Annotated in this window: 54 protein-coding genes and 3 tRNA genes (1 of these 57 only partly in view); 42 read left to right on the top strand and 15 right to left on the bottom strand. The window is 67.2% G+C overall.

Features of this window, described 5'->3' with window-relative positions; genetic code table 11:
* A protein-coding gene (locus M1L58_RS20785) for a PH domain-containing protein (RefSeq protein ID WP_006865705.1) crosses the window boundary here: on the bottom strand, positions 1–71 show its 5' portion. Its footprint begins 376 nt before the window's first position; only the first 71 of its 447 coding nucleotides appear in the window; the start codon lies at positions 69–71; its stop codon lies beyond the left edge, outside the window.
* 334 nt (positions 72–405) lie between these two features.
* Between M1L58_RS20785 and M1L58_RS20780 the strand changes: the two genes are divergently transcribed.
* From M1L58_RS20780 to M1L58_RS20760, 5 genes are all read left to right on the top strand, one after another.
* Positions 406–2,385: an acetolactate synthase large subunit gene (locus M1L58_RS20780; RefSeq protein WP_006865706.1), complete on the top strand. Its 1,980-nt coding sequence runs from the start codon at positions 406–408 to the stop codon at positions 2,383–2,385.
* Positions 2,382–2,885, top strand: coding sequence for an acetolactate synthase small subunit (gene ilvN, locus M1L58_RS20775; RefSeq protein ID WP_005199381.1), 504 nt, complete (start codon positions 2,382–2,384; stop codon positions 2,883–2,885). Before M1L58_RS20780 ends, ilvN begins: the two co-directional genes overlap by 4 nt.
* Positions 2,886–2,979: 94 nt before the next feature.
* Complete coding sequence (ilvC, locus tag M1L58_RS20770; protein WP_039880683.1) at positions 2,980–3,993, top strand: ketol-acid reductoisomerase; 1,014 nt, start codon at positions 2,980–2,982, stop codon at positions 3,991–3,993.
* A 762-nt stretch (positions 3,994–4,755) separates the two neighbouring features.
* Complete coding sequence (locus M1L58_RS20765) at positions 4,756–5,808, top strand: hypothetical protein (protein ID WP_245548573.1); 1,053 nt, start codon at positions 4,756–4,758, stop codon at positions 5,806–5,808.
* Positions 5,809–5,875: 67 nt separating this feature from the next.
* Positions 5,876–6,646 carry a hypothetical protein gene (locus M1L58_RS20760; protein ID WP_248660330.1) on the top strand — a complete coding sequence of 257 codons (771 nt, stop codon included), beginning with the start codon at positions 5,876–5,878 and terminating at the stop codon, positions 6,644–6,646.
* 369 nt (positions 6,647–7,015) lie between these two features.
* Here the strand turns inward: M1L58_RS20760 and M1L58_RS20755 are convergent, their stop codons facing one another.
* Entirely contained in the window at positions 7,016–7,681 is a 666-nt protein-coding gene (locus tag M1L58_RS20755) for a S1 family peptidase (RefSeq protein ID WP_006865709.1), read from the bottom strand.
* Between the two features lie 332 nt (positions 7,682–8,013).
* On the opposite strand from M1L58_RS20755, the gene serA reads away from it, so the two are divergent.
* Both serA and M1L58_RS20745 read left to right on the top strand, forming a co-directional pair.
* On the top strand, positions 8,014–9,609 hold the full coding sequence (gene serA, locus M1L58_RS20750) for a phosphoglycerate dehydrogenase (RefSeq protein WP_248660329.1): 1,596 nt from the start codon (positions 8,014–8,016) through the stop codon (positions 9,607–9,609).
* On the top strand, positions 9,606–10,616 hold the full coding sequence (locus M1L58_RS20745) for a 3-isopropylmalate dehydrogenase (protein ID WP_006865711.1): 1,011 nt from the start codon (positions 9,606–9,608) through the stop codon (positions 10,614–10,616). The genes serA and M1L58_RS20745 overlap by 4 nt, the downstream gene beginning before the upstream one ends.
* A gap of 87 nt (positions 10,617–10,703) precedes the next feature.
* Here M1L58_RS20745 and M1L58_RS20740 read toward each other — a convergent pair whose 3' ends face one another.
* Positions 10,704–11,933, bottom strand: a complete 1,230-nt coding sequence (locus M1L58_RS20740) for an MFS transporter (RefSeq protein ID WP_248660328.1) — start codon at positions 11,931–11,933, stop codon at positions 10,704–10,706.
* 125 nt (positions 11,934–12,058) lie between these two features.
* On the opposite strand from M1L58_RS20740, the gene M1L58_RS20735 reads away from it, so the two are divergent.
* The 6 genes from M1L58_RS20735 (at position 12,059) to M1L58_RS20710 (ending at position 15,632) form a co-directional block, all read left to right on the top strand.
* Positions 12,059–12,832 carry a fumarylacetoacetate hydrolase family protein gene (locus M1L58_RS20735; protein ID WP_006865713.1) on the top strand — a complete coding sequence of 258 codons (774 nt, stop codon included), beginning with the start codon at positions 12,059–12,061 and terminating at the stop codon, positions 12,830–12,832.
* Positions 12,829–13,653, top strand: a complete 825-nt coding sequence (locus M1L58_RS20730) for an alpha/beta fold hydrolase (RefSeq protein WP_248660327.1) — start codon at positions 12,829–12,831, stop codon at positions 13,651–13,653. Before M1L58_RS20735 ends, M1L58_RS20730 begins: the two co-directional genes overlap by 4 nt.
* A gap of 44 nt (positions 13,654–13,697) precedes the next feature.
* Entirely contained in the window at positions 13,698–15,176 is a 1,479-nt protein-coding gene (gene gltX / locus M1L58_RS20725; RefSeq protein ID WP_248660326.1) for a glutamate--tRNA ligase, read from the top strand.
* A gap of 86 nt (positions 15,177–15,262) precedes the next feature.
* Positions 15,263–15,334: transfer RNA gene (locus tag M1L58_RS20720), tRNA-Gln, on the top strand.
* Between the two features lie 49 nt (positions 15,335–15,383).
* Positions 15,384–15,456 (top strand) — tRNA-Glu (locus tag M1L58_RS20715).
* A gap of 103 nt (positions 15,457–15,559) precedes the next feature.
* Positions 15,560–15,632: transfer RNA gene (locus M1L58_RS20710), tRNA-Glu, on the top strand.
* 121 nt (positions 15,633–15,753) lie between these two features.
* On the opposite strand, the gene M1L58_RS20705 is transcribed toward M1L58_RS20710, so the two are convergent.
* Both M1L58_RS20705 and M1L58_RS20700 read right to left on the bottom strand, forming a co-directional pair.
* Positions 15,754–16,251 (bottom strand): PPOX class F420-dependent oxidoreductase, encoded by a 498-nt coding sequence (locus M1L58_RS20705; RefSeq protein WP_248660325.1) that lies wholly within the window; start codon positions 16,249–16,251, stop codon positions 15,754–15,756.
* A 67-nt stretch (positions 16,252–16,318) separates the two neighbouring features.
* On the bottom strand, positions 16,319–17,053 hold the full coding sequence (locus tag M1L58_RS20700; protein WP_006865717.1) for an IclR family transcriptional regulator: 735 nt from the start codon (positions 17,051–17,053) through the stop codon (positions 16,319–16,321).
* Positions 17,054–17,149: 96 nt separating this feature from the next.
* Here M1L58_RS20700 and leuC point away from each other — a divergent pair, with 96 nt between their 5' ends.
* From leuC to M1L58_RS20685, 3 genes are all read left to right on the top strand, one after another.
* Complete coding sequence (gene leuC / locus M1L58_RS20695; RefSeq protein WP_248660324.1) at positions 17,150–18,586, top strand: 3-isopropylmalate dehydratase large subunit; 1,437 nt, start codon at positions 17,150–17,152, stop codon at positions 18,584–18,586.
* 48 nt (positions 18,587–18,634) lie between these two features.
* Positions 18,635–19,228, top strand: coding sequence for a 3-isopropylmalate dehydratase small subunit (gene leuD, locus M1L58_RS20690; protein WP_248660323.1), 594 nt, complete (start codon positions 18,635–18,637; stop codon positions 19,226–19,228).
* Between the two features lie 184 nt (positions 19,229–19,412).
* Entirely contained in the window at positions 19,413–20,033 is a 621-nt protein-coding gene (locus tag M1L58_RS20685) for an HU family DNA-binding protein (RefSeq protein ID WP_006865720.1), read from the top strand.
* Between the two features lie 95 nt (positions 20,034–20,128).
* Here M1L58_RS20685 and M1L58_RS20680 read toward each other — a convergent pair whose 3' ends face one another.
* The 3 genes from M1L58_RS20680 to cofC all read right to left on the bottom strand — a co-directional run bounded on the left by M1L58_RS20680 (position 20,129) and on the right by cofC (position 24,169).
* Positions 20,129–21,049, bottom strand: coding sequence for an NUDIX hydrolase (locus M1L58_RS20680; protein ID WP_006865721.1), 921 nt, complete (start codon positions 21,047–21,049; stop codon positions 20,129–20,131).
* A gap of 39 nt (positions 21,050–21,088) precedes the next feature.
* Positions 21,089–23,284, bottom strand: coding sequence for an RNA degradosome polyphosphate kinase (locus M1L58_RS20675; protein WP_006865722.1), 2,196 nt, complete (start codon positions 23,282–23,284; stop codon positions 21,089–21,091).
* 135 nt (positions 23,285–23,419) lie between these two features.
* A complete protein-coding gene (cofC, locus tag M1L58_RS20670) occupies positions 23,420–24,169 on the bottom strand; it encodes a 2-phospho-L-lactate guanylyltransferase (RefSeq protein WP_248660334.1) in 750 nt (249 codons plus the stop codon).
* 125 nt (positions 24,170–24,294) lie between these two features.
* Here cofC and M1L58_RS20665 point away from each other — a divergent pair, with 125 nt between their 5' ends.
* Entirely contained in the window at positions 24,295–25,302 is a 1,008-nt protein-coding gene (locus M1L58_RS20665; RefSeq protein WP_248660322.1) for an NAD(P)H-dependent glycerol-3-phosphate dehydrogenase, read from the top strand.
* Between the two features lie 36 nt (positions 25,303–25,338).
* Here M1L58_RS20665 and M1L58_RS20660 read toward each other — a convergent pair whose 3' ends face one another.
* Both M1L58_RS20660 and M1L58_RS20655 read right to left on the bottom strand, forming a co-directional pair.
* Positions 25,339–25,989 (bottom strand): DUF3515 domain-containing protein, encoded by a 651-nt coding sequence (locus tag M1L58_RS20660; RefSeq protein WP_248660321.1) that lies wholly within the window; start codon positions 25,987–25,989, stop codon positions 25,339–25,341.
* Positions 25,990–26,047: 58 nt separating this feature from the next.
* Entirely contained in the window at positions 26,048–26,293 is a 246-nt protein-coding gene (locus M1L58_RS20655) for an Lrp/AsnC ligand binding domain-containing protein (protein WP_248660320.1), read from the bottom strand.
* Positions 26,294–26,461: 168 nt separating this feature from the next.
* Here M1L58_RS20655 and M1L58_RS20650 point away from each other — a divergent pair, with 168 nt between their 5' ends.
* The 4 genes from M1L58_RS20650 to M1L58_RS20635 are packed head-to-tail and all read left to right on the top strand — an operon-like array spanning position 26,462 to position 30,250.
* Positions 26,462–27,532: a thiamine-phosphate kinase gene (locus tag M1L58_RS20650; protein ID WP_374112771.1), complete on the top strand. Its 1,071-nt coding sequence runs from the start codon at positions 26,462–26,464 to the stop codon at positions 27,530–27,532.
* Positions 27,533–27,590: 58 nt separating this feature from the next.
* The gene (locus M1L58_RS20645) at positions 27,591–28,955 is read left to right on the top strand and encodes a glutamine synthetase family protein (RefSeq protein WP_248660319.1); all 1,365 of its coding nucleotides are present in this window, start codon (positions 27,591–27,593) and stop codon (positions 28,953–28,955) included.
* A gap of 50 nt (positions 28,956–29,005) precedes the next feature.
* On the top strand, positions 29,006–29,527 hold the full coding sequence (locus M1L58_RS20640; RefSeq protein ID WP_248660318.1) for a gamma carbonic anhydrase family protein: 522 nt from the start codon (positions 29,006–29,008) through the stop codon (positions 29,525–29,527).
* 39 nt (positions 29,528–29,566) lie between these two features.
* Positions 29,567–30,250, top strand: coding sequence for a uracil-DNA glycosylase (locus M1L58_RS20635; RefSeq protein ID WP_006865730.1), 684 nt, complete (start codon positions 29,567–29,569; stop codon positions 30,248–30,250).
* A gap of 176 nt (positions 30,251–30,426) precedes the next feature.
* On the opposite strand, the gene M1L58_RS20630 is transcribed toward M1L58_RS20635, so the two are convergent.
* Together M1L58_RS20630 and rpmB are read right to left on the bottom strand one after the other, a co-directional pair.
* On the bottom strand, positions 30,427–31,254 hold the full coding sequence (locus tag M1L58_RS20630; protein ID WP_248660317.1) for an enoyl-CoA hydratase/isomerase family protein: 828 nt from the start codon (positions 31,252–31,254) through the stop codon (positions 30,427–30,429).
* A 115-nt stretch (positions 31,255–31,369) separates the two neighbouring features.
* The gene (rpmB, locus tag M1L58_RS20625) at positions 31,370–31,561 is read right to left on the bottom strand and encodes a 50S ribosomal protein L28 (protein ID WP_004023092.1); all 192 of its coding nucleotides are present in this window, start codon (positions 31,559–31,561) and stop codon (positions 31,370–31,372) included.
* Positions 31,562–31,837: 276 nt separating this feature from the next.
* Here rpmB and M1L58_RS20620 point away from each other — a divergent pair, with 276 nt between their 5' ends.
* From M1L58_RS20620 to M1L58_RS20610, 3 genes are all read left to right on the top strand, one after another.
* The gene (locus M1L58_RS20620; protein ID WP_248660316.1) at positions 31,838–33,487 is read left to right on the top strand and encodes a DAK2 domain-containing protein; all 1,650 of its coding nucleotides are present in this window, start codon (positions 31,838–31,840) and stop codon (positions 33,485–33,487) included.
* A complete protein-coding gene (recG, locus tag M1L58_RS20615; protein WP_248660315.1) occupies positions 33,484–35,739 on the top strand; it encodes an ATP-dependent DNA helicase RecG in 2,256 nt (751 codons plus the stop codon). Before M1L58_RS20620 ends, recG begins: the two co-directional genes overlap by 4 nt.
* Before the next feature lie 144 nt (positions 35,740–35,883).
* A complete protein-coding gene (locus M1L58_RS20610) occupies positions 35,884–36,672 on the top strand; it encodes an HNH endonuclease family protein (RefSeq protein ID WP_248660314.1) in 789 nt (262 codons plus the stop codon).
* Between the two features lie 6 nt (positions 36,673–36,678).
* Here M1L58_RS20610 and M1L58_RS20605 read toward each other — a convergent pair whose 3' ends face one another.
* Together M1L58_RS20605 and M1L58_RS20600 are read right to left on the bottom strand one after the other, a co-directional pair.
* Complete coding sequence (locus M1L58_RS20605; protein ID WP_248660313.1) at positions 36,679–37,017, bottom strand: DMT family transporter; 339 nt, start codon at positions 37,015–37,017, stop codon at positions 36,679–36,681.
* Positions 37,018–37,122: 105 nt separating this feature from the next.
* Positions 37,123–37,377: a hypothetical protein gene (locus M1L58_RS20600; RefSeq protein ID WP_248660312.1), complete on the bottom strand. Its 255-nt coding sequence runs from the start codon at positions 37,375–37,377 to the stop codon at positions 37,123–37,125.
* Positions 37,378–37,590: 213 nt separating this feature from the next.
* On the opposite strand from M1L58_RS20600, the gene M1L58_RS20595 reads away from it, so the two are divergent.
* From M1L58_RS20595 to holA, 14 genes are all read left to right on the top strand, one after another.
* Positions 37,591–38,874 carry a glutamate-5-semialdehyde dehydrogenase gene (locus M1L58_RS20595; protein WP_248660311.1) on the top strand — a complete coding sequence of 428 codons (1,284 nt, stop codon included), beginning with the start codon at positions 37,591–37,593 and terminating at the stop codon, positions 38,872–38,874.
* Positions 38,874–39,797, top strand: coding sequence for an AAA family ATPase (locus M1L58_RS20590; RefSeq protein ID WP_248660310.1), 924 nt, complete (start codon positions 38,874–38,876; stop codon positions 39,795–39,797). Before M1L58_RS20595 ends, M1L58_RS20590 begins: the two co-directional genes overlap by 1 nt.
* Positions 39,797–41,191 (top strand): vWA domain-containing protein, encoded by a 1,395-nt coding sequence (locus M1L58_RS20585; protein ID WP_006865739.1) that lies wholly within the window; start codon positions 39,797–39,799, stop codon positions 41,189–41,191. The genes M1L58_RS20590 and M1L58_RS20585 overlap by 1 nt, the downstream gene beginning before the upstream one ends.
* A gap of 30 nt (positions 41,192–41,221) precedes the next feature.
* On the top strand, positions 41,222–41,983 hold the full coding sequence (nadD, locus tag M1L58_RS20580; RefSeq protein WP_248660309.1) for a nicotinate-nucleotide adenylyltransferase: 762 nt from the start codon (positions 41,222–41,224) through the stop codon (positions 41,981–41,983).
* 17 nt (positions 41,984–42,000) lie between these two features.
* Positions 42,001–42,363 carry a ribosome silencing factor gene (gene rsfS / locus M1L58_RS20575; protein WP_010841291.1) on the top strand — a complete coding sequence of 121 codons (363 nt, stop codon included), beginning with the start codon at positions 42,001–42,003 and terminating at the stop codon, positions 42,361–42,363.
* On the top strand, positions 42,360–43,073 hold the full coding sequence (locus M1L58_RS20570; protein WP_248660308.1) for a histidine phosphatase family protein: 714 nt from the start codon (positions 42,360–42,362) through the stop codon (positions 43,071–43,073). Before rsfS ends, M1L58_RS20570 begins: the two co-directional genes overlap by 4 nt.
* A 38-nt stretch (positions 43,074–43,111) precedes the next feature.
* Positions 43,112–43,819 carry a diglucosylglycerate octanoyltransferase gene (octT, locus tag M1L58_RS20565; RefSeq protein ID WP_248660307.1) on the top strand — a complete coding sequence of 236 codons (708 nt, stop codon included), beginning with the start codon at positions 43,112–43,114 and terminating at the stop codon, positions 43,817–43,819.
* A 59-nt stretch (positions 43,820–43,878) separates the two neighbouring features.
* The gene (locus M1L58_RS20560; RefSeq protein WP_006865744.1) at positions 43,879–44,739 is read left to right on the top strand and encodes a DegV family protein; all 861 of its coding nucleotides are present in this window, start codon (positions 43,879–43,881) and stop codon (positions 44,737–44,739) included.
* 97 nt (positions 44,740–44,836) lie between these two features.
* The gene (locus tag M1L58_RS20555; RefSeq protein WP_248660306.1) at positions 44,837–45,841 is read left to right on the top strand and encodes a ComEA family DNA-binding protein; all 1,005 of its coding nucleotides are present in this window, start codon (positions 44,837–44,839) and stop codon (positions 45,839–45,841) included.
* 2 nt (positions 45,842–45,843) lie between these two features.
* Entirely contained in the window at positions 45,844–47,229 is a 1,386-nt protein-coding gene (locus M1L58_RS20550) for a ComEC/Rec2 family competence protein (protein ID WP_248660305.1), read from the top strand.
* Positions 47,230–47,407: 178 nt separating this feature from the next.
* Positions 47,408–48,154 carry a hypothetical protein gene (locus M1L58_RS20545; protein WP_248660304.1) on the top strand — a complete coding sequence of 249 codons (747 nt, stop codon included), beginning with the start codon at positions 47,408–47,410 and terminating at the stop codon, positions 48,152–48,154.
* Positions 48,151–48,978 (top strand): methanethiol S-methyltransferase, encoded by an 828-nt coding sequence (gene mddA, locus M1L58_RS20540; protein WP_248660303.1) that lies wholly within the window; start codon positions 48,151–48,153, stop codon positions 48,976–48,978. The genes M1L58_RS20545 and mddA overlap by 4 nt, the downstream gene beginning before the upstream one ends.
* Positions 48,979–49,001: 23 nt before the next feature.
* Entirely contained in the window at positions 49,002–50,558 is a 1,557-nt protein-coding gene (locus M1L58_RS20535; RefSeq protein WP_248660333.1) for an HD domain-containing phosphohydrolase, read from the top strand.
* 178 nt (positions 50,559–50,736) lie between these two features.
* A complete protein-coding gene (gene holA / locus M1L58_RS20530) occupies positions 50,737–51,705 on the top strand; it encodes a DNA polymerase III subunit delta (protein ID WP_248660302.1) in 969 nt (322 codons plus the stop codon).
* A gap of 266 nt (positions 51,706–51,971) precedes the next feature.
* Here holA and rpsT read toward each other — a convergent pair whose 3' ends face one another.
* On the bottom strand, positions 51,972–52,232 hold the full coding sequence (gene rpsT, locus M1L58_RS20525) for a 30S ribosomal protein S20 (protein ID WP_006865751.1): 261 nt from the start codon (positions 52,230–52,232) through the stop codon (positions 51,972–51,974).
* A gap of 228 nt (positions 52,233–52,460) precedes the next feature.
* Between rpsT and M1L58_RS20520 the strand changes: the two genes are divergently transcribed.
* From M1L58_RS20520 to M1L58_RS20505, 4 genes are all read left to right on the top strand, one after another.
* Positions 52,461–53,615 carry a sulfotransferase family protein gene (locus M1L58_RS20520; RefSeq protein WP_248660301.1) on the top strand — a complete coding sequence of 385 codons (1,155 nt, stop codon included), beginning with the start codon at positions 52,461–52,463 and terminating at the stop codon, positions 53,613–53,615.
* Between the two features lie 79 nt (positions 53,616–53,694).
* Positions 53,695–55,515, top strand: coding sequence for a circularly permuted type 2 ATP-grasp protein (locus M1L58_RS20515; RefSeq protein WP_006865753.1), 1,821 nt, complete (start codon positions 53,695–53,697; stop codon positions 55,513–55,515).
* A complete protein-coding gene (locus M1L58_RS20510) occupies positions 55,512–56,489 on the top strand; it encodes an alpha-E domain-containing protein (protein WP_006865754.1) in 978 nt (325 codons plus the stop codon). The genes M1L58_RS20515 and M1L58_RS20510 overlap by 4 nt, the downstream gene beginning before the upstream one ends.
* Positions 56,486–57,334, top strand: coding sequence for a transglutaminase family protein (locus M1L58_RS20505; protein ID WP_248660300.1), 849 nt, complete (start codon positions 56,486–56,488; stop codon positions 57,332–57,334). The genes M1L58_RS20510 and M1L58_RS20505 overlap by 4 nt, the downstream gene beginning before the upstream one ends.
* Positions 57,335–57,363: the final 29 nt, after the last annotated feature.

Below are 57,363 nucleotides of genomic sequence, written 5' to 3'. Positions count from 1 at the left end.
ACCACGGGGTAGGGGATCTCCGCAGAGTCGTCGGGTGTCGAGGCGGCGGGGTCGCTGGAATCAGTCGGCACACGTCCATTGTGCCAACCCGGCCACGAGGAACGCGGCGTCGGGTCTACCCGGCAGTAGTCGGTGAGACGTCCGTCACCACCAGTGCGTTCTCATAATGTGGGACGGCATGGTCCGGAGTTTGACTCAGAACGACGCGCGGTCCTACCGTGATCTACGTGATGACAAACGGGATCCTCGTAGTAATCGGCTGGCGCGTCGCCTGACCGGTCACTTCACAGACCCCTACCGGCATCGACGCGCCACCCTCGAACAGCGGAAGCTGTCGGGGGTTTTTTCATGTCAGGTAGTCACATCACCCAACCACCGAAATACAGACAAGATGAGGATCGTGCAGTGAGCGCACCAACAGCACGCACCGACGCCGGCCGCAATGAGCCGACGCGTAACGCCGGACTGCGTCAGCAGTCTCCCGCGGCGGGCAACCTCCGTGCGGTAGGTCAGCACACCGTCGCGCCGGAGCGCGTCAGCGGTGCGCAGTCTGTGGTCCGATCCCTCGAGGAGCTCGGTGTCGAGGTCGTCTTCGGCATCCCCGGCGGCGCGGTCCTGCCGGTCTACGACCCGCTGCTCGACTCCACCAAGGTCCGCCATGTCCTCGTGCGCCACGAGCAGGGTGCCGGCCACGCCGCCACCGGCTACGCGCAGGTCGCGGGTCGCGCCGGCGTCATGATGGCGACCTCGGGCCCGGGCGCCACCAACCTGGTGACCCCGCTGGCCGATGCGCAGATGGACTCCGTGCCCGTCGTTGCGATCACCGGCCAGGTCGGCCGCTCGCTGATCGGCACCGACGCCTTCCAGGAAGCTGACATCTCCGGCATCACCATGCCGATCACGAAGCACAACTTCCTGGTCAGCCGCGCCATCGACATCCCGAAGACCATCGCCGAGGCCTTCCACATCGCCGAGAGCGGCCGTCCTGGTGCGGTTCTCGTCGACATCCCCAAGGACATCCTGCAGAGCCAGACCACGTTCTCGTGGCCGCCGCAGATCGACCTGCCCGGCTACCGTCCGGTCACCAAGCCGCACGGCAAGCAGGTCCGCGAGGCGGCTCGTCTGATCAACGCCGCCAAATCACCGGTCCTCTACGTCGGTGGCGGCGTCATCAAGGCCAACGCCTCCGAGGAGCTGCTCGAGCTCGCCGAGCTGACCGGCATCCCGGTCGTCACGACCCTGATGGCGCGCGGCGCGTTCCCCGACAGCCACGACCAGCATCTGGGCATGCCGGGTATGCACGGCACCGTCGCGGCCGTGGGTGCCCTGCAGCGCAGCGATCTGCTGATCACCCTCGGCGCCCGGTTCGACGACCGCGTGACCGGCCAGCTCGATTCGTTCGCGCCCGACGCCAAGGTCATCCATGCCGACATCGACCCTGCGGAGATCGGCAAGAACCGTCCGGTCGACGTGCCGATCGTCGGCGACTGCAAGGCGGTCATCGCCGAGCTGACCGAGACGCTGCGCGACGAGCGGGCGACCACCGGCACCACGCCGGACCTGTCGGAGTGGTGGACCTACCTCGACGGCATCCGCAAGACCTACCCGCTGAGCTACGACCGTCAGACCGACGGTTCGATGTCGCCGGAGTTCGTCATCCAGGCGCTGGGCAAGGCTGCCGGACCCGACGCGGTGTACTGTGCCGGCGTCGGCCAGCACCAGATGTGGGCCGCTCAGTTCATCTCCTACGAGAAGCCGCGCACCTGGCTCAACTCCGGTGGTCTGGGCACGATGGGTTACGCGGTGCCCGCCGCCATGGGCGCCAAGGCCGCCGCACCCGACACCGAGGTGTGGGCGATCGACGGCGACGGCTGCTTCCAGATGACCAACCAGGAACTGGCCACCTGCGCGATCGAGGGCATCCCGATCAAGGTCGCGCTGATCAACAACGGCAACCTGGGCATGGTCCGCCAGTGGCAGACCCTCTTCTACGAGGAGCGCTACTCCAACACCGACCTCGCCACGCACTCTCGGATGATCCCGGACTTCGTGAAGCTGGCAGAGGCGTTGGGCTGCGTCGCATTCCGCGTCGAGCGTGAGGAGGACGTCGACGACGTCATCGCGCAGGCACGTGCAATCAACGACCGCCCGGTCGTCATCGACTTCATCGTCGGCAAGGACGCTCAGGTGTGGCCGATGGTCGCCGCGGGCACGGGCAACGACGAGATCATGGCGGCCCGCAACATCCGGCCGTTGTTCGACGACGACGAGTCGGCGTCGGACCCGGTCGAGATCCACGAGACGATGAACGCCCCCCGCGGGACCGTCGACCAGCAGGTCGACAACGCTCCGGCCGACCGCGCAGCAGAGAAGGACCAGAAGTGAGCACCACCCACACCCTCAGCGTCCTGGTCGAGGACCGGCCGGGCGTCCTGGCCCGTGTCTCCGGATTGTTCTCGCGTCGCGGGTTCAACATCGAGTCGTTGGCCGTCGGACCGACCGAGCTCAAGGGGATCTCGCGAATGACCATCATGGTCTCCGTCGAGGACTTTCCGCTCGAGCAGGTCACCAAGCAGCTCAACAAGCTGGTGAACGTGATCAAGATCGTCGAGCAGGACCCGGCCAACTCGGTGTCCCGCGAGCTGATGATGGTCAAGGTCCGTTCGGACTCGACCGTGCGCACCGAGGTCATCGAGGTGGTGAACCTGTTCCGCGCCAAGGTCATCGACGTGTCGCCGGAGTCCCTCACCATCGAGGCCACCGGTACGTCGGAGAAGCTCGAGGCCCTGCTCCGGATGCTCGATCCTTACGGCATCCGCGAGATCGCCCAGTCCGGCGCCGTTGCGCTCGGACGCGGACCGAAGAGCATGTCGGCCAACCGCTGACCGTAGACTGCGCTGTTAACAGCGGCGAAGAATTTATATGTCCCTCGGCGAGAGAGAGAATCGCGAGGGGCGCCACAAATCGAAGGGAAACAAAGTGGCCATCGAACTGTTCTACGACGACGACGCAGATCTGTCGATCATCCAGGGTCGCAAGGTCGCGGTGATCGGCTATGGCAGCCAGGGCCATGCGCATTCGCTGTCGCTGCGCGACTCGGGCGTCGACGTCGTCATCGGCCTGCGTGAGGGTTCCAAGTCCAAGGCCAAGGCCGAGGAGCAGGGCCTCAAGGTGCTGACCGCTTCCGAGGCCGCCGCCTGGGCCGACGTCATCATGGTCCTCGCACCCGACACCTCGCAGGCACAGATCTTCACCGAGGACATCGAGCCGAACCTCAAGGACGGCGATGCGCTGTTCTTCGGTCACGGCCTGAACATCCACTTCGGTCTGATCAAGGCTCCGGAGAACGTCACCGTCGCCATGGTCGCGCCGAAGGGCCCCGGACACCTCGTTCGTCGTCAGTTCGTCGACGGCAAGGGTGTTCCCGCGCTCATCGCGGTCGCCCAGGATCCGAAGGGTGAGGGCCAGGCTCTCGCTCTCAGCTACGCCAGCGCCATCGGCGGTGGCCGCGCCGGAATCATCAAGACCACCTTCAAGGAAGAGACCGAGACCGACCTCTTCGGTGAGCAGGCCGTGCTCTGCGGTGGCACCGAGGAACTGGTCAAGGCCGGCTTCGAGGTCATGGTCGAGGCCGGTTACGCACCGGAGATGGCCTACTTCGAGGTGCTGCACGAGCTCAAGCTCATCGTCGACCTCATGTACGAGGGTGGCATCGCCCGCATGAACTACTCGGTCTCCGACACCGCCGAGTTCGGTGGCTACATCTCGGGCCCGCGCGTCATCGACGCCGACACCAAGGAGCGCATGCGCGCCATCCTGAAGGACATCCAGGACGGCACCTTCGTCAAGCGTCTCGTCGCCAACGTCGAGGGCGGCAACAAGGAGCTCGAGGGCCTGCGCAAGCAGAACGCCGAGCACCCGATCGAGGTCACCGGCAAGAAGCTGCGCGACCTGATGAGCTGGGTTGATCGTCCGATCACCGAGACCGCCTGAGTCTAAGCATTTCTTACGATCGGCCCCCGGGATTTCCCGGGGGCCGATCGGCTTTTAGGCCACGGTCGACCGGGACCGGCTGTGAATGGCCTGTGACGTGATGTTGCAGGGGACTGCTACCGTCACCTGCGAACATCAATGGGGGTGTGATGCGGGTAGATTCTGGGGTGCTCCAATCGCTTGCCAACCAAGCCGACGACGCTGCTTCGGCTCTTGTGGCAGCTGATCTCGGAGACAAGGCGCGACTCGCTGCGGATTGTGTCGACGGTTCGGCGACGCAGTGGGCTGCACGACTCGTTGCTTTGGAGCTTCGGTCGCGGGCGGAGTCGATTTCCGACAGTCTGAGCTCCATCGGAAACGCAGTTCGAGGCGCGGGAAATACGTTTGAGGTCGAGGACGCGGCGCTAGCTCGAACGTTCGAAAGTCTCGAGTTCGGGGCCGGGAGGAATTAGCGTGCTGCCGACTCGCCCGCAGCTCACCGGTTGGGCTCCGGCAGCACTCGCCGGCGGCGGGGAATCAGTTGACACAGCAGGGGCGACGACCGAGTCTGCTGTCGGGTCGGTGTACACGGCGTGTCAGAGTCTGCCCTCACTGAGAGGCTGGACAGGGCTGAGTCACGATGCCGGGACAGCGGCGTTCCGGCGCGCGACCAACTCGGCGACAGATCTTGCGTCGTTTGCTGCCTCAGTAGGGTTGGCGCTCTCCGAGGGGGCACACACGCTTGGAAAAGCGCGAACAGACCTTCTGGCGAAGGCTGACGCCGTGGACGCGAGCAAACTCTGGGTGACCGACGCGTGGGTCGTCTTGATCGACCCGATTGAAATGTCCATCGAGGAGGCCGATCGTCTGGCCGGGGAAGCTAATCGACAGCAGGGCGCCATAAACCAACTCCTGTTGGCAGTCGACGCCGCTGACAACTCAGTTGCACAGGCCATCCAGGCCGCCGCGGGCAAGCACGGTTGGACAAACCCGTCGACAAACATGTTTGTACCGATTCCGGGGCTAGTGGCCCCGACCGATCAAGTGCCGAACCCGGGCACCCTTCTGGGTCTGCAACAGCAGCTGATGGTGCGTGCCGAGGACATGGCGATGACGGTGCGAGCAACAGAGAAGTTCGAAGATGATCAGGGCCGCCACAAGATTCTCTACATGCAGGACGGTAGTCGCCAAGTCATCACCGAATGGGATCCGTACCGGGGGTCCATGCCGTCAATGAAGCTTTTCGAGACGACTGTCAAGCATTATGACCGCGGCGGGAAGGTGATCTCGACTTCGCACTCATGGGAGGACCTCACCGGAACGAAGGTATTCTCCACCACCTGGGCTGACGGAACTACGGCATATGCGGAGGAATGGGAGGACGGATACAAGACCGGCCGAGTGACTACGCCGGACGGTCGTACTGGGGACATACCGGCGGACAGCCCGTTCTTCTCGCATCCGATCGAGACGACCATCGGGGGCGTGCTCAGTGGAGTCGACAAGTATGTCGATGACGGTCACGGTATCCCGCGGATCTCGGCGGCAGGCGCTGAGAAGCTCGGGGCGGGTGCTAAGTACGGTGGTCCAGCGCTGGCGATCGGCGTTGGAATCTATGACGTCGTAGTGGCTGAGGACAAGTGCGTCGCGGGGTTCTCGGCCGCGTTCGGCGCCGCCGGCGGGTATGCGGGCGGCGTTCTTGGCGCAGGCGCGTCCGCCCCTGGCGGCCCGGCGGCGGTCGCCGGTGCCGCAGGAGGCTCCATGGCTGGAAGCTGGCTCTTCGGGTGGGTCGGCAAGAAGGTCGGAGAAGCCGTTTGTCCAGCGCCGACGTCGTGACATACGCTCCACGGGTCGAAAACTGTTGCGTCGGGGGCGTTTCCGACGAGGGTAGAGGGGGAGTTTCGTGACCGATGCACGCAGGCCGGAAGCGTGGAGGGGTGGCCGTGTGATCGGACTCCTATTCGTCGCTCTGATGACGCCGGTTGCGGTTGCTCTGGCGGTGAGTGCGGTTCGAGCGCGGGATGTGCCGACTGCCTTCGTTACAGCTGCGTTTTCGTTGGCGATAATCATCGCTGCAGTCGGTGTACTCCGGGTCCGTGTTCTCGAACGGGTCGAGCCCAACGTTGAGTTCACTGGCGCGCGGACCATTTTGCGTTACGACCGTGTCTACGATCGCCTGATTCGTGTCGCGCTGGCGCTGGCGACTGTCGGCGGTGTGGGATTCGTGGTGCTCGTCCCGTCGGGCGTGATCGACCTGTCGCTGACGCCAGGACAGAAGGTCTTCTTTCCGATCGGGGTCGCCGTCATCGTAGCCGCCGCGGTTTATGGCGAGTATGCCCGCCGGAAATATGGGCCGCCGAGTATCACCTTCGACGACCAGGGCTTGACGCACCATCGGACTGCGTCTGACACGGAGATCCGGTGGGTCGACATCGCTCGAATCACGGCGGAACGGACCGAATCACGGCCGGCCCGCGACGTAGTGGTCATAGAGAGCGCGCCTGATTCGCCGCGATACATGCTTGGTGACGCGCCCTGGTATACGCCGGGCGGAGCAGCGCTCTACTCGATGCTGCGCTTCTATTGGATGAACGCCGAGTCACGGACTGAACTGGTGGACGGCAGTGCCGCGGAGAGGCTCGACGCTGACCAGTTCGCCGACAGCGGTCGGTAGGCGGCGGTAGTCCTGCGTATGCACTGACAGCGGGCCCGCATCTCTCCGGAGGTGCGGGCCCGCTGTCGTCGGCACAAACCCGCCTCTTTTCGGCAGACCCACCCCGTGCGCGGATCTGCCGAGAAGGATGGGGTTTGCGAAGCGGTTGGGGGCCGCCCGCGGGCTGACCCCGGGGCCCCGAAAACCGCCCCTGAAAAGCACCCCTGAGAGAGACCCTCCACAGGGGGACCGGCGGCACTATGTCGCCGGTCCACCCCTGGAGGGTCGATCAGGGGCGGTTTTCAGCGAAAGCTGCGGCTGGGCGGGCAATGTCCCGGAAACGCACAACGCCCCGGGTGTGAACCCGGGGCGTCGCATGGGGAAGTTCGATCAGGCGATCGTGAATCCCTTGTACTCGGGGATCGAGGCCACCCGGTTGAGGATCGGCTTGATGTTGGTGCCGGTCTCCGGGCCGAAGCAACCGAGGAAGTAGTAGGCGTTCACCATGCCGACGAGGCGGTCGCCGACGACGACGGGGCTGCCGGAGTCGCCTTCGATGACGCACAGCTGGCTCAGGTGGACGTCACCCTCGGAGAACCAGGCGATGCCACAGGTGTTTCCGGTGGTGCGGCCTTCCTTGCACGCGATGGTGGGGAAGCCGATGGGTCGGGGGTCGACCGAGCGGATCGTCACGCCGCGGACGGTGCGCAGCGGCACGACCTTCGAGGCGTCCATCTGGATGATCGCCATGTCGAGGTCGGAGAACGAGTGGGTGATGGTGCCGGCCTGGCCGCGGTCCTGGAAGGTCTCCGAGTAGACCTTCTGGCCGGGGTTACCGCAGTGGCCCGCGGTGATGCCGATGAGCTTGCCGGTCTTGGAGCGGCCGATCGTCGTCAGGGTGCAGGCTGCAGCGGAGTTACCACCTTTGAGGACAAGAATTCCCGAGCCGCCCCCGAGGAAGATCTTTGCCGGGGCCGCAACCGCGACACCCGCTCCCCAGCCGGCGAGCACCGTCGCAGCCAAAACCGCCAACAGTGCCGTCAGCTTCTTCGTCATCCGCTCTCCACTTCTAATTCGCAATGCGCCGAAACGCCTGCCGGAAAAAGTCGCGGCAGGCGGTCAAAGCACACCGTACCGGGACTCCCCGGCGTTCGCTCCTGCGTGGGATCGACCCGCGGTCGGTTTGCAACCCTTCCGTGATGCTTGCCGCAGCGCGCCGTAATGCCCGTCACACTCTACCCAGCCGCGCGGCGTCGGCTTCTCTTTTGGGGTAGACCGCCTGTTCGGAGCCATCTACCAGACCTTTAAGCTGTGATACGGAGAGTCCACGACGCTCCGTCCTGCCGAAGGTGAGAAATCGCACCTGCCCCGAACCTGGAGAAAAGACTGTGAGCTCTGCTGGCCGCCCGGTCGTACTCATCGCTGACAAGCTGGCGCCGTCAACCGTGGAAGCACTCGGTGACGGTGTCGAGGTGCGATGGGTCGACGGCCCGGACCGTCCCAAGCTGCTCGAGGCCGTCGTCGACGCCGACGCCATCCTCGTGCGTTCCGCGACGACTGTCGACGCCGAGGTCCTCGACGCCGGCAAGAAGCTGAAGATCATCGCACGCGCCGGTGTCGGTCTCGACAACGTCGACGTCCCCGCCGCCACCGCCCGTGGCGTCATGGTCGTCAACGCGCCGACCTCCAACATCCACACCGCCGCCGAGCACGCCATCGCGCTGCTGATGTCGGCGTCGCGCCAGATCCCGGCCGCCGACGCCACCCTGCGCGAGAAGACCTGGAAGCGTTCGTCTTTCAACGGTGTCGAGATCTTCGACAAGACTGTCGGCGTCGTCGGCCTCGGCCGCATCGGTCAGCTGGTCGCCGCGCGTCTGGCCGCCTTCGAGACCCACATCATCGCGTACGACCCCTACGTCTCGCCGGCCCGCGCCGCCCAGCTCGGCATCGAGCTGGTCAGCCTCGACGAGCTCCTCGAGCGCGCCGACTTCATCACCGTGCACCTGCCCAAGACGCCGGAGACCCTCGGTCTCATCGGCGCGGAGCAGCTCGCCCGCACCAAGAAGGGCGTCGTCATCGTCAACGCCGCCCGCGGTGGTCTGATCGACGAGCAGGCACTGGCCGACGCCATCAACTCCGGCCAGGTTCGCGCTGCCGGCCTCGACGTCTTCGCGACCGAGCCCTGCACCGACTCGCCGCTGTTCGACCTCCCGCAGGTCGTCGTGACCCCGCACCTCGGCGCCTCCACCAGCGAGGCCCAGGACCGTGCCGGCACCGACGTCGCCAAGAGCGTCCGCCTAGCCCTGGCCGGCCACTTCGTGCCCGACGCCGTCAACATCACCGGCGGTGCGGTCGACGAAGAGGTCGCCCCGTGGCTCGAGGTCGCCCGCAAGGCCGGTGTCCTCGTCGGCGCCATCAGCAAGGAGCCGCCGACCTCCATCGTCGTCGACGTCCGCGGTGAGCTGGCCGCCAAGAACGTCGAGGTCCTCGGACTGTCGGCGCTGCGCGGTCTGTTCTCGGCCGTCCTCGACGAGCCCGTCACCTTCGTCAACGCCCCTGCCGTCGCCGAGAGCCGTGGCGTCACCAGCGAGGTGACCACCGCCCCGGAGAGCCCCAACCACCGCAGCGTCGTCGACGTGAAGGCCGTCTTCGCCGACGGCTCGGTCCACAACGTCTCCGGCACGCTCACCGAGCCGCGTCTCGTCGAGAAGATCGTCAACATCAACGGCCGCAACTTCGACCTCCGCGCCGAGGGCCACAACCTGATCGTGAGCTACGCCGATCGTCCGGGCTCGCTCGGCAAGATCGGCACCCTGCTCGGCGATGCCGGCGTCGACATCCTCGCCGCCGGTCTGTCGCAGGACGCCGAGGGCGGTGGCGCAACCATGATGCTGCGCGTGAGCAGCGCGGTCGCCGACGACGTCGTCGAGGCCATCGGTACGGCCGTGGGCGCCACCCTGATCGAGCAGGTGGACCTGTCGTGAAGCTCGCTGTCATCGCCGGCGACGGCATCGGACCCGAGGTCATCGGGGAGGCGCTCGGCGTCCTGGAGACCGTCGTCCCGTCGGTGAGCACCACCGAGTTCGATCTCGGCGCTCGCCGCTACCACCGCAACGGTGAACTCCTCACCGAGGACGATCTCGAGTCGCTGCGCCGCCACGACGCAATCCTGTTGGGCGCCATCGGCGACCCGTCGGTGCCCCCGGGCATCCTCGAGCGCGGCCTGCTGCTCACCATGCGTTTCGCCCTGGATCACCACGTGAACCTGCGTCCGTCGCGCCGGTACCCGGGTGTCACGTCGCCGCTGGCCGGCGACCCCGAGATCGACTTCGTCGTCGTCCGCGAGGGCACCGAGGGGCCCTACACCGGCAACGGCGGCTCGATCCGCGTGGGCACCCCGCACGAGGTGGCCACCGAGGTCAGCGTCAACACCCGCTTCGGCGTCGAACGCGTGGTACGCAACGCTTTCCAGCGTGCGCAGCAGCGTCGGAAGAAGCTCACCCTGGTCCACAAGACCAACGTGCTCGGCTTCGCCGGATCGTTGTGGAGCCGTGCGGTCGAGGAGATCGGTGCCGAATTCCCCGACGTCACCACCGACTACTGCCATGTCGACGCGGCGACCATCTACCTGGTCACCGACCCCGGCCGCTTCGACGTGGTCGTCACCGACAACCTGTTCGGCGACATCATCACCGACATCGCGGCCGCCGTCAGCGGCGGGATCGGACTCGCGGCGTCGGGCAACATCGATGCCACCGGTGCGAACCCGTCGATGTTCGAACCGGTTCACGGTTCGGCCCCCGACATCGCCGGTCAGGGCAAGGCGGATCCGACCGCTGCCATCCTGTCCACGGCGCTGCTGCTCCAGCACCTCGGCGAGAACGACGCCGCCGCCCGGATCGAGAAGGCCGTCGCCGACGACCTCGCCGAGCGCAGCGGACCGGTCGTCACCAGTGAGGTCGGCAAGCGCATCCGCGAACGCCTCGCCTGAGGTCCGCGAACCAGCACCAGCGGAATCAACCCGCCACCCGGCGATCGGGTGGCGGGTTGATCCGTATGCACTGAATTCCCGGGCCGGTCAGGCCTTCAGCGGCTCCTCGACGAGCCGCTGGGCGTCGCGCGGGACCAGGGGAGTGGCGACCAGAGAGGCCAGTGCGGTGGCCGCAAACGCCGCCGGGAAACCGACCGCGGCGATCAGCGCACCCAGCACGGGTGTCGTCGCGGCGGTCACCAGGTACTGACCCGTGTTCTGCACCGCGAGTCCGCGCCCGCTCCAGTCGGGCCCGGCGAACTCGGCGATCGCGGTGAACGCCAGGCCGTTGTCGGCCACCGAGATCACGCTCGCCACCGCCATCAGAGCGGGTGCGACGGGACTGTCGAACCAATCCGCCACGGCGAGAGCGCACATCGACGCGACACCGGCGACCGCGATGATCCGGATCGGACGCATTCGGGAGAGCCAGGCGTCCGACCACCGCCCCGCGGCGATCCGGCCGAAGGCGCCGGTTACCTGCGTCACGGTGATCAGGATTCCGGCAGCGGCGGGCGACCAGTCGTGGGCCACGATCAGCCACGTGGGCACGAAGGTCCACATCATCGACTGCGGTACGACGAGCAGCATGCTGACGACGTGGACACGGGCCAGGAACGAGTTGCCCCGGTAGGGGTTTCGTCTGGTCGTGGGATCGAGTTCGGTGCCAACCGAAGTCGCCTGACGAGGTGGGTCGGTGATGCCGATCAGCACCGCCACCAGGCCGACGGCGGTGATCACGGCCGGGATGGCCAGGGCCACAGCGGGTCCCTGGGTGTCCGCGACGACCGGCATGGTCAATGCGCACGTCCCGATGCCCAGGGGTTGCGCCATCTGCCGGACGCCCATCGCGGTGCCGCGCTGATGAGCTGGGAACCAGCCCACGACGATCCGGCCGCTGGCCCCGTTGGCCGCGCCGGACCCGATGCCGCCCACCAGAAGAGCCGCTCCGACGAGGACATACGACGCATCAGCGGCCGCAGCAACGGCCGCGCCGGTGGCACCTGTGAGCGAGATCGACAGGGAGATAAGCAGAATCCAGCGTTCGCCGTATCGGTCCAGCAGGATGCCCCACAGGAACGTGGCCATCGTGAGGCCGATCGTGGGGATGGCGGCGAGTGTCGACGCCGCGGTGAGGGTCAGTCCGGTGTCGGTGTGCAGCGCGGGGATCAGATACGCGACGCCGCTCACGACGCAGGTGGTCGTCAGCGCGGCGAGCAGTGAGCATCCGAGGATGACCCACCTCCTGGTGCTGGAAATGATGCTCACGTCATCCATCCGAACTCACCCCGCTCTCCGTATCTCATAGTGTGGAACAGTTTGCTCACATTCTAAGACTGGCGGGACGGTCGGCCAACTCGGCTCCCAACGGGTGGGATCGGTGGGTGCGATAGGGTCTGGACATGCGCTTAGGTCGAATTGCGAGTCCCGACGGAGTGGCCTTCGTGTCCGTCGAAGGGGAGGGCGACGACGCTGTCGTCAAGGAGATCGCCGAGCATCCGTTCGGTACCCCGACGTTCACCGGTCGCTCCTGGAAACTGGCCGACGTCCGTGTGCTGGCTCCGATCCTGGCCAGCAAGGTGATCTGCATCGGCAAGAACTACGCCGCCCACGCGGCCGAAATGGGTGGTGAGGCGCCCGCCGACCCGGTGATCTTCATCAAACCCAACACCTCGATCATCGGTCCCGAAGTCCCGATCGTGCGCCCGCCGTCGTCGGAACGCGTCGACTACGAAGGCGAACTGGCCGTCGTCATCGGCCGCCCCTGCAAGGACGTCAAGGCCGCACAGGCCAAGGACGTCATCCTGGGTTACACGATCGCCAACGACGTGACCGCCCGTGATCACCAGAAGGCCGACGGTCAGTGGACACGTGGCAAGAGCTACGACACCTTCTGCCCACTCGGTCCCTGGATCGAGACCTCCTTCGATCCTTCCGATGTCGAACTCGTGACCGAGCTCGACGGAGAGGTCAAGCAGCGCACGCGGACGTCGTTGATGCTGCACGACATCGGCGAGATCGTCGAGTGGATCACGCGGATCATGACCCTGCTCCCCGGTGACGTGATCCTCACGGGCACGCCCGAAGGGGTGGGGCCGATGGTTGCCGGACAACGGGTCTCGGTGACCGTCAGCGGAATCGGAACGCTCTCCAACCCGGTGGTGGACAAGGCATGACAGCTCCCAGTACGGCACGCGTCAACGGCATCGACATCTCCTACAGCGTGGCCGGGAGCGGCCCGCTCGTCGTCATGGTGATGGGCACCGGAAGTCCCGGGCGCGTGTGGAAGGCCAATCAGGAACCGGCACTGGTGAAGGCGGGTTACACCGTCGTCACCTTCGACAACCGCGGCATCGCCCCGTCGTCGGAATGTGCGGAGGGTTTCAGCCTCGACGACATGGTCGCCGACACCGCCGCGCTCATCGAGCATCTGGGTCGCGGTCCGGCGATCGTCGTGGGCACCTCGTTGGGCGCGCGGATCACCCAGGAACTCGCCCTGGCGCGGCCCGACGTCGTCAAGGCTGCCGTCCTGATCGCCACCTACGGTCGCAACACCCCGCTACAGGAAGCGATCTCGGCCGGTGAGCGCGCGCTCTACGACAACAAGATCAAGCTGCCGCCGGAGTACGAGGCCGCCATCACCGCTCATCTCAACCTGTCGCCGCACACCCTCGACGACGACCGCTCCGCCCGGGATTGGCTCGACATCATCAGTTTCTCGCCGCAGACGATCACCCCGGGGGTGCGTGCGCAGCTCGAACTCCACAACAAGGAGTCCGACCGACTCTCCGCCTACCACAACATCACCCGCCCGACGCTGGTCGTCGGGTTCGCCGACGACCGCACGTTGCCGCCGAAGTTGGCTCGCGAGGTGGCCGAGGCGATTCCGGGTGCGGAGTACGTACAGATCGAACGTGCCGGGCATTTCGGCTATCTCGAACAACCGGCCGAGGTGAACCGCGTGCTCGTCGACTTCTGCGGGCGGTTCCGGGACTGAACGCGCCGGTCAGGGCCTGAGGCGGTTTCGATACCCTGAAGGTCATGACCAGTAGTGAAGCCGTACGAGTCCGATTCTGCCCGTCCCCGACCGGTACACCCCATGTGGGACTCGTGCGGACCGCGCTGTTCAACTATGCCCAGGCGCGTCACGACGGCGGAACCTTCGTGTTCCGCATCGAGGACACCGACTCCTCGCGCGACAGCGAGGAGTCGTACCAGGCGATCCTCGATGCCCTGCGTTGGCTCGGAATGGACTGGGACGAGGGCCCCGAGGTCGGTGGCCCCTACGGCCCCTACCGCCAGTCGGAGCGCCGTGAGATCCACGCCGACGTCGTCGCACGCCTGCTCGAGGCGGGGGAGGCCTACGAGGCCTTCTCCACCCCCGAGGAGGTCGAGGCGCGGCACAAGGCTGCCGGTCGCGATCCCAAGCTCGGTTACGACAACTTCGACCGCGACCTCACCGACGAACAGCGGGAGGCCTACCGCGCCGAAGGTCGCAAACCGGTTGTGCGCCTGCGTATGCCAGACACCGATCTCACCTGGGACGACCTCGTCCGCGGCACCACGACGATCAAGGCCGGCACCGTTCCCGACTTCGCGCTGACCCGCGCATCGGGCGACCCGCTGTACACGTTGGTCAACCCGGCCGATGACGCCATGATGAAGATCACCCACGTCCTCCGCGGCGAGGACCTGCTCTCGTCGACGCCGCGGCAGCTCGCGCTGTACGAGGCGCTCATCCGTATCGGCGTCGCCGACTTCGTGCCGAAGTTCGCCCATTTGCCGTTCGTGATGGGCGAGGGCAACAAGAAGCTGTCCAAGCGCGACCCCCAGTCGAACCTCTTCCATCACCGCGACCGCGGGTTCATCCCCGAGGGTCTGCTCAACTACCTGGCCCTCCTCGGCTGGGGGTACTCGAGCGACACCGACGTCTTCTCGCTCGACGAGATGATTGCGGCTTTCGATGTGCGACAGGTCAATTCGAACCCGGCGCGCTTCGACCAGAAGAAGGCCGACGCGATCAACGCCGAGCACATCCGCCGGCTCGAACCCGGTGACTTCACCGCGCGTCTCAAGGATTTCCTCATCGGTCACGGCCATCTGTCGGAGCCGGTCGACGATGTGAGTTTCGCCGCACTGGCCGAGTTGGTCCAGACGCGTATCCAGGTCCTCGGCGACGCCTGGGACCTCATCAAGTTCGTCTATGTGTCCGACGACGACTTCACCATCGACGAGAAGGCCGCGAGCAAGAACCTGGGCGCCGACGCGGTGGCCGTTCTCGACGCCACGATCGCCGCCATCGAGCCGTTGGCCTCCTGGGCCACCCAGGAGCTGCAGGACGCGCTCAACGCGGCTCTGGTGGACGGTATGGAGCTCAAACCGCGTAAGGCGTTCGGTCCGGTGCGGGTCGCCGTCACCGGTTCGCAGGTGAGTCCGCCGCTCTTCGAGTCGATGGAGATCCTGGGTCGCGAGAAGACCCTCGCGCGCCTCGCCGCAGCTCGTGAGATCGCCGCAAATTAGCCCTCTGAACTGCATGTTTGTGGACTTCCGGTAACCCTTTGCTATTGTCTTTCTCGGCACTTTTCCTCAGGGAAAAGGGAAGTCCATGGGGTATGGTGTAATTGGCAACACAGCTGATTCTGGTTCAGCCATTCTAGGTTCGAGTCCTGGTACCCCAGCGAACTGAAGAAGATCGACACCGCGAGGTTCGATCGCTGGAAGTTCCTTGGCCCCGTCGTCTAGCGGCCTAGGACGCCGCCCTCTCAAGGCGGTAGCGCGGGTTCGAATCCCGTCGGGGCTACAGAAGCTCCCTCTTCCTGCTCACCGCGGGAGGGGGGAGTTTTTCACTGCAAGGTGAGTGCGGCCGGACCCATGCTAGGGTCTGGTTCGCCGGAAAGTTCCAAGGCCCCGTCGTCTAGCGGCCTAGGACGCCGCCCTCTCAAGGCGGTAGCGCGGGTTCGAATCCCGTCGGGGCTACAGAAACACCCTCCCTCTGCACTGCAGGGGGAGGGTGTTTTTCTTTGTGCCGCAATGCAGCTCGCCCGTGTTGCGATGTGATGATCGCTACACGGGCGAGCTGTCGGCTTCGAGAGTCGCGTTACAGGTACTGAGCGGTACTTCCCGACGCCGGCATCTCCGGGATGCCGAGCTTGCGGTGATCCCACGAGCGCGTGCGTGAGGGCACCAGTCGGACCGCCACACGCTTGTGCATCATCTGCTCGACGAAGGGGCGCGATTCCTCGGTGTAGGGAGCTGTGTAGCGCTCCCAGACGCTGATCCCGACCTTCAGGCACGAGTCGGGGTCGTCGAGGATCTCCGCGGTCCCTTCGAAGCTCACGCCGCGCAGGGTGTCGTAGGTGTCGCCGTCCTCGATCATCACCGTGCACCGGTTGTTGCGGCGGAGATTGACCGCCTTCTGCGACTTCGCCTTCGTCTCGAACCAGATCTCGCCGTCGATGACGCCGTACCACATGGCGACGAGATGGATGCCGCCGTCGGGGCCCGTCGTGGCGAGGGTGGCCGTGCGGCTGCGCGCGACGAATCCCTCGATCTCGGCGTCGGACATGACGATCTGATTGCGTTGGTTGACTCCCATGTGACGAAGCTATCCGACGGACCCGTCGCACGGAACGGTCACGATGGGGATCGGCAGTGACGGTGGCTCAAGCGCGGGAGGTCTGCAGCCGCTTGTGGATCGCGTCCGCGGCGGCGAGGAGATCGGCGGCCCAGCGGGCGCCCGGGCGTCGGCCCATGCGGTCGATGGGGCCGGACACCGAGATCGCCGCGACGACGTCGCCGTTGCCGTCGCGCACGGGCGCCGAGACGCTCGCCACGCCCGCGGCGCGTTCGCCGGCACTCTGGGCCCAGCCGCGGCGTCGGATCTCGTGCAGCGCCCGCTCGCTGAACACGCTGTCGTGCAAGAGGGCGCGCTGCGTCGCGGGGTCGGCCCAGGCGAGCAGGACCTTGGCCGCGGAGCCGGCGCTCATCGGGAAGCGTGTTCCGACGGGCACGGTGTCGCGGAGTCCGGTGGGCGGTTCCATCGCTGCGACGCACACCCGCTCGGCGCCCTCGCGCCGGTAGACCTGAACGGATTCGCCGGTGATGTCGCGGAGTCGGGGGAGGACCATCAGGGCCGACTCGGTCACGGGATCATGGGCGGATGCGGCGAGTTCGGCGAGCGCCGGTCCCGGCTGCCAGCGGCCGGTGACATCGCGTGCGAGGAAGCGGTGTGTCTCGAGGCCGACCGCCAGTCGGTGGGCCGTCGCGCGCGGAAGTCCGGTCCGCTCGCACAACTCCGAGAGGTTGCACGGGGCCTCCGCAATGGCATGGAGCACAGCCACGGATTTGTCGAGTACGCCGATTCCGCTGCTGACCCCGAATGCGCTATCCTTTCCCATAGGACGATACTAGCTGTCCAAATAGTGAGATGCACGTTTTCATCGCGAGATGGTCGTGCACCGTCCGCCGAACCCGAGAAGATATCGAGTGCAGCCATGAGCAACAGCCCCGCCCAGCCGCTTACTCTCGCCGAGAAGGTCTGGCGCGACCACGTTGTCGTGCCCGGTGAAGCAGATGAGTCCGGAACCAGGAACCCGGACCTGATCTACATCGACCTCCATCTCGTGCACGAGGTCACCAGTCCGCAGGCCTTCGACGGCCTCCGGTTGGCGGGACGCCCCGTGCGGCGTCTCGATCTGACGATCGCCACCGAGGACCACAACGTCCCGACGATCGACATCGACAAGCCGATCGCCGACCCGGTGTCGCGCACCCAGGTCGACACCCTCCGCAAGAACTGCGAGGAGTTCGGTGTCCGGTTGCACCCAATGGGTGACACCGAACAGGGCATCGTGCACGTCGTCGGTCCGCAGCTGGGTCTGACGCAGCCCGGTATGACCGTGGTGTGCGGTGACAGCCACACGGCCACCCACGGCGCCTTCGGTTCGATCGCGATGGGCATCGGCACCAGCGAGGTCGAGCACGTCCTCGCGACCCAGACGCTTTCGCTGCGTCCGTTCAAGACGATGGCGATCAACGTCGACGGCGAACTGCCGCCCGGCGTCACGGCCAAGGACCTGATCCTGGCGATCATCGCGAAGATCGGCACCGGCGGCGGGCAGGGGTACGTCCTCGAGTACCGCGGCGAGGCGATCCGCAAGCTGTCGATGGAAGCCCGGATGACCGTGTGCAACATGTCGATCGAGGCCGGCGCCCGCGCCGGCATGATCGCCCCCGACGAGGTCACCTACGAGTTCCTCAAGGGCCGTCCGCACGCCCCGAAGGGTGCCGAATGGGATGCGGCTGTTGCCTATTGGGACAGCCTGCGCACCGACGAGGACGCCGTCTTCGACGCCGAGGTCCACATCGACGCCAGTGAGCTGACCCCGTTCGTCACCTGGGGAACCAACCCGGGGCAGGGTGCTCCGCTGGGAGCGACCGTTCCGAACCCCGCCGATTTCGGTGACGAGGTCGCGTCGAGCGCCGCCGCCAAGGCTCTGGAGTACATGGACCTGAAGCCCGGTACCCCGTTGCGTGACATCAAAGTCGACACGGTCTTCGTCGGATCGTGCACCAACGGCCGCATCGAGGACCTCCGCGCGGTCGCCGACGTCCTCAAGGGGCGCAAGCTCGCCGACGGCATGCGGATGCTCATCGTGCCCGGCTCGATGCGGGTGCGCGCCCAGGCCGAGGAAGAGGGTCTCGGGGAGATCTTCCTGAACGCCGGCGCCGAGTGGCGTCAGGCCGGTTGCTCGATGTGTCTGGGAATGAACCCGGATCAGCTCGCCCCCGGCGAGCGTTGCGCCTCGACGTCGAACCGCAATTTCGAAGGGCGGCAGGGCAAGGGCGGACGCACCCATCTGGTGTCGCCGGCCGTCGCGGCCGCCACCGCGATCCGCGGGACGCTGTCCGCTCCGGCCGATCTCGGTTGAGTAACCCCCAGACCACATTCCGAACAACTTCCGAACAGGGGCTTTGAAATGCAGCCGTTCACCGAACACACGGGCATTGGCGTCCCGCTGCGCCGCAGCAACGTCGACACCGACCAGATCATCCCGGCCGAGTACCTGAAGCGCGTGACCCGCACGGGCTTTGAGGACGGCCTGTTTGCCGGATGGCGCACGGATCCGGGCTTCATCCTCAACAACGAACCGTGGAGCAACGGCTCGGTGCTCGTCGCCGGTCCGGACTTCGGCACCGGCTCCTCGCGCGAGCACGCGGTGTGGGCACTGTCCGATTTCGGGTTCCGCGTGGTGATCTCGTCTCGTTTCGCCGACATCTTCCGCGGGAACGCGGGCAAGGCCGGTCTCGTCGCCGCCCAGGTCGAGCAGTCCGACGTCGAGCTGCTGTGGAAGCGTCTCGAGGAGAATCCCGGGATGGAAATCACGGTGAGCCTTGTCGATAAGACCGTCAACGCCGGAGACCTCGTGGTGCCGTTGGCAATTGATGACTACACGCGGTGGCGCCTGATGGAGGGTCTCGACGACATCGGATTGACGTTGCGCCAGGTAGACGCGATTTCCGAGTACGAATCGAAGCGCCCGTCGTTCAAACCGAGGACTCTCGCGGACTGACCCGCGACCCCTTTTCGGCCGCGCGAACGGCCGGGTCCCGCCGAAGCGGAGACCTTGTGAGCTGACATGCGATTTCGCAACACGGCGTCTTAATTGGCGTGGAAGATGGACGTTTTCAAATTCGACGTTTACCGTGTGTTGGTAGCTGGCCGAAAATCGGTCAGATCAGCTTGCGGAGGTACTCATGAACAAGGCGGAGCTCATTGATGAGCTGACCAAAAAGCTCGACGCGGATCGCAAGACTGCGACTGAAGCCGTCGAGCTCGTCGTCGACACGATCGTTCGCGCGGTCAACAAGGGCGAGAGCGTGACGATCACCGGCTTCGGCGTTTTCGAGAAGCGGAAGCGCGCACCGCGCGTCGCGCGCAACCCGCGCACCGGCGAAACCGTGAAGGTCCGTGCTACTTCGGTTCCCGCGTTCCGTCCGGGCGCTCAGTTCAAGGCCGTCGTGGCCGGCAAGCAGAAGCTCGCCGCCAACGGTCCGGCTGTGAAGCGCGGCAGCGGAACCACCGCGGCCAAGAAGGCGGCTCCGGCAAAGAAGACCGCTGCAAAGAAGGCCACCCCGGCGAAGAAGACTGCGGCCAAGAAGGCTCCGGCCAAGACCACGGCAGCGAAGAAGACCACCGCAGCCAAGAAGACCACGCCGGCGAAGAAGACCACCGCAGCCAAGAAGTCGACTACCGCGGCGAAGAAGACCACCGCGGCCAAGAAGGCGACTCCGGCCAAGAAGACCGCTGCAAAGAAGGCCCCGGCCAAGAAGACTGCGGCCAAGAAGGCTCCGGCCAAGAAGTCGACGCGTCGCTGAAAACCGGCCCGGTCAGGGCGAACCTCTCAGATCAACCCCTGGTGACTTCCCCGCCAGGGGTTGATCTGTGTCCGGGGGTCTTCGGTGCCGGATGTTCACTCCGGGGGTAGGGGACTCGCGATGTGATCGGCCGCAACGAGCCGACCGTCGTGGAGGGAGCACACCCATACGCTGCCCTTGCGGTTCGACGCCTTCGGCAGCGCGATCCCGTCCTGCGCGGCCCACCATTCCATGAGCGGTGGGATCACCTTCCCCTGGCTGCACACGGCCGGCGTGTCCGACATCTGCGATGCCAGCTCCCTGATGCGGCGTTGTGCTGCCGTCGGATTGGCGCGGTAGACCTCTTCGGAGAGGTCCGGTTCGCTTCGCACCTCGACCTCGAGGTGGGCCCGCAGGGGTTCGAGCGTCTGCTCGCAGCGGACCCGATCCGCGGCGTGAACCCGTCGGGCACCGAAGGCCAGCAGAAGCGGGACGAGGGCCGCGGCCTGCGTGCGGCCCACGGCGTCGAGCGGTCGGAGGCGGTCATCGCCCTTGTACCGAGAACGTCGACCCGCCTTGGCATGGCGCACCAGCAACAGGGTGTGCAGATCGGCCGGCAGTCGCGTGAACTCCCGCAGGACCTGACGATCCAGTTCGTGGCTCAGCGTCTCGCGCGCCTTCTCGACCGTGAGCCAGCGCAATTCGTCGACCTCGTCATCCGGGGTGAAACCGGCGTCGCTGCCGCGCGCCGACCAGTAGCGCACGTGTTTGCGGCCCGCCTCGACGTCGTAGTGGACATCGCCCAGGTGCCGCCCGAGGACGACGTGTTGTCCGGTCTCCTCGGCGATCTCGCGAACTGCGGTGTCGACGAGGGTCTCGCCGGACTCACCCTTGCCCTTGGGGATGGTCCAGTCGTCGTAGCGAGGCCGGTGGACGACGGCGATCTCCACGTCCTCCGTTGCCGTCGAGCCCGACGTCCCCGGACGCCAGACCACGGCGCCCGCCGCCCACACGTTCTTCGGCGAGTTCTTACCCATAGGTGATCACCGTCGGGAAAGAGCGCCCGGACCGGCCGGTCACGAATTGGTCTCCGGCCGACGACGATTGCGGTGCATCATCTGTCGTTGGTGATCGCGGACCTCTTCACCGGCGGCGGGGGAGGCCACCCAGCTGCCGTCGGTCTGCAGGACCCAACAACGGGTACGGGGGTCGAGCGCCGAGGCGAAGATGTCGTCGAGTTCGCCGGCGAGGCGTTTGTCGCGCACGTTCACCATCACCTCGACGCGACGATCGAGATTGCGATGCATCATGTCTGCGCTGCCGATCCAATACTCGTTCTGGGCACCGAAATGCAGAATCCGGGAGTGCTCGAGGAACTGGCCGAGGATCGATCGGACGTGGATGTTGTCGCTGACACCTTCCATCCCCGGTCGCAGGGCGCAGATGCCACGGACCACCACGTCGACCGGAACCCCGTTCTGCGAAGCGCGATAGAGCGCGTCGATCACCTGCTCGTCGACGAGCGCGTTCGCCTTCAGCCGCACGCGGGCACGGTCGTCGCCCGCGCGGAACAGCTCGATCTCGCGGTGGATGCGCTTGATGATCCCGGCCCGGATGCCCTGCGGGGCAACGAGGATGTTCCGGTACTCCTTCTTGCGGGAGTAACCGGTCAGCGTGTTGAACAGGTCGGTCAGGTCCGCGCCGATGTCGGGAGCGGCCGTCAGCAGGCCCACGTCCTCGTACAACCGCGCGGTCTTCGGGTTGTAGTTACCGGTGCCGATGTGGCAGTACCGCTTGATGGTCGAGCCCTCGCGTCGCACCACCAGACACGTCTTGCAGTGCGTCTTGAGACCCACGAGTCCGTAGACGACGTGCACGCCCGCCTGCTCGAGTTGGCGGGCCCACTTGATGTTGGCCTGCTCGTCGAAGCGGGCCTTGATCTCCACCAGCGCCACGACCTGCTTGCCTGCCTCGGCGGCGTCGATGAGCGCGTTGACGATCGGGGAGTCGCCCGAGGTGCGGTACAGCGTCTGCTTGATCGCGAGGACCTGGGGATCGGCTGCGGCCTGTTCGATGAAGCGCTGCACGCTCGTCGAGAACGAATCGTAGGGATGGTGCACGAGGACGTCGCCCTCACGCAGTGTCGAGAAGACGCTCTTGGGCGTCTCCCGCTCGCCGAACGCCGGATGCGTGCCCGGCACGAACGGGCGGTCCTTCAGATGCGGCCGGTCGAGGTCGTAGAGCTCGAAAAGCGAAGACAGATCGAGCAAACCGGGCACCTGGATCACGTCGGCCGGGTTCACGTCGAGTTCGCGCAGCAACAATTCGAGCATGTGCTCGCTCATGTCGTCGGCCACCTCGAGTCGCACCGGCGAACCGAACCGGCGTCGGGCGAGTTCCCGCTCGAGTGCCTGAAGGAGGTCCTCGTCGCGATCCTCTTCGACCTCGAAGTCGGCGTTGCGGGTGATCCGGAAGGCGTGATGCTCAACGACTTCCATACCCGGGAACAGGGTGCCCAGGTTGGCGGCGATGAGGTGCTCCATCGGGAGGAACACCGCCTGTTTGGGACGCCCGTCATCGGTGCCGCGGTAGGGCACGAGCTGATCGACCCGGATGAAGCGATTCACATTGTCGGGGACCTTCACTCGCGCGAAGTGTTCGCCGCTCTCGGTGACGTCCTTGACGGTCACCGCAAGGTTCAACGACAGGCCGCTGATGTAGGGGAACGGGTGAGCCGGGTCGACGGCCAGCGGCGTCAGCACGGGGAAGACCTCGTCCTGGAAGTAATCGACCATGCGGGCGCGCTGCTCGTCGGTCAACTGCGACCAGGAGACGACATAGATGTCATTGGCTGCCAACGCCGGCCGGACGGAGTCGAGGAACACGCGGGCATGACGGTCGGCGATGCTCTGTGTGCGCCCGGCGATGCGCATCAACTGTTCGCGCGGGGACAACCCGTCGGCGGACCGGACCGACAGACCCGTCTCGTCACGACGCTTCAGGCCGGCGACCCGCACCATGAAGAACTCGTCGAGGTTGGAGGCGAAGATGGCGAGGAACTTCGCGCGCTCGAGCAACGGCAGCGAGGTGTCCTCGGCGAGGGCCAGCACCCGGGAGTTGAAGTCGAGCCAACTCAATTCGCGGTTCAGGTACCGGTCCTCGGGCAGATCCGCGGATTCGTCGGGGACGAGGGTTGCGGCCGGCGGTGCATTGGGGATCGGCGTGGTCGTGACCGTCGTGGTCGTCGATGAGGTCTCGTCGGCAGGGCTCACCCGTCAATCATGGCCCAAACTCACCGCGCGTGGCATGGGTCGAAGGCCGGAACCTCGGCGCCGGCGGCTCGATGTCCGAATCTGCATGGTGCGACAGGCTGAATCGCGCACGTCAGATGCGTCGCAGAGCAACCGTCACAGACGACGCAGAGCGTCGGCGGTGTGGGGGCCGAGACCGAGTGAGCGGGCGGCGTCGAGATCGGTTGCCGTGTCGACGTCCGTCCGCAGATCGGTCCATCGCGTGTGCGCGGGGTCGAGTTCGACGGCCCCGGCGGCCCGGTGCGCCGCAGCCGATCCCGGGCCGAAACGCGGTGCGTCGTCGAATGCTCCGGGGTCGTCGGGGGTGAAGGTGCCGTGCAGCAGCACGGTGCCGCTCCCGTCGCGGTCGGTGAGGAAACTGAGGCGGTGTGCGGGTGCCTCGTGCAGGACCTCGCGCAGCGAGCCGCTCGTCGCAGCGGGCAGATCGGCCTGGACGAACACGACCCGTGTGGAATCGGGCCACGTCTCACGCGCCCACCGCGCACCGTGACCGAAGGCGACGTTGAGCCCCGAGCCCGCGGTCGGAGAGACCACCTCGGGCAGCCCATGGGTACCCGCGCGCTGCGCGGCGGCGAGTACGTCGTCGTCGGGGCTCACGACCACGACCCTCGAGACGCCGGCACCGCGCAACGCCTCGACGGTGTCGAGGAACATCGCGAGGACCAGCGAGCTGCGGGTCGTCGGGTCGTCGTGGCCGAAGGCGGTCGCCAGCGTGGCCGCCAGCCTCGACTTCGCACGATGCAGACTCTTGACCGCCAGTACGGCCGCGACCGTCGCCCCGCCGGCCGCGGGGCTCCCCGAGGCGGCGCTGAGGTCGACGCTCAGGTCGACGGCGCTGTGGTCCATGCTGACCATCATGGTCCACCGCGGGACCGTGGGTGACATTCCGGGTCGGTCAGCGGGGGAGTGGCATTAGGGTGGGCTGGTAGTCGTTCGGTCCGGTGAAACGGACCCGGGGCAGGAGGAGTGCGGTGCGCGCGGCGGTCATGGGTGCTGGTTCCTGGGGTACGGCGGTGGCGAAGGTCCTCGTCGACGCGGGGACCGAGACGGTCATCTGGGCGCGACGCGCCGAACTGGCCGATGCGATCAACTCCGAACACGTCAATCCGAACTATCTGTCGGACATCACGCTTCCCGGGGAACTCACTGCGACCAGCGACCCGGTCGAGGCCCTGAGCGGCGCCGACATCGTCGTCTGCGGGGTGCCGTCGCAGTCCCTGCGGGAGAACCTCAAGCAGTGGACCCCGCACATCGGCTCCGATGCGTCGCTGGTGTCGCTCGCCAAGGGCATCGAGACCAGCACGCTGCTGCGGATGAGCGAGGTCATCGCCGAGGTCACCGGCGTCGCCGACGACCGCATCGCCGTTCTCACCGGGCCCAACCTCGCGCACGAGGTCGCCGAAGGGCAGCCCGCGGCGACGGTCATCGCCTGCACCGACGAGTCCCGTGCGGTCACCCTGCAGGGTGCCTTCAGCACTCGCTACTTCCGCCCGTACACCAACACCGACGTCATCGGCTGCGAGATCGGTGGCTCGGCGAAGAACGTGATCGCGCTGGCGTGCGGTATCGCGAGCGGCGTCGGCTTCGGCCAGAACACCCTCGCCACGATCATCACCCGCGGTCTCGCCGAGACCATCCGCCTCGGCGTTGCCGTCGGCGCGGAGATCGAGACGCTCGCCGGACTCGCGGGTGTGGGCGACCTGGTCGCGACCTGTTCGTCCCCGCTGTCGCGGAACCGGACCTTCGGCGCCCGGCTGGGCGAGGGAGCGACGATGGCCGAGGCGCAAGCAGCCACCAACGGACAGGTCGCCGAGGGCGTGAAGTCGTGTTCGTCCGTGCGCGCGCTCGCCGAGAAGCATCAGGTCCCGATGCCGCTCACCGACGCGGTGCACAAGGTGTGCCACGACGGGCAGTCGGTCGCCGACGCCATCAACTCACTGCTCGGCCGCAGAGCCAAGCCGGAGATCTACCGGGACTGAGGCCGTCGAACCGGGGCCGCGGAATCCGACGGCAGGTCAGCCGAAGTCGAGTGGGCCGCGATCGAGGGTCTGGTCGATGAGACCCGAGATGTCGGTGATCGGACCGTTCCCGGCGTTCGACGGGACCCACAGCGCGACGTAGGGGCGATGGTCGACGCACACGTAGGCCTGACCGGAACCGTCGACGGTGTCGGTGATGAACCACTGCACACCGGCCTGGCCCGCGGCGTGGATCTCCTGGAGGTTGCTCGTCGGGGACAGTTCCGCCGGCCGGGTCACCCCACAGCGGAGAGTCAGATCGTCGCCGGACCCCTCCGCGGGCCAGGACGCCCGATCCCCGGAGATCTCCTTGTCGCCGAACCCCTCGAATGTCTGCGGCACCGCCTCGAGCAGTCGAGTGCAGTCCGCCGATGCGCTCCCGTCGGCCGCATAGGACTCGACGGGGTTCACCGTATCGGGGCGCAGAGCGGCGAACGCGATGAAACCTGCGATCACCATGATCGGGATGGCGACGAGGGTCGCGATGAGCGCAGGACTCAGCCGGGAATCGGTGCCGTAGCGTTCGTCGGCGGTGGGGTCCTCGGTGGCCACGGCGGCATCATCACCGGCAGAGTCGTCGGCAACCGGGTCGTCCGCCTTGTCGTCCACGGGATCCTGCGGGGTGTCATCCGAACCTGCTGACGTCACGCCACCACATTAGGAGCCATGGAGGTCCGGGCCGACGCCGGGACCTGCAGAACCGGACCTAGCGGATGTTGGAGACCACCGGGCAGGTCAAGGTGCGGGTGATCCCGTCGACCTTCTGGATCTGAGGGACCACGTTCTCGGTGAGCTGCGTGGCATCGGCGGCATCCACTCGGACGATCACGTCGTAGGGTCCGCTGACCTCTTCGGACGAGGCGACCCCCGAGATCTCGGCGATCGTCGCCGCTGCCAGGGCGGCTCTCCCGACCTCGGTCTGGATCAGTATGTATGCCTGAACCACGGACATCCTCTCCGTTTGTGCCCCATCGCCGACACGGCTGCCGAATCCGGCGGCCATGGCGCTGCGCGGCGAACAGCGTTCGCCGTGAGCCCAATACACTGTGGCACACATTGTCACCGACAAACCCGCTCGCGCGCGACTCAAAGCGGACCGGACGAGAGTGAGACCCGACAAGTGACCTCCGACGACGTCGGCAGAGACAGATCCGACTCCGTCGGCATAGACAGGTCCGACTCGGTCGGTATAGACAGGTCCGACTCCGTCGGGGAGATCGGCGAGCGGGCCGTGATCGCGGCACTCACTGCGGCGGCGACCGCAGCCGGACCGGCCGACGACATCGTGATCGGCTCGGGCGACGACGCAGCGGTCCTCGACATCGGCGGCTCGGCGGTCATCAGCACCGACACCGTGGTCGAGGGACGGCATTTCCGGTTCGACTGGTCGACGCCGCAGCAGATCGGTGCGCGGGCGGTGGTCCAGAGTTCGGCCGACGTCGCCGCGATGGGCGGCCGGACGACGGGGCTGGTGGTGTCCATCGCCTGCCCGGCTGCGACGCCCGTGGGTGTCATACTCGACCTCAACGACGGTGTCGTCGGCGCCGCCCACGCGCTGGGCGCACGTGTTCTCGGTGGCGACCTGGTGGCGGCGGAGCAGGTGGTCGTGAGCGTCACCGCGGTCGGGGCCCTCGAGGGTCGACGGCCGGTGTCCCTGGGTGGTGCCCGTCCCGGGGACGTGCTCGCCGTGAGTGGTTCGCTGGGCGCGAGCGCTGCCGGTCTCGCGGTGTTGTCCACGCCCGGCGTCGACGATTCGCAGTGGCCGGAAGTCGTTGCTCTACACCGTGTTCCGATGCCCGATCTGAGTCAGGGTCCCGTCGCGGCCGCTTCCGGAGCGCATGCGATGACCGACATCTCCGACGGTCTCGTCGAAGAGCTCATCACCATGTCGCGGGCCGCGGAGGTGGCCATGGTCGTCGAGGTGGACGCCGTACCGCGACGACCCGATCTGGCCCGGCTGGCAACGGAACTCGGAGCCGATGTGGACGAATGGGTTCTGACCGGCGGCGAGGATCATCACCTGCTCGCGGCCTTCGACGCCGCATCCGTGCCCGACGGGTGGACAGTGATCGGAACGGTCCGCACGGCCACATCATCGACCCCGGAGGTGTGGGTCGACGGTCGGCGCGTCGGTGGGCCCGACGGACCAGACTTGCACGGGTGGCAGTCGTTCGCCGCCCCGCGCGGATGATGTGCCGAATCCGTGCGGTTCCGCCACCGGAACCGCCGCGCTCCACGACACTGTGGACATGGACTCGCGATCCGATTCCGCTGGCGAGACATCGTCGTCGATCCTCCTCGCGACCGTCGTCAACCCGGCCGGACTGACGCTGGCGAAGACGGTCACCCCGGAACGCGTGCCGGTGTTCGCATCGGTCGGTCTCGGTGCCAGCCCGTCGTGGCACGCCTTCGCCATCGACCAGACCGGGATCGCGTTCAGCGACGACGTCGGGGTGGTGGGGGACCAGCGCATCCGGATCGATCTCGATGCGCGGGTGGATCTGGACCCGACGCTGAGTTGGGCGCCCGGAGAGTTCTTCGGCCTCACCGGGGATCCGGTGCCGCAGTGTGCCCGTGGCACCCTGCGACGTGTCGTCGCCGAACTGGCCGACGCCGGTCTGCACGCCATGGTGGGCCACGAACTCGAGTTCGTTCTCGTCGCCGCGGACGGGGCGCCGCTGCCGTCCGCCCCGTGGACCCCGTACGGCGCGGTCGGATTGCTGGAGTACGAGGAGTTCGTGCGGGACGTCCTCGTCTCGTGCCGTGCCGCGGGCATCACCGTCGAACAGTTGCATCCTGAGCACGCGCGATGGCAGTTCGAGGTCTCTCTCGGCCCGGCGGACCCCGTCACCGCCGCTGATCGGCTCGTGCTCTCGCGGCTCATCATCGGTCGCATCGCCCGCAAGCACGGTCTGCGCGCGAGCTTCTCGCCGAAGCCCTTCGCCGACGAAGCAGGATGCGGGGCCCATCAACATGTCTCGTTGTACCGCGGAGATCAGCCACTGTTCTCGGGCGGGCCCGACGCGGCCGGGATGACGCCCGACGGCGCGCACGCACTCGCCGGCATCGTCGATGCGCTCCTCGAACTGCAGGGTGTGCTGTGCGGCTCGGTGGTGTCCGGGCTGCGCATGCTGCCCGGTCAGTGGGCGGGCGCGCACGTCTGCTGGGGTGTGGAGAACCGCGAAGCGGCGGTCCGGCTGGTCCGCGCGGACTCGGCGCACGACGTGAGTGTTGCTGGAGCGCAGACGGATACGTCGAATACCCGGGGGCGAGGTGCCAACATCGAGGTGAAGATCACCGACCCGTCTGCGAACGTCTACTTCGCCACCGCCGCCATCCTCGGCGCGGCGGCGGCCGGAATCGAGCGGGAGGCCACCCTGCCGCCGGAGGTCGGTGTCGACCCGCGCACCCGTGCAGCCGGGGAACGAACACTGCTCTCCACCGACCAGGGGGAGGTCGTCGACCGGATGGACGTGTCGCCGCTGCTGCGCGGGATCCTGGGCGACCCGGCGGTCGATGCACTCGTGGCGGTCCGCCGGTACGAGGTCATCCACATACCGGATCACACCCCCGAAGCACTCGCCGAACGGTTCCGGCTGGCCTGGAGCGTGTGACCGGCGCGGGTGGGCACGGACCGCTGTCGGTACGTGGCTAGAGTCTCGGTATGGCGATCTACGCACTCGACGACCGCGAGCCGGTTCTGGGCAACGACACCTATGTCCATCCCGATGCGGTGGTGATCGGAGCCGTCTCTCTCGGCGACGGCGTCTCGGTGTGGCCGGGGGCCGTCCTGCGCGGCGACTACGGCACCATCACCGTCGGCGAGCGCAGCAACATCCAGGACGGCACGGTCATCCACTGCACCGTTTTCGAACCGACCGTGATCGGTGCGCGCTGCGTCGTCGGACACAACGCGCACATCGAGGGCGCGACCATCGGCGACGACTGCCTCATCGCCTCCGGGTCGGTGGTCCTCAACGGTTCGACGATCGGCAACGGCGCCATCGTCGGAGCCGGCGCCGTCGTCCCGTTCAAGTTCGACGTGCCGCCGCGCCGCATGGCTCTCGGCGTGCCCGCGCGCCTGCGGGAGAACTACGAGGTCCCCGAAGGCCACACCGACCTCAACAGCGAGATGTACTTCCAGAACGCCCAGTACTACCGCAAATCGCTGCGGCGACTCGACTGACCGAATGACCACACCGATGGGACCGATGGGGAGACCGGAGTGACCGCACCGACCAAACCGCTCGCCGAGATCATCGACCCCGGCTGGGCCGAGGCCCTCGCCCCGGTCGAGCCGATCATCACCGAGATGGGTCAGTTCCTGCGCAACGAGATCGCCGAGGGACGCCGCTATCTGCCCGCCGGGCAACACATCCTGCGGGCCTTCACCCGGCCGATCGACGACGTGCGCGTGCTCATCGTCGGGCAGGACCCGTACCCGACCCCGGGACATGCTGTCGGACTGAGCTTCTCCGTGGCCCCCGACGTACGTCCGATCCCGCGATCACTGGCCAACATCTACACCGAGTACTGCTCCGACCTCGGGTATCCGATGCCGAGCAACGGCGACCTCACCCCGTGGGCCGACAACGGCGTGCTGTTGCTGAACCGCGTTCTGACGGTCGCGCCCGGGGAGCCCGCGTCTCATCGCAAGAAGGGCTGGGAAACGGTGACCGAATGCGCGATCAAGGCGCTCGTCGCCCGCGACGAACCGCTCGTCGCGATCCTTTGGGGCAAGGACGCCGCCTCGCTGCAGGAATGGTTGCCCGACGTCCCGACCATCGTCTCCGCACACCCGTCCCCGCTGTCCGCATCGCGCGGATTCTTCGGATCGCGCCCGTTCAGCCGGGCCAACGAGGAACTCGCCGATCTCGGCGCCGACCCGGTGGACTGGCGGCTGCCCTGACCCTCGCTCCCTGAGGTGCGAGGAGCGATAGCGACGAGCCACGAAGGGCCTGGTGACGATACTCACCAGGCCCTTCGTGGCTCGCTTCGCTCGCACCTCAGGGAGCGAGGACGTGCTTCGCTCGCACCTCAGGGAGCGAGGACGTGCGTCGCTCGCATCGCCGGCGAGCTTGAAACTCAGCGGGTCTTGGCGAACTCCGGCGCGCGCTTGCCGACGAACGCGTCGACGCCTTCGGTGCCTTCGGGCAGCCCCGACCGCTCGGAGATGGAACGGCCCTCGAGGGCGAGCTGCTCGATGAGCGAGTTCTCCGACGAGACCGAGAGCAGGTGCTTGGTGCCCGAGTCGGCGGAGCGGGGTCCGGCGGCGATCTTCTCGGCGTTGGCGCGTGCCACCGCCTCGACGTCCTCGTCGGCGACGATCTCGGAGAAGATGCCCCAGTTCAGTGCGTCGTCGGCCGAGAGGACGCGGTCGGTGAGGATGATCTGGCGGGCCCGGGCGGCGCCGACCGCGCGGGGGAGGGTCCAGGTGAGCCCGCCGTCGGGGGTGAGGCCGATGCCGCGGTATGCGGGACGCAGCTTGGAGGAGGTGCCGCCGATCGCGACGTCGGCGTGCAGGACCAACGACATGCCGGCGCCGGCCGACCACCCCTTCGCGGCGGCGACGACCGGGATCTCGGCCTCGTACAGCGCCGTGACGAAGGCATGGAAGTTGTCGGCGATCTGGCGCAGGTAGGTGGGGCGATCGTCGGCTGCGGCGAAAGCGCGGACGTTGCCGCCTGCACAGAAGTTCTTGCCCGCACCGACGAGCAGCACCGCTCCCACGTCACGACGGCCGCGCGCCACCTCGCGCAGCGCCTGGGTGCCGGCGGCGATCCCGTCGTCGTCGAGGGAGTTGCCCGCGCCCGCAGCCGAAATCGCGATTGTCAGGACGCCGTCGGCCTCACTGACGAGAGCCGGGGCGTCGGGCTGGGTGGTGTCGGTGGCAGGGGATTGCGTGGAGGTCATGCGCGAAACATTATCCCGCGCACACCAAAGACCCGACGCCGGGGAGCTTGCGCTCGGTGGCATCGGGTCTTGTGCTCTCGGAACCCCGGATCACCCGCATGCGGGTGACGGAAGATCAGACAGCTGCGGTCTTGCCGGCCTTCAGGCAGGAGGTGCAGACGTTCTTACGCTTGCGGTTGCCCGGGGCGACCTCGACGCGAACAGACTGGATGTTCGGGTTCCAGCGGCGGTTGGTACGGCGGTGCGAGTGAGACACCGACTTGCCGAAGCCCGGGCCCTTGCCGCAAATGTCGCAGACGGCAGCCATCGTCGAACTCCCTTGATAGATGAATATGGTCTTTGGTCAGCCTTCCGGATCGGCACCACCGGAAGGTGTGCGCGTGGACCGAAAGGCAACCCTGCAAGGATAACCAGCTCGGGTGGGAGTGACCAAATCCGGGTCGGAAGGCGCCATCCCGCGGTGCGGACGTCCCCGGGTCGTCGGGGGCGCCGAGTAACCTGACACACATCCTTCCAGCCGGTCCCGTCGGCCCGCGACCCAGCCCCGTCGTATGCCCACGTCAGAGCGAGAAAGAGTCACCGCGTGATCGCCCGCACCATCAACCCGCAGCTGCTGCGCGACTGGGCCCGTGTCTGTGTCGACCAGCTCGAGGAGTTCCGCGGCGAGATCAACGACCTCAACGTCTTCCCGATCCCCGATTCGGATACCGGCAGCAACATGCTCTTCACCATGCGTGCTGCCGCAGAGGCCGCCGACGCGGCACCGGATGACGCGACGTTGCCGCAGGTCGCCCGCGCGATGGCCGATGGTGCGGTGGCCCAGGCCCGCGGAAACTCCGGCATCATCCTGTCCCAGGTTCTCGTCGGCCTGGCCGACGGCGCAGAGATCCTCGGCGACACCGACTCCCTGACCTTCGGTGACCTGGCGTCGCTCGGCCTGCGCCTGGGATCGCTCGCAGCGACCCGCGCGGTCAGTGAGCCCCGCGAGGGCACGGTGCTGACCCTCGTGCGGGTGGCCGCCGAGTCGGCCGCCGCACATGAGAAGGAGACCGCCGCCGACATCGTCCGGGCCGTCGCCGACGACTGCGCCGAGGCGCTCGAACGCACACCGGAACAGTTGTCGGTGCTCGCCTCCGCGGGCGTCGTCGACGCGGGCGGGCGCGGTTTCCTCGTCATCGTCGACGCGATGGTCCGGGTGATCACCGGAGTGGCCAACCGCCGACGCCGCTACCGCGGCATCCTCACCGACAGCGCGACCCTCGGACACGGGGTCGATGACTCGTGCGTGGAGAGCAGCGATCAGGACTTCGAGGTCATGTACCTGCTCGACGGCGCGGCCGGTGAGCAGATCGCCCGACTCCGCGAGCGGCTGAACGAACTCGGCGACGCCGTGGTCATCGTCGGCGACAGTTCGAGCGGCGAGGGCGAGCGGTTCTCCGTTCACGTCCACACCTGCGAACCCGGTGCCGCTGTGGAGGCCGGTGCGGGACTGGGGCGCCTGTCGGACGTCCGCATCAGCTGCTTCGCGTTGGATGCCATTCGCGCACAAGCTGATTCGAACGAGCCTCCGCCCCGGCACAAGCGGGCGGTGGTCGCGGTCGCATCCGGCGAGGGGGCTGCCGACCTCTTCGCCGAGGCCGGGGCCACCGTACTCCGCGCCGACGACGGACTGACCGCACATGCGTTGGGGCAGGCGATCCGCGACACCGACAGTGCGCACGTGGTCGTGATGGCCAACGGCGCTCTCAGTTCTCAGGATCTCGTCACCGTCACCACCGACGTGCGTTCGACGCAGCGGTCGGTGCTGATGCTCCCGACGTCGTCGATGACCCAGTGCCTGGCCGCGCTCGCCGTGCACGACCCGAGCGAGATCCCGGATGTCGACGCCTATGCGATGGCCGAGGCCGCCGCCGGTGCGCGGTGGGGATCGCTGCAGCTCGCGACCACCAAGATGATGACGCTGGCCGGGATGTCGGAGGTCGGGGATGTCCTGGGACTCATCGGCGACGACGTCCTGGTGGTGGCGCCCGATCAGACCTCCGCGGGTACCGCACTGATCGACCTGATGCTCGCGACCGGTGGTGAACTGGTGACCGTGCTCGCGGGAACCGACGTCGACGAGGACGCGCTCGAGGCCGTCGGCGAACAGATGCGCCGCAACTACCCGGGCATCGAGCTCGCGGTCTACCGGACCGGGCAGCACAGCGATCTGCTGCAGGTGGGTGTGGAGTGAACGAGCTGGCCCTCGCGGATTCGCTGTCCGACGTCCTCGGTGCCAAGCCTGCCGAGAAGCTCGCGGGACTGGGTGTGACCACGGTCGGCGAACTGTTGCGCTACACACCGCGCCGGTACATCCGGCGGGGTCTCGTGGCCGACCATCAGCGACCCGAACCGGGGGAGTGGCTCACCATCGTCGGCCGGATCACCAAGGCCGACCTGATCCAGATGAAGAGCCGTCGCGGCCAGTTCCTCAAGGTCAAGGTCACCGATGACAACGAGGTCTACGAGGCGAGCTTCTTCAACCCGAAGTTCATCCGGCATCAGCTGCGCCCCGGAGCCCGGGTGATGATGGCCGGCACGGTCAAGTACTTCCGCGAGCAGATCCAGTTGTCGCATCCGGAGTGGATGATCCTGCCCGACGGTGACCCCGAGATCGAGGACCATGTCGTCGGCTCCAAGATGCTGACCGAGATGTACGCGGTCGAGGAGGAGATCGCCAAAGAAGAGGGGGTACATCCGGTCGTCGCGATGTTCGACCGCGAGATCCTGCCGATGTACCCGGCCACCAAAGAGGTTCAGACCTGGGACATCCTGGGTGCGGTGCGGCGAGTTCTGGATCACTGCGCGCCGATCCCCGACGCGTTGACCGATGCGCAGCGTCGAGAGCGCGGACTCGTCTCGACCGACGAGGCGATCCGTAGGATTCATCTGCCCGACTCCGAGGACGACGTGAAGGTCGCCTCGTATCGGCTGAAATTCGATGAGGCGCTGGCGATCCAGACGGTGCTCGCCCAGCGGCGCCTCGCGGGTCGCAGCGAGTCGGCGCCGCCGTGCCCGCACGTGCCCGGCGGCCTCGAAGACAAGCTGCGCGAGCGCCTTCCGTTCACGCTCACCGAGGGTCAGGTCGCGGTGGGCGAAGAACTGGCCGAGGACCTCGCGCTCGCCCAACCGATGTCCCGGCTGCTGCAGGGTGAGGTGGGTTCCGGTAAGACCCTCGTCTCCCTGCTCGCGATGCTGCGGGTCGTCGACAACGGATATCAGTGTGCGATTCTCGCGCCCACCGAGGTGCTTGCCGCACAGCATCACCGGACGATGAAGAAGATGCTCGGTGATCTCGCCGAGGGTGGCGAGTTGACCGCGGCCGAGGGGGCGACCCGGATCGCCCTGCTGACGGGATCGATGAAGACCAAGGGTCGGCGCGAGACGCTGCTCGACGTGGTGACCGGTTCCGCGGGCATCGTCATCGGCACCCACGCCCTCCTGGAGGAGAAGGTCGAGTTCTTCGACCTCGGCCTCGTCGTGATCGACGAACAGCACCGTTTCGGTGTCGAGCAGCGTGATGTGTTGCGCAACAAGGGCCGTGACGGTCGCATCCCGCACTTCCTGGTGATGACCGCGACCCCGATCCCGCGCACCGTCGCGATGACCGCCTTCGGCGACCTCGAGACGTCGGTCCTGCGTGAGCTGCCCCGCGGCCGTCAACCCATCTCGACGTCGGTGGTGCCGATGGGCCGGCAGAACTGGGTCGACCGGGTGTGGTCGCGTGCCAACGAGGAGATCGACGCCGGCCGCCAGGTCTACGTGGTTTGTTCGCGCATCGGCGACGACGACTCCCCGGAACCCGAACCCGGTCGCGATGGCGAGAAGGGGCCGAAGACGACGTCGGTGGTCGAGCAGTACGAGGCCCTCGTGGCGGGTCCGTTCGCGCATCGCCGGGTCGAGATGCTGCACGGCCGTCTGGCGCCGGAGGAGAAGGCCGAGATCATGGACGCGTTCGGCCGCGGTGAGGTCGATGTCCTGGTGTCCACCACCGTCATCGAGGTCGGCGTGGACGTCCCCAACGCCACCACGATGGTCATCGTCGACGCCGAGCGGTTCGGAGTCAGTCAGCTCCATCAGCTGCGCGGTCGCGTCGGCCGTGGTCAGCATGCAGGCCTGTGTCTGCTGATGACCAACAGCAACGAGATCTCCCAGTCGATGCAGCGTCTGCGCGCGGTCGCCGGATCGAACGACGGCTTCGAACTCGCCCGCGTCGACCTCGAACAGCGCCGCGAGGGTGACCTGCTCGGCTCGCTGCAGTCCGGTGTCAACACCTCGCTGCGGTTCCTCTCGCTGCTCGAGGATGTCGAGGTCATCGAGGATGCGCGCGGACTCGCCGAGGAGGTGGTGAGCGAGGACATCACGCTGCTGCACCACAGCCCGCTGGCCGATCTCGTCGACGGGATTCTGGTCCCGCAGAAGATCGCGTATCTCGACAAGTCCTGATCTGGGCTGGTGTTCCCGCCCTCTGCTCCCTGAGGTGTGAGGAGCGATAGCGACGAGCCTCGAAGGGCTGGCGACGTGAATTGCTGCGCAGGAATCAATTCCGAGTAAATGGAACCGCACCGCCCAGCGGTGCGTCAAAGTTCCATGGTCCTCTCCGACGCGACATTTCGATCGCCGACGCTGCGGCGGTTGCGTATGCGTCTTCGGTGGATCGGCTGGAACGGAGCGGCATCCGGGGCGTGGTCGGCGCGGCAGTGGGGTCTGCTGGTCTTCGCGGTGGTCACCGCGATCGTGGTCGCGGTCGGGTCCGGTGCGCTCGGCCCGCGACCCGACACCGACCCGCGGGTGCGGGCAATGGCGCGAGAGGCGTTGGCAAGCCTGGGGTCCATACCTGTTCACGCACAGCGGCCCGACCGCGACGACTACGACCGGAGCGCGTTCGGCTCGGCATGGACGGATGCGGTGGCCGTCGCCGGCGGCGGCAACGGATGCGACACCCGCAACGACATCCTGGCCCGCGATCTGCACGACATCCGGGCCGGACCGGTCTCGAGTTGTCCGAGAGCGGTCCTCGCGGGGGAGTTCCGGAGTCCGTACAGCGGAGAGTTCGTGGTGTTCCGTCGGGACCGCGGGGCGTCGAGCGTGCAGATCGATCACATCGTGCCGCTGGCCTACGCCTGGGACATGGGCGCGTGGTCGTGGGAGTTCGGCCGACGACTCGACTTCGCGAACGATCCGGCCAATCTGGTCGCCGTCGACGGGTCGTCGAATCAGGAGAAGAGCGACTCGGAACCGGCACGCTGGATGCCACCGGCGCGGGGGTTCTGGTGCCAGTACGCGATCCAGTTCGTGATGGTCAGTGCGACATACGGTTTGACGATCGATGAAGAGTCACGCGAAGTGCTCGCCGATGCCCTTCGTTGCGACGGTTGACGAGATTCAGGCGGCTTCACCATCGGCTGCGTTGTGCAGCAGGTTCAATCCGACGACGCCGATCAGGATGAGGAAGATGCACCCGAGACGAGCGAGTCCGGCGGGTTCGCGGAGGAACAGCATGCCGTAGATCGACGTGCCGACCGCGCCGATACCGACCCACACCGCATAGGTGGTGCCGAGCGGGATGGATCGGATCGCGTACGCCACACCGGCCATGCTGGCGATGACGCCGACGGCGAAAATGGCTGTGGGCCACAACCGGGTGAAGGTGTCGGACTTCTCCAGTGCGGCCATGTAGACGATCTCGATCAACCCGGCGATCACCAGCACAACCCACGGCACGTCCGACACTCCTCGTAAAACCGGCTCCACATTCGTTCGTCACCCTAAGTGCCGCCGGGCCGGTCCGCTGTCCGAGCGGATGTCGGGGACGGGCGCGGAGAGATATCAGTAAGTGCCGATGAGCTTCGCGACGATTCCCCGTGCGCCGACCCAGAAGACGATCGCGCCGAACATGGCCGCAATCAGTGATCCCGCGAATGCTCCGATCGACGCCGACGTGGTCGAGTCCAAGCCGACCTCGGGAACGTAGGAGGCGGCTGCGAACAACATCACGCAGCCGATCACCACAGCGCTCGCGCGTACGGCTGACGAAGTGCCCACGCGCCGGAGGCGCTCGTAGGCATGCGAAAGAACGGTCATCGAATCTTCTCCCCGCGGCAGATGCGACAGCTGACCCGCTCACTGGAGTGCAGCGAATTCAAGATAGCAAAGATGGGTGCACCGAATGAGCCGCTGCGTGAGCAGCCCCACGTATCCCTTTGGGGACGGATCGACCACGGCGCTACTCTTGACAACGGCATATCTCCCGCGACGACCTCGTCGCGGTGACCACCCGCGAAGTCGAGGAAGTTGATGAGCGCACCCACCGCAGAGCCCTCCGTCGCAACAGGCGAGTCCGACACCCAGAAGGTCGTCCTCGGACTCGCCAGAGCTGCGAAGTCGGCTTCCCGCTCCCTCGGCAGCCTGACGACGGCGGACAAGAACGAGGTTCTGCTCGCGGCAGCCGACGCCCTGGAGGCCGCCTCGGAGACGATCCTCGCGGCCAATGCCGAAGACATCCAACGCGCCGAGGAGGCCGGTACCGAGGCGAGCCTGCTCGACCGCCTGCGTCTCGATGAGTCACGCGTGGTCGGCATCGCCAACGGTCTGCGTCAGGTCGCGGTCCTGCCGGATCCGATCGGTGAGATCGTCGCCGGCAAGACCCTGCCCAACGGGCTCCAGCTCCGACAGCTCCGGGTCCCCCTCGGTGTCGTCGGCATCGTCTACGAGGCACGTCCCAACGTCACGGTCGACGCCTTCGGTATCGCCTTCAAGTCGGGGAACGCGGTGCTGCTCCGCGGCTCGTCGTCGGCGCGGTCGTCGAACGCCGAACTCGTCCGCATCCTGCGGGAGACCCTGTCCTCAAAGGGGGTCAGCGCTGACGCGGTGTCGTTGCTGCCCAGCGAGGACCGCTCGAGTGTCACCGCGCTCATCCGCGCCCGCGGACTCGTCGACGTCGTGATCCCGCGCGGCGGTGCCGGACTCATCGAGGCCGTCGTCTCCAATGCGACCGTCCCGACCATCGAGACCGGCGTCGGCAACTGCCACGTCTACGTCCACGCGCTCGCCGACCTCGACGTCGCCGTTCGCGTCATCCTCAACTCCAAGACGCGCCGGCCGAGTGTCTGCAACACCGCCGAGACCGTCCTCGTCGACAAGGCCGTCGCCGCCGACGCGCTGCCTCGGATCACCCAGGTGTTGCAGTCGCAGGGCGTGGTCATCCACGGCGACGAACCCGGCATGGAACCGGCCACCGAGGACGACTGGCACAAGGAGTACCTGTCGATGGACATCGCGGTGAAGATCGTCGACGACCTCGACGCCGCGGTCTCGCACATCGACACCTACGGCACGGGGCACACCGAGGCGATCATCACCACCGACCTTGCCGCCGCCGACGAGTTCACCCGCCGCGTCGACGCCGCCGCCGTCATGGTCAACGCCTCGACCGCCTTCACCGATGGCGAGCAGTTCGGGTTCGGCGCCGAGATCGGCATCTCCACCCAGAAGCTGCACGCCCGCGGCCCGATGGGCCTGCCCGAACTGACCTCCACCAAGTGGCTGGTCTGGGGCAACGGCCACGTTCGGCCGGCCTGATGACAACCCCTGCCGAGTACACCGGCTCCGGACCGCAGGTGGTCCCGTCGTTCACCTCGGTCGACGACGTCGTCGCGAAGCTGCGTGAGACCGGCTATCTCGCCGACGACGCCACCGCGACGTCGACCTTCCTCGCCGACCGGTTGGGCAAGCCGCTCCTGGTCGAGGGGCCCGCGGGTGTCGGCAAGACCGAGCTGGCCAAGTCGATCGCCGCGGCCACGGACGCCGAACTCGTCCGCCTGCAGTGCTACGAGGGCATCGACGAGGCGCGGGCACTCTACGAGTGGAACCACGCCAAGCAGATCCTGCACATCCAGGCCACCGGCAACCGCGCCTGGGAAGAGGCGAAGACCGACATCTTCTCCGACGAGTTCCTGCTGCCGCGTCCGCTGCTGAAGGCGATCTCGCGCAAGGGTTCGACCGTGCTGCTGATCGACGAGGTCGACAAGGCCGACGTCGACATGGAAGGTCTGCTCCTCGAGGTGCTCAGCGACTTCGCGATCACCATCCCCGAGATGGGAACCGTTGCCGCGCAGCGTCGTCCGATCGTGCTGCTCACCTCGAACGCCACACGCGAACTGTCCGAGGCGCTCAAACGCCGCTGTCTGTACCTCTACATCGACTTCCCCGACGCCGAGCGGGAGAAGGAGATCCTCGCGTCGCGGGTGCCGAACCTGTCGTCGTCGCTGAGCGCGGAGCTCGTGCGCATCGTCGGGGTGTTGCGGACGCTCGACATTCGTAAGAAGCCGTCGGTGGCCGAGACGATCGACTGGGCCAACACCTTGCTCGCACTCGGGGCGGGCGAGCAGGCCGACACCAAGCGAGGCGGCCTCGACGACGGTCTCATCGCGCGCACGCTCGGTGTGGTGCTCAAGCATCGGCCCGATCTGAAGACGGCTCTCAAAGAACTCAAGCTGGGCTGATGACGACTCCGCTCGTCGCGCACCTCACCGACTTCGTCGACGAGTTGCGTCGTCGCGGGATCGTCGTCGGGCCGTCGGCCCTGATCGACGCGGCGAGCGCGATGGAGGTCCTCGACCTGCTGGAGCGCTCCCGTCTCCGCGAGGGTCTGGCGACCACGCTGCTCGTCGACAACTCCCATCGCGGGGTGTTCGATCGCGTCTTCGATCTGTGGTTCCCGGTGGGTGCCGGAATGCGCACCGTCACCGAGGATCTACCGCGTGATGAGGAGGGCGCCCTCGACGTCGAGGCGGTGCGCGATGCGCTCGCGGAGATGCTGGCCGACGACGCGGCGGCCAGTGACGGCCGGCTCGAGCAGGCGATCGCGATGATCGTCGACGAGCTGGGGCGTTATGGCTCCACGAAGGGTGAGGCCTTCTCGGCGTATCAGGCGATCTCCGCGGTCAGCCCGCAGACGCTGATCGCCAAGATCGCCGCGGCGATGGCCGGGGACGGCGACGGCGAAGGTGGCCGACCGGGCACCGAGCCGCTGTACCGGCAGGCCGCCCGGCAGAAGGCTGCCGATCTGCGCGCCGCGATCGAACGCGAGACGCAGCGTCGGATGGCCGATCGCAACGGCCGCGACAAGGTCGGGGCCTACGCGGTGCCGCCGCTGCCCGAGAACGTCAACTTCCTCTCCGCCGGCGCCAAGGAACAGGTGGAGATCCGCAAGACCATCGAGCCGTTGGCCCGGCTGCTCGCGGCGAAACTCGAGACGCGGCGGCGTCGGGCCCATCGCGGTGCGGTCGACGTTCGCAAAACGCTGCGTGCGTCGATGTCCACCGGCGGTGTCCCGATCGAACTCAGTCACCGCAAGCCGCGTCCCGGACGCCCGGAGCTGATCATCATCTGCGACGTCTCGGGGTCGGTAGCCGGCTTCAGCCAGTTCACGCTTCGGCTGGTGTACGCCCTGCGCCAACAGTTCTCGAAGGTGCGGGTGTTCGCGTTCGTCGACACCGTGGACGAGGTGACCGAGTTCTTCGACCACGGCGAAGAGGATTTCGGCGCGGCGATGCACCACATGATCTCGACCGCGCGGATCTCCACGCGCGACGGGCATTCCGATTACGGGAACATGCTCGCCGGTTTCGTCGGCGACTACGCGGAGACGCTGACCCACCGGGGAGCACTGCTGGTCCTCGGCGACGGCCGCAACAACTACCACGACGCGCACGTCGATGCGCTCGCCGAACTCGTCGACCGTGCCCGCCACGCGTACTGGCTGAACCCCGAGGCGAAGGAGCACTGGGGGACCGGTGACTCGGCCGCCACCGACTACGCGGAGGTCATCGACATGTTCGAATGTCGCAACGCGACGCAGCTCGGCACGGTCATCGCCGACCTGCTGCCGATCTGAGCGCGGCCTCACCGCGTAGACTCACCGTCCATGTCAACCGACCGCCACCGTGCGCGCCGCATCGGCGTGATGGGTGGCACGTTCGACCCGATCCACAACGGACACCTCGTCGCGGCGAGCGAGGTCGCTCATCGCTTCGAACTCGACGAGGTGATCTTCGTCCCGACTGGGCGCCCGTGGCAGAAGCTGGGCGAGCATACGATGGTCAGCCCACCTGAAGACCGCTACCTGATGACGGTCATCGCCACGGCGTCGAATCCGCAGTTCAGTGTCAGTCGTGTCGACATCGACCGCGACGGCGACACCTACACCGTCGACACGTTGCGCGACCTGCGGAACCAACTGCCCGACGCGCAGCTGTACTTCATCACCGGCGCCGATGCGCTGGAATCGATCCTGTCCTGGCAGGATTGGGAAGAACTGTTCGACCTCGCCCGCTTCGTGGGCGTGAGCCGACCCGGTTACGAACTCGACGCCACCCACCTGGCCCAGCACCTGGAGCAGATGCCGGACGACACGCTGCACCTGCTGGAGATCCCGGCGCTGGCGATCTCGTCGACCGAATGCCGCACGCGTGCGGCGCAGGGTCGGCCGGTCTGGTACCTGGTGCCCGACGGCGTCGTGCAGTACATCGCCAAGAGGAAGCTGTATCGTGCGCCTCGGGCGTCGTCGCCCGGTGTATCCGCGCCGGGAGCTCCGCGAGCGGGCGGCAATGACACTGCACCGGGAGCGGAGCGGGTGGGCTACGAGGAGCCTGCACCCGGGGCGGACCGGGCGTCGACCCGTAAGTGAATTTCGAGAGGACTTGTGTGACTGCGTCAGCTGAAGCGTTGGAGATGGCCAAGGTGGCTGCTCTGGCGGCCGCGGAGAAGCTCGCCCATGAGGTGACCGTGATCGATGTGTCGGAACAGTTGGTGATCACCGACGCCTTCGTCATCGCTTCGGCGGACAACGAGCGGCAGGTCAATTCGATCGTCGACGAGGTCGAGGAGAAGCTGCGCGAGGCCGGCCACAAGCCGCTGCGTCGCGAGGGCACCCGTGAGGGACGTTGGGCGCTGCTCGATTATGCCGACATCGTCGTGCACATCCAGCACACCGACGAGCGTCGTTTCTATGCGCTGGAGAGTCTGTGGAAGGACTGCCCGGTCGTCGAGGTCGAAGGACTTTCGTGAGCGGGGGTCCCGACACCCACGACACCGCGGTCGAACGTCTGACCCCGGTCGTCCGGCGGCTCATCCTGTTGCGCCACGGGCAGACCGAGTACAACGCGGGTAGCCGTATGCAGGGCCAGCTCGACACGGACCTGTCCGAGCTCGGTGTGCGACAGGCGAATTCGGCTGCCATCGAACTGGCCAGGCGACAACCGCTGGTGATCTGGTCGTCGGACCTGAAGCGCGCGCGGGACACCGCGGAGGCCCTCGCCCAGCGGACCGGACTGGCGGTGACAACCGATGTGCGCCTGCGTGAGACGCATCTCGGCGAGTGGCAGGGCCTGACGCATCTCGATGTCGACGAGGTCATGCCGGGCGCGCGTGCGGTGTGGCGCGACGACGCGACGTGGACGCCGCCGGGCGGCGAGAGCCGCGTCGACGTGGCGAGGCGCTCCACCCCGCTGGTCGACGAGCTGATCGAGCAGTTGCCGGACTGGGGTGTGGGCGACAATCCCGAGGCGCCGGTGGTGCTGGTGGCGCACGGTGGGGTGATCGCAGCGATGACCGCGGCGCTCCTCGGTCTGCCGGTGGACAACTGGCCGGTCTTCGGCGGCCTCGCGAACACCAGCTGGGTGCAGCTGTCGGGTCACGGTGCGCCCGGTGATCTTCCGCGGTGGCGGTTGGACGTGTGGAACGCGTCGGCCGAGGACTCGGACCCCGCCGTTCAGTGACCGAGGTGAACATCGGCGCCCCTCCGGGGGAGCGCTGCATGATGGTCCTGTCCGACTCGCTGGCCTACTACGGCCCGGTCGGCGGGCTCCCTGCGAACGATCCGCGGATCTGGCCGTCGCTGGTCGGTGCCGATGTCGGTCTGCCGGTGAAGTTGTTCGGCCGGATCGGCTGGACGAGCCGCGACGTCTGGTGGGCGCTGACCCAGGACCCGAACATCTGGGCCACCGTCCCGCACGCCGACGTCGTCGTCCTGGCGTTCGGCGGCATGGACACGTTGCCCTCGCCGTTGCCGACCGCGCTGCGCGAGCAGATCCGCTACGTGCGGCCGAATCGGCTGCGGCAGTTGGTCCGTGACGCATATTCGTGGGTGCAACCCCGTGGCTCACGTCTTGGATGGCCGCTGGCGCTGCCGCCGAAGGTGACCGTCGAATACCTCGACAAGATCCGCGAGGCCCTCACACAGCTCCGTCCGGATCTGCCGATCGTCGTGTGCCTGCCGCCGACGCATCGCAGCCCGTACTACGGCTACGTCCACACGGGCCGGATCCCGACGACGGCGGCGATCGCGCGGTGGGCCGAACAGCACGGATTGCCCTGCGTCGACTTCTATCCCGTGACCCGGGACGCCTTCGAGGATCCGGCGGCGGAGATGAACCCGGACGGCATCCACTGGGGCTTCTCCTGCCATCGTCAGATCGCCGATCTGGTGACGCCCGTGGTCGAGAAGAGCCGGGCGAACACGTAGTAGCCGAAGCTCGTGACTCCCCTGTGAGGGGCGGCCGGTGAACCGGCTAACGTAGACGGGTGCCTGTCGTCGTCGTCACAGATTCGTCGTCTCGGTTACCGGAAGCGGTCACCGAGCGATACGGGATCCGACAGGTCCCGCTGCATCTCACGATCGAGGACAAGGACTACCGAGAGGGCGTCGACCACATCCCGGAGGATGTCGTCTCGACGCCGGGAGTGACCACCTCGGGTGCCAATCCGAGTGAGCTGACCGAGTACTACGAGTCGGCACTCGAAGCGAGCGAAGGTGCCGGCGTGGTGGCCGTGCACATGTCGCGCAAACTGTCCGGCACGTGGAGTTCGGCGCGGCTGGCGGCGGAGAAGTTCTCCGGGCAGGTCCGCATCGTCGACTCCCGGTCTGTCGGTCTCGCAGTGGGTTTCACGGCCATCGCAGCGGCACAGGCGGCCGCGGACGGTGCCGACCGGGATCGCGTGTACGAGTCCGCGATCCGCCAGGCCGCGACCGTCGACTCGCTGCTGTGCGTCCAGCAGCTCGACAACCTGCGCCAGAGCGGCCGGATCTCCGCCGCCGGCAAGCTCTTCGGTTCGGCGTTGTCGATCAAGCCGATCCTGCACATGGTCGACGGCACGCTCCAGCTGAAGGAACGTCACCGTACCTTCTCCAAGGCCCTCGACAAGATGGTCGACGCGGCGGTCGAATCGGCCGGCGGACGCGCGGTCACGGTCGGCGTCCAGCACTGCGAGACCCCTGACGTCGCGGCGGATCTGCTCGCCACACTCCGCAACCGGCTGCGGATGGTGACCTCCGAGCTGACCGTCGACCTCGGACCCATCCTCGGCTCGCACGTGGGCCCGGGATCGGTGGGCATCGTCATCGCGGCACATCTCGAACCGATCGAGGGGCTCGGGGAAGACTGACGTCGCCCTGTCGACAGCCCGGCTGCTGTCCACAGATCTCTCGGCTGCGCGCTGTGCCACGTCGATTCGACGCCGAACAGCCCTAGCGTGTGGCGCCATGAGCGCATCAGGACGGCGGAATCCGTTGGACCGTCTGGGACCGGTCGAGTCGCCGACGCGGCGGGATCTGTCGCCGGCCGCCGCCGAATCCGACCCACCGCCCGGTGTCGGCGACCCGGTGGCGGCAGCTGTCGCCGTCGAGGAATCCGAACATCCGGGCTGGGGGATCGGCGGGATGCCGACGTGGCTGGATGCGCCACCACCGTCGCCACCGCGCCGCGGTCGGGGCGGGCGGTTCGACGACGTCCTCGATTCCGACGACGATCGGTTGGGCGGAGACTGGGACGAGGACGATGATCCCGTTCCGCGTCGACGCTTCGCGGTGGCACCGCCCGCGGCTATCGCACTGATCGCGGTCGGGGTGATCGCCTGTGTGGTGGCCGGATTCGGACTGTTCCGCGGAACGGATTCCGCGCCGGTGGTGGACTTCGGCGCGGCCGGACTGTCGTCGTCGACGAACGACGTTTCTGCGTCCCCGGTTGCACCACCGAGTACGACGCCGGCGCAACTGGTGGTGAGTGTCGTCGGGTTGGTGAACAAACCGGGGCTGGTGCGTCTGGCTCCCGGTGCCAGGGTGGCGGAGGCGATCGATCAGGCCGGCGGGGCGCGCAAGGGTGCGGACCTGTTGTCGCTGAATCTCGCCCGGGTGCTGCGAGACGGGGATCAGGTGCTCGTCGGTTATGCCGGTGGTGAGGGGCAGATGTCGATGCGCAGCGCGGTGGTCGGCGCGGAAGGTGCTGCGCCGGCGCCCGGTCCTTCTGCGAGCCCGGGTGGTGGTGCGCCACTGGAGTCGTCGGCGGCCGAACCCGGCGGCCGGGTCGATCTGAACACGGCGACCGAGACGGAGTTGGATGCACTGCCCGGCATCGGTCCGGTGACGGCGAAGGCGATCCTCGACTGGCGAGAGCGCAACGGGCGCTTCACGTCGGTGGACCAGCTCGCCGAAGTGGACGGGATCGGGCCGGCGCGACTGGCGAAACTGCGTGACCTCGTGACGGTTTGACGATGGACCTCCGGCTGCTCGTGCCGGCGGTGATGGTGTGGTCGGTGACGGCGTGCGGTCTGGTGGCCCCGGTCGGTGTCAGCATCGGCATCGCGATCGTCGCGTCGGTGGCCGCCGTCGCCGGTGCATGTGGCTCCCGCCGGTTCGGCTGGGAAGCGGTGGGGCTCGTCGTCGTGGGAGCCGGCCTGGCCGCTGCCTGTGCGACATCGCTCGCCCTCCGGCAAGAGGTACGCGCCGATCACCCGTTGGCGCATGTGTCGGGAAAGGCGACGGCGGTCATGACCCTCCGCAGCGATCCGACCCCGATCGGACCCGCGGGTCAGGGACGGATCCGTGCGCGAGTCGACGTCGAACAGATCGGCAATCTGCGGGTCACGAGCGCAGCCGCAGAGCTGCGCGGTGCGGCACAGGCATGGTCGGGGTTGTTGCCCGGCCAGCGGGTTGTCGCGGTCGTGAAGGTGCGGGCACCGCCGGGCCGAACTCTGCTGGTCGCATCACTGACGGCCTCTACTCCGAAGCTGGTCGGTGAACCTGCCGCGTATCAGCGGGTCGCCGGGTCGATCCGGCAGCGCCTACAACTGGTGGCCACCCGCGGCCTCGAACCGGAAGCAGCAGGCCTGCTGCCAGGGCTCGTGATCGGCGACGAGAGCGGCGTCGACGAGGACCTGCGCGACGACTTCCGCGCCGCCGGACTCAGCCACTTGACAGCAGTGTCGGGAGCGAACTTCGCAATCGTCTGCGGGGCAGCACTTCTCATCGTCAGAAGCATCGGCGTACCACCGCGCGCCGCGGCGGTCATCGGACTCGCGGTGATAGTCGGGTTCGTGATGCTCGTCCGACCCACGCCGAGCGTGCTGCGGGCGGCGCTGATGGGTGCGGTCGGGGTGCTGGCGCTGTTCGCGTCGCGGCGCTCGCAGTCGATGCCGGCTCTCGGGGCCGCGGTGATCGGTGGCCTGCTGTGGTGGCCCGAACTCGCGCTGCAACCGGGCTTCGCGTTGTCGGTGGCGGCCACGTGCGCCATCGTGCTGTGGGCGCCCCGTCTGCGGGACCACTTGCGGGCGTGGCGATGTCCGCCGGGGCTGGCGGAGGTGATCGCGATGGCGGTCGCCGCGCAGGTGGTCACCGCGCCGATCGTCGTGCTGGTCACGGGTCGGCTGTCGGTGGTCGGGATCGTGGCGAATCTGCTCGTCGCGCCCGTCGTCGCGATCATCAGCGTCGTCGGTACCATCGCCGCCCTCGTGGGTGCGTTGGGTCCGCCGGACGGGGCCGGCGCGGGGATCGCCGAACTGCTGGTCCGCGCACTGGGGCCGGAGCTGTGGTGGATGGTGCGGTGCGCGCACGTCCTCGGCGGACCGTCGTGGGCGAGTGTCGAGATGCCGTGGGCGTGAAAACCGCCCCTGGGATGCGCCCGCCAGAACGCGGCCGTCGGCGATATGTCGCCGGCGTTGCTGCACAGGGTGTTTTCCGTGGGCGGATCACAGCGCGGGGGGCACGGGACGGGTTCGGGAGGGAAGTTGAGGCAGATGCCCCACGCGGGTGAGGCGGGTCGCGGACGACGCTGGGGTCATGAACACACAGACACCCCGAGAAGTCGTCACCGATGTCCGCGCTCACCCGCGGCTCGCCGACGGCGATGACGAGCGATTCGCCGGTTATGGCGTCATGGGCCTGCCGTTCGCGTCGGGCCACTATCTGGCCCTGCGTGACATGGTCGCCAGTTCCATCGGACCCGCATATCGGTCCGTCTGGCATCGAGATCCGAGTGGACACTGGGCGCTCTACACCACAACCGCTCCCGACCGGAGTTGCCCGCGCTACTTCGGTGCCGGCGCGACCACGCGACACGTTCCGTCGATCAATGTCGGATGGGCCGACGATCGGACGTTCGAGGTCACGATGGGCGAGACGCTCCGCTGGACGGTCGAGCTGGCCTCGTCACCGGCGACCCGGCTGATGACCGCGCTGAGTGGTGCGACGCCCACCGCAGCGTGGCGCAGCCGGACCATTCTGCATGCCATCGGCCCCATGGCAACGGTGATGTTGCGCGCCGGCCGAATCCGCATGTGCGCACGGACCCCGAATGGCCCCCAGTTCCGCGGAACACCGCTGTACGTCTGGCGCGTCGGCGACAGCCGGGCATCGCTTGACGGTGAGACCTTCGGCGCTCCCGCACCACTCGACGAACAGATCAGCATCGGCGACATCCCGCTCCCGCAACGCGGACTGTTCTTCGTCGGCCGATCGGCCTTCGACGCCCCTGTACCCACCGACAAAACCCAGCAGCATCTCACCGACACCGGAGCACCGACATGACCACCACCGAAACGGCCCCGCCGACAACCCTTCTCACAAGCACTGCCTACCTCGTCTACGGGGTGACGGCCTACGTCGCCTTCCTGGTGGTGTTCCTGTGGGCCATCGCCTTCGTCGAGAATGCCTCGATCGTGATCGGAGGCGTCGAGATCGTGCCGCGGACCATCGACCGCGGCGGACCGTCAGGGGGAATCGTGGTCGCGGTGGTGATCGACCTCGGGCTGCTGGCGCTGTTCGCGGCCCAGCACAGCGTCATGGCGCGCGACGGGTTCAAACGACGGTGGACGCGGCTCGTGCCGCAGCCGATCGAGCGCAGCACCTACGTCCTGGCTGCGACCGCGTGCCTGGCAGTTCTGCTCTGGTGGTGGCATCCGATCACCGCCACCGTCTGGGACGCGTCCACGCCCGCACTGCGGTGGGTTCTCGTCGCGGCGTCGTTGTTCGGCTGGATTCTCGTACTCTCATCGACGTTCCTCATCAACCACTTCGATCTGTTCGGTCTACGTCAGGTGGTCGCCAACGCGCGTCGGCGACCGCTCCCGCCCTACCGGTTCGTCACGCCCCTCTGGTACGGGATCGTTCGCCACCCGATCTATCTCGGGTTCGTCATCGCCTTCTGGGTGGCCCCGACGATGACCGTCGGACATCTGGTGTTCGCTTGCGCGACAACGGCTTACATCTTCGTCGGTATCCACCTCGAGGAACGGGACCTTATCCGGGCGTTCGGGAACGACTACGTCGACTATCGCCATCGCGTGCCGATGCTGGTGCCCGGTCTTCGTGCGCGGCGCGCGTCCCGACCCGCGCAGGCACGGGTCGCCTGACACCCGGGGCGATGAGCGCGACAATGAACGCCATGAGCCCGCAGACGGTGCTGCCGCGTCGTGTCGAGGTGCTGGCCGGCCTGTCGGTCGCCATCGACCTCGGACTCGGTCAGCCCGCCGAGCACATGCTGCGGTCGGCGGTCATCGCCACACGATTGGCACGCCGGCTCGGGCTCGACCGCTCGCAGCAGGACACGGTGTACTACGCGACGCTGGTGATGTGGATCGGCTGTCATGCCGATTCCGCCGAGTATGCGCGCTGGTTCGGCGACGACATCGCGGTGCGCCGGGACGCCTACCTCGTCGACTGGTCGGGACTTCCGTACCTGCGTTTCCTCGTCGGCAATCTCGGTCGCGGAGAATCACTTCCGCATCGGATGAAGATCATGGCCGAACTCTTCCGGGATTCGCGCGGCAACTTCGCGGCACTCGTGCACTCGCACTGCCTGTCGGCGGCTGCACTGGCCGACCACATCGGACTGGGGCCCGATGTGGAGCGAGCGATCACCTACACGTTCGAGCGTTTCGACGGGGGAGGGTTGCCCGGCGGGGTGGCGGGTGCGGAGATCCCGATCGAGATGCGGGTGGCGCAGCTGGCCGACATGGCCGAGGTCCACCAGCGAACGTACGGCGTCGACGGAGCGGTCGCGATGGCGCGGAGCCGGCGGGGCGGGCATTTCGATCCCGACGTCGTCGATGCCTTCGTCGACGACCCTGCCGTACTGTTCCCGGCCGATGCCGACGATCCGTGGGAACTGGCGTTGGCCATCGCGCCGGATGCCGAGCTGCGTCTCGACGATCCGGGACTGGACCACCTGCTGCTCGCCATCGGAGATTTCGTCGATTTGAAATGTCCCTTCGCGCTGGGTCATTCACGCGGGGTGTCGGCATTGGCGGAATCGGCTGCCGGACACCTCGGTCGCGAGCGGTCGGAGATTGACGACATTCGCCGGGCGGGTTGTCTCCATGATGTCGGGCGGATCGGGGTGTCGAACCAGATCTGGTCGAAGTCCGGCGACCTCACCGCGGCGGAGTGGGAGCGGGTTCGCATGCACCCCTATCTCACCGACCGCGTCCTCACGCGCATCCCGGGCCTCCGGGACGTGGCACGCATCGCGCGGACCCACCACGAGCACCTCGACGGCACCGGCTATCCGCTGGGACTCAACGGACCGGCGCTCGGGCAGTCGGAGCGCATTCTCGCTGCCGCGGTCGCATATCGGTCGGCGGTCGAGCCACGGCCGTATCGGGAGGCGATGTCGACGGACGAGGCGGCTGCACGGCTCGAGCGCCGCGCCCATCGCGGTGAGCTCGACGCCGACTGCGTCGAGGCCGTCCTCGCCGCCGCGGGTCACGCGCGGACCCGGGCACGACGCACCGACGCGCTCACACCGAGGGAGCGGGAGATCCTCGGACTCGTCGCGCGTGGGCTGTCCAACCGGGAGATCGCGTCGAAGCTGGTGCTCAGCGAGAAGACCGTGCGCAATCACGTCGAGCGGACATACACGAAGATCGGGGCGTCGAACCGGGTGGGCGCGAGCCTGTATGCGCTGGAGAACGGGTTGGCGGGACCGGGGTGAGCCGCGGCCAGAAATCCGCCCCCGGAATCCGCCCCTGGAAACGACCCTCCAGCGGGCCGCGGCCGACAATACGTCGTCGGAGCCGCTGCACAGGGCGCTTTTCGGGGGCGGATTTCAGCGCGGGGCGGACCGGCCACACCCGCGAACCCGTGTCGGCCCGATCTGGCACGATGAGCACGTGACCGATCGCCTGCACCTGCTCCTCGGAGACGACGACTTCCTGACCGGCCGGGTGATCTCCGCGGTCGCCGAGGCGACGTCGAAGGAGGCGGGCACCCCGGTCCCGGTGACCCGGGTGCGTGCGGGTGACGTCAGCGAACACGAGCTCGCCGAGTTGCTGAGCCCGTCACTGTTCGCCGAGGAACGCATCGTCGTCGTCGAGTCTGCTGCCGAAGCCGGTAAGGAACCGGCGGCGCTCATCGCAGCGACGGCCTCATCTCTGCCCGAGGGCATCACGTTGATGGTGATCCACTCCGGTGGTGGTCGCGCCAAGTCGATGGTTCCGGCCTTGAAAAAGGCCGGCGCCGTCGAGCACGCGACCACCGCGCCGAAGTGGGCGTCAGACCGGATGACCTTCGTCCGCAACGAATTCCGGTCGCTCGGCGTGAAGGTCAGCGCCGACGTCGTCGAGCAGGTCGTCGAAAGTGTGGGATCGGAACTGCGTGAGCTGGCCGCCGCATGTGCTCAGCTCGTCGCCGACACCGGCGGCAAGGTCAACCGCGAGAGTGTGCAGCTGTACTACCAGGGCCGGTCCGAGGTGACCGGCTTCGAGGTCGCCGACAAGGCGGTCCTGGGGGACAGGGCCGGAGCGCTCGAGTCGCTCGCCTGGGCGCTGCACCACGGTGTGCCGCGCGTGCTGCTGGCCGACGCACTCGCCGAGGCCGTCCACGCCATCGCCCGCATCCGGCCGATGGGTTCGATCGATCATTTCGCCGCCGCCTCCGAACTCGGCATGCCGCCGAACCGGGTCAAGAGCGTGCAGGCGAAGGCCAAAGCCTGGGACTCGGAGTCGATCGCCCGCGCGGTCGGCGTGGTCGCGAAACTCAACGGCGACGTCAAGGGACAGGCCGCTGACGCTGATTACGCCCTGACCTACGCCGTCGCTACGGTCGCGGATCTCCGACCGGACGGTCGACGACGCAGCTGAATCAGCAACAGGTTCCGTTGAGCGATACCTATTGCTGAATCGCGCCGGGCAGGGCTGGTTTCGATACAGCTCGTCGCCACTCAGCCAGCTGGTGGCGAGGATGCGCGCGGGGTGGCTCAGCCCGCGTGGGGAGCGGCCCAAACCATCAACCCTGAAGAACGACGATCACCCCGGCAACCGCGTGGATGCTGCCGGGGTGATCGTGAGTATGAACATATGACGGCGCGCTACGCGCCGAGGCGACCCGGGGGTCGGGGTGGGTCAGCTCAGAGCTTGTTGACCGCGAGAGCGATGGCCGACTTCTTGTTGGCGGCCTGGTTGGCGTGGATGACGCCCTTGCTGGCGGCCTTGTCGAGCTTGCGGCTCGCGGCCTGACCGAGCTCGGCTGCCTTGTCCTTGTCGCCGGCCTCGACTGCCTCGCGGAAGCTACGGATCGAGGTACGCAGTGCCGACTTCACCGACACGTTGCGCTGCCGGTTCTTCTCGTTGGTGCGGTTGCGCTTGATCTGAGACTTGATGTTCGCCACGCGTGTTACCTCTGTCGTTGCTGGTGGATATGTTTGGCTGTTCTGGTCGGGCGGCGGACCGGGTGGCCCGAACTCGCACCGCGCGGTGTCGGCTCGTGAAGGATCTTCACGGCGTCACCGCAACAGCGGACAACATTACCAGCCGGGATCAGTCAGCCCAAAATCCGTCGTCGGGCCGATGCGCGCCGATAAGAATCATCGTGGGTGTAAGTCTAGGCTCGAATCATCATGTCCGTCGTTTACGTACACATCGGCCTTCCCAAGACCGGCACCACGCACCTGCAGGATCGACTCTGGCGCAACCGTGACCTGGCGTTACAGACATCGGGGTTGCTCTACCCGGGCAATGTGATCTCCGATCACTTCCACGCCGCGGTCCACCTCCAGCCGGAGCGCTACCTCGACTGGGCCGATCCGGCCTTCGCCGGAGTGTGGCCCAAGCTGCTCGGTCAGATGCGGGCCTGGCCGCAGACCTCGCTGTTGTCGCATGAGCTCTACAGCACCGCGACGAGTGAGCAGATCGAGCGACTCCTGGCCGACCTGTCGTTCGCCGACGAGGTCCACGTCATCGCGACCGTCCGCGACCTCGCCCGCCAGCTCCCGTCGGTCTGGCAGGAGAACGTCAAGAACCAGCGCCGTGCCTCCTTCGACGAGTTCGTCGACGCGGTCGCATTCGCGGCGGAGTCGAACACGGTGGGTGAGGCATCCGTGGAGGATGCCGGTCCGCTCGTCGAGGACGAACCGTTCTGGGAGTTCCAGGACCACGTCGGCATCCTCGCGAAGTGGGCGAGGTTCGTCGGACCCGAACGCGTGCACGTGGTGACCGTGCCGCGCGGTCGTCCGGAGCCGGGCGACACCCTCTGGGACCGCTTCCTCCGGGTCATGGAGGTCGACTCCGGTCCGCTGAACGTCCCGGTCCCGAGTCTCAACAGTTCGTTGTCGGCGTCGCAGGCCGAGTTCCTGCGCGGTCTGAATCAACGCCTGCAGCCGGAGACCATCGAGTGGCGCCGGTACGAACGCATCATCAAGGGACAGGTGATCGGCGAGATCCTGTTCGAGGCGCGCTCGGGCGCACCCCAGGGGCTGACGGTCAAACACCGGCAGTGGGCGGCGGCCCAGGCGGCCACGATGGTGGAGGCGGTCCGCAGCGCGGGATACGACGTCGCGGGTGACCTCGCCGACCTCAACGTGTCGCCGGAGGGCGCCACCGATGACGCGCCGATGCCGTCGGACCGCGAGGTGCTCGACGTGGCACTCGACACGATCGCCGCGATGGTCCTCGCGGCGCCGCTGCCCAAGACGGGACCGCCGGTGAAGACCCGCGCGGCCAATGTCCTGCGCAGAGTCAAGCGTCGCGCGCTGGCGATGCAGCGGTCACGGTGAGGCGTCGCCGTGGGCCGTCCACGACACAGGTGAGCAACCGTCGTGCCGATTGCACGATTTTGCGGCACCATGGCAAATTATGACCCCCGCATCGACAAGTGCGCCTGCCAAGAAGGCGGCGCGTAAGTCCGCATCCGCGAAGACAACGACGTCGAGCTCGTCCGGGAAGGCGGCTTCGGGCCGCTCCGGCTCGTCGAAGAGTTCGGGGTCGGGAGGCAGATCCGGCAAGTCGAGCGGCGAGCAGAACTTCACCGGGAACTTCAGCGGGTACTCAAAAGGCCCGTACGGCAAGGCATATGACGAGATGTTCGATGCCGCGGGTGATGTGCGCACCCCGTATCGCGGCATCTACAAGGCGATGGCCGACGAGGAGTCGTCCGACCTGGTCGAGGCCCGCGTCGAAGCGCTGGGCCGCGCCTACCTCGATCAGGGTGTGACCTTCTCACTCTCCGGCAAGGAGCGCCCCTTCCCGTTGGACATTGTGCCGCGCGTGATCTCGGCCGGGGAATGGAGCAAACTCGAAGCGGGTATCACCCAGCGAGTGCAGGCGCTCGAGTTGTTCCTCGACGACATCTACGGCGAGCAGGAGATCCTGCGCGACGGCGTGCTGCCGAAACGGCTCGTCCATTCGTGCGAGCACTTTCATCGGCAGGCGGCAAACATCCGGCCGCCCAATGGTGTTCGCATCCACGTCGCCGGTATCGACCTGATCCGCGACGAGAACGGCGACTTCCGAGTTCTCGAGGACAACCTGCGGTCCCCGTCGGGTGTCTCGTACGTGCTCGAGAACCGCCGTGCGATGGCTCGCGTGTTCCCCGACCTCTTCTCCAAGCACCGCGTCCGCGCGGTCGCCGACTATCCGAGCCACCTGCTGCGCGCGTTGCGGGCGTCGGCGGCGTTCAACGAGGCCGACCCGAACATCGTCGTGCTCACCCCGGGTGTGGCCAACTCCGCGTACTTTGAACACTCGCTGCTCGCACGCCTGATGGGCGTCGAGCTCGTCGAGGGTCGAGATCTGTTCTGCCGCGACAACGTCGTCTACATGCGCACCACGGAGGGCGAGCAGCGCGTCGACGTCATCTACCGCCGCATCGACGACGACTTCCTCGACCCCATGCAGTTCCGTCCCGATTCGATGCTGGGTGTCGCCGGACTTCTCAACGCGGCCCGGGCCGGCAACGTGGTCATCTCGAGCGCGGTCGGCAACGGTGTCGGCGACGACAAGCTGATCTACACCTACGTCCCGGAGATCATCGAGTACTACCTCGGGGAGAAGCCGAGCCTGCAGAACGTCGACACCCTGCGCTGCTGGCTTCCCGAGGAATGTGAAGAGGTGCTCGACCGCATCGACGAACTCGTCGTGAAACCTGTTGAGGGATCGGGCGGATACGGCATCGTCTTCGGGCCCGAGGCCACCAAGGCGGAGCTGGACACCCTGGCCCGCAAGGTGCGCAACGACCCGCGCGGCTGGATCGCACAGCCTGTCGTCCAGTTGTCGACGGTGCCGACGAAGATCGGCAACGAGATCCGCCCGCGTCACGTCGACCTGCGTCCGTTCGCCGTCAACGACGGCGAGTCGGTCTGGGTCCTGCCCGGCGGTCTCACCCGCGTCGCCCTGCCGGAAGGCTCGCTGGTGGTGAACTCCAGCCAGGGCGGCGGCTCCAAGGACACCTGGGTGCTCGCCAGCCGGACGTCGGAGGCCGAACGCGAACTGTCCGGCGCGAAGGTGGTCACCACCAGTGGTGTCGCCGCGGCCCGGCCCGCCGACAACGCCCCCGACCCGGTGCACACCCAGACCCAACAGCAGCAACAGGGCGTGTCGTCCCAGTCGCAGTCACCGGGTGAACAGTGCCAGAGTCTCGGCGGCATGACTCAGCAGCAGGGTGGTGATCCCCGATGATGTTGGCGCGCAACGCCGAGTCCTTGTACTGGATCGGCAGGTACGTGGAACGCGCCGACGACATGGCGCGCATCCTCGACGTCGCGATCCACCAGTTGCTCGAGGACACCACCGTCGACGTCGACCAGCAGGCGCGACTGATCATCCAGGTGCTCGGGCTCGAGGCGCCGGAGACCGACGAGGAACTCGACGTCTGGTCGCTGACAGAGCGCGTTGCCTACGACGCCAACGCAGTCGGGTCGGTCGTCGACCTCATCCGCGCGGCCCGCGAGAATGCTCGCGGCGCAAGGGAAGTCACGTCGAGTGAGTTGTGGGAGTGTCTCAACACCACCTACAACGGACTCGACGCCGCCGAACGCCGTGCGCGCCGCCTCGGCCCGCACGAGTTCCTCTCGTACGTGAAGAACCGGGCGGCCATGTTCGCCGGCCTCGCCGACGCCACACTCAGCCACGACGACGGGTACCGCTATCTGCTGCTCGGCCGTTCCGTGGAACGGGTCGACATGACGATCCGAATGCTGTTGTCACGAGCCGGGGATCGCACGTCGTCGCCCGCGTGGGTCAACGTGCTGGTCTCTGCCGGCGGCCACGACACCTTCCTGCGCACATACCGCGGTGTCCTCGACGCGGAGAACATCGTCGAGTTCATGCTGCTCGACCGCCTGTTCCCGCGGTCGATCTTCCACGCGCTCAGCGTCGCCGAACGCAACCTCGGGCAGCTCGAGAAGGGCCCCAGCCGCGTCGGCGCCCAGGCCGAGGCCCAGCTGCTGCTCGGTCGGGCGCGGAGTTCGCTGGAGTTCCTCGAACCCGGCGAGCTGCTCGACGGGCTGCAAGAACGTCTCGTCGATCTGCAGGACACCTGCCGTGCCGTCAACGAGGCGGTCACCAAGCAGTACTTCCATGTGTCGCCGTACGTCTCGTGGGCCGACACGCGCGTCAGCGACAACCAAGTGATCGAGGAGAGTGAACTGTGAGCTGGCGTCTGCGCGTCGTCCATTCCACCGGTTTCGCCTACCACAGTCCCGTCACGTCGTCGTACAACGAGGCCCGGATCACGCCCCGCAGCGACGCCCGGCAGAACGTGATCGTCAATCGTGTCGAGACCGTGCCGGCCACCAGGTCGTATCGGTACACCGACTACTGGGGTACGGCGGTCACCGCCTTCGATCTCCATGCACCACATGAGGAACTCGAGGTGTCGGGCATGTCGGTCGTCGAGACCGAGGCCGGTCAACGCCCGGCCGAGGAGGACCAGGCGTCCTGGGAGGACATCCGCAGCGAGGCCGTCATGGACCGCTACGACGAGATGCTCTCCAACACCATCTATGTGCCGAAGAGCCGTCAGCTGATCGCGGCGGCGAAGAGGGTTGCCAAGGGACTCACGCCGGAGGAGACGGTCGAGGCGCTGTCCCGATACGTCCACCAGGAGATGGAGTACGTGCCCGGCACCACGGGCGTGCACACCACCGCCGTCGACGCCTGGAACGAACGCAAGGGCGTCTGCCAGGACTACGCGCACCTCACCCTGGTGATGTTGCGCGGCCTGGGGATTCCGGCCCGCTACGTGTCGGGGTACCTGCACCCGAAGCCGAATGCTGCGATCGACAAGACGGTCCAGGGCCAGAGCCATGCGTGGATCGAGGCCTGGACCGGCGGCTGGTGGGGTTACGACCCGACCAACGACACCCCGATCACCGAACAGCACGTGTCGGTCGGCGTCGGCCGCGACTACGCGGACGTGTCGCCGCTCAAAGGGGTCTACACCGGCGGCGGCGCAACGGATCTCGATGTCATCGTGGAGATCACCCGGTTGGCGTAGGTGTGTCGCCAGGCCTTCGTGGCTCGTCG

Source organism: Gordonia sp. C13, assembly GCF_023218005.1.
Classification (GTDB): Bacteria; Actinomycetota; Actinomycetes; order Mycobacteriales; family Mycobacteriaceae; genus Gordonia; species Gordonia namibiensis.
Note: the sequence above shows the minus strand (reverse complement) of the source record. Positions and strands in the feature narration are given on the sequence as shown.

Bases quoted from the DNA above. Each gene is read 5' to 3' on its own strand.
- leuC (WP_248660324.1), top strand. From the start codon at position 17,150: ATGAGCAACAGCCCCGCCCAGCCGCTTACTCTCGCCGAGAAGGTCTGG.
- M1L58_RS20655 (WP_248660320.1), bottom strand. From the start codon at position 26,293: ATGTCCGTGGTTCAGGCATACATACTGATCCAGACCGAGGTCGGGAGA.
- M1L58_RS20510 (WP_006865754.1), top strand. From the start codon at position 55,512: ATGATGTTGGCGCGCAACGCCGAGTCCTTGTACTGGATCGGCAGGTAC.
- M1L58_RS20520 (WP_248660301.1), top strand. From the start codon at position 52,461: ATGTCCGTCGTTTACGTACACATCGGCCTTCCCAAGACCGGCACCACG.
- M1L58_RS20630 (WP_248660317.1), bottom strand. From the start codon at position 31,254: ATGACCTCCACGCAATCCCCTGCCACCGACACCACCCAGCCCGACGCC.
- octT (WP_248660307.1), top strand. From the start codon at position 43,112: ATGATGGTCCTGTCCGACTCGCTGGCCTACTACGGCCCGGTCGGCGGG.
- M1L58_RS20595 (WP_248660311.1), top strand. From the start codon at position 37,591: ATGAGCGCACCCACCGCAGAGCCCTCCGTCGCAACAGGCGAGTCCGAC.
- M1L58_RS20555 (WP_248660306.1), top strand. From the start codon at position 44,837: ATGAGCGCATCAGGACGGCGGAATCCGTTGGACCGTCTGGGACCGGTC.
- M1L58_RS20585 (WP_006865739.1), top strand. From the start codon at position 39,797: ATGACGACTCCGCTCGTCGCGCACCTCACCGACTTCGTCGACGAGTTG.
- M1L58_RS20680 (WP_006865721.1), bottom strand. From the start codon at position 21,049: ATGGGTAAGAACTCGCCGAAGAACGTGTGGGCGGCGGGCGCCGTGGTC.
- rpmB (WP_004023092.1), bottom strand. From the start codon at position 31,561: ATGGCTGCCGTCTGCGACATTTGCGGCAAGGGCCCGGGCTTCGGCAAG.
- cofC (WP_248660334.1), bottom strand. From the start codon at position 24,169: ATGGACCACAGCGCCGTCGACCTGAGCGTCGACCTCAGCGCCGCCTCG.
- M1L58_RS20640 (WP_248660318.1), top strand. From the start codon at position 29,006: ATGGCGATCTACGCACTCGACGACCGCGAGCCGGTTCTGGGCAACGAC.
- M1L58_RS20545 (WP_248660304.1), top strand. From the start codon at position 47,408: ATGAACACACAGACACCCCGAGAAGTCGTCACCGATGTCCGCGCTCAC.
- M1L58_RS20610 (WP_248660314.1), top strand. From the start codon at position 35,884: ATGGTCCTCTCCGACGCGACATTTCGATCGCCGACGCTGCGGCGGTTG.
- M1L58_RS20600 (WP_248660312.1), bottom strand. From the start codon at position 37,377: ATGACCGTTCTTTCGCATGCCTACGAGCGCCTCCGGCGCGTGGGCACT.
- M1L58_RS20755 (WP_006865709.1), bottom strand. From the start codon at position 7,681: ATGACGAAGAAGCTGACGGCACTGTTGGCGGTTTTGGCTGCGACGGTG.
- M1L58_RS20515 (WP_006865753.1), top strand. From the start codon at position 53,695: ATGACCCCCGCATCGACAAGTGCGCCTGCCAAGAAGGCGGCGCGTAAG.
- M1L58_RS20550 (WP_248660305.1), top strand. From the start codon at position 45,844: ATGGACCTCCGGCTGCTCGTGCCGGCGGTGATGGTGTGGTCGGTGACG.
- M1L58_RS20590 (WP_248660310.1), top strand. From the start codon at position 38,874: ATGACAACCCCTGCCGAGTACACCGGCTCCGGACCGCAGGTGGTCCCG.
- leuD (WP_248660323.1), top strand. From the start codon at position 18,635: ATGCAGCCGTTCACCGAACACACGGGCATTGGCGTCCCGCTGCGCCGC.
- M1L58_RS20705 (WP_248660325.1), bottom strand. From the start codon at position 16,251: ATGGGAGTCAACCAACGCAATCAGATCGTCATGTCCGACGCCGAGATC.
- M1L58_RS20735 (WP_006865713.1), top strand. From the start codon at position 12,059: ATGCGCTTAGGTCGAATTGCGAGTCCCGACGGAGTGGCCTTCGTGTCC.
- nadD (WP_248660309.1), top strand. From the start codon at position 41,222: ATGTCAACCGACCGCCACCGTGCGCGCCGCATCGGCGTGATGGGTGGC.
- M1L58_RS20535 (WP_248660333.1), top strand. From the start codon at position 49,002: ATGAACGCCATGAGCCCGCAGACGGTGCTGCCGCGTCGTGTCGAGGTG.
- M1L58_RS20685 (WP_006865720.1), top strand. From the start codon at position 19,413: ATGAACAAGGCGGAGCTCATTGATGAGCTGACCAAAAAGCTCGACGCG.
- M1L58_RS20730 (WP_248660327.1), top strand. From the start codon at position 12,829: ATGACAGCTCCCAGTACGGCACGCGTCAACGGCATCGACATCTCCTAC.
- mddA (WP_248660303.1), top strand. From the start codon at position 48,151: ATGACCACCACCGAAACGGCCCCGCCGACAACCCTTCTCACAAGCACT.
- gltX (WP_248660326.1), top strand. From the start codon at position 13,698: ATGACCAGTAGTGAAGCCGTACGAGTCCGATTCTGCCCGTCCCCGACC.
- M1L58_RS20645 (WP_248660319.1), top strand. From the start codon at position 27,591: ATGGACTCGCGATCCGATTCCGCTGGCGAGACATCGTCGTCGATCCTC.
- M1L58_RS20740 (WP_248660328.1), bottom strand. From the start codon at position 11,933: ATGGATGACGTGAGCATCATTTCCAGCACCAGGAGGTGGGTCATCCTC.
- M1L58_RS20700 (WP_006865717.1), bottom strand. From the start codon at position 17,053: ATGGGAAAGGATAGCGCATTCGGGGTCAGCAGCGGAATCGGCGTACTC.